Here is a 56,050-nt window from a genome sequence, read left to right on the forward strand (position 1 = left end):
AGAACGAGGCCCGTTCGATGCTGGCCCAGCAGGTCGAGCAGGTGCGCCGCAGCGGTCGCGATCCAGGCCAGGTGCCGGACGATGCACACCAGGGTTTCATGGATGCCGCCGCCAAGCGCGTGCTGGTCGGTCTGCTGGTCGGTGAAGTGGCACGCCGCAACGAACTGCGGCTGGAGTCCAAGCGCGTCAGCGAAACGCTGCGTCTGATCGCCTCGACCTACGAAGAGCCGGAACAGGTCATTGAGATGTACCGCAACGATCCCCAACTGATGGGTGGGCTGCAAAGCCGTGTGATGGAGGAGCAGGTGATCGACTGGATCGCCGAGCGCGCCCAGCATACCGAGCAGCCGCTGTCGTTCCAGGACGCGATCCGCGTCTAAAGGCGGCGGTGTGACACCAACCCGCATCCCGCTGGCTGGGATGCGGACGTCAAACCCGGTTATCGGCGCAAGCTGGTGCCACAACAGGAAGACCGATGAGCATTGTGACCAAAGCCCTGAATCTGGTGCCGATGGTGGTCGAACAGACCAGCCGTGGCGAGCGTGCGTATGACATCTACTCGCGTCTGCTCAAGGAGCGTCTGATCTTCCTGGTCGGTCCGATCGACGACCATATGGCCAACGTGATCGTGGCTCAGTTGCTGTTTCTGGAAGCGGATAATCCGGAAAAGGACATCAGCATCTACATCAATTCGCCCGGTGGCGTGGTCACCGCCGGCATGGCGATCTACGACACCATGCAGTACATCAAGCCGGACGTGGCCACCATCTGCGTCGGCCAGGCCGCCTCGATGGGCGCGCTGCTGCTGGCATCGGGTGCGGCCGGCAAGCGCTATGCGCTGCCGAATTCGCGCGTGATGATCCATCAGCCGCTGGGCGGCTTCCAGGGCCAGGCGACCGATATCGACATCCATGCGCGCGAGATCCTGACCCTGCGGTCGCGCCTGAACGAGATCCTCGCCAAGCACACTGGCCAGTCGTTGGAGACCATTGCGCGCGACACCGAGCGCGACAACTTCAAGAGCGCGGTCGATGCACAGGCCTATGGTCTGGTGGATCAAGTGCTGGAGCGTCGTCCGGAAGAGTCGATCCAGCCGTCTTGATCGCCAGGTCGCTGAAATTGCAGGAAAAACCGGCAGGGTCGGGCGGGGCGAACGTCCTCCCGACCCTGTGCTATTCTCGAAATCGAACCCCCGTGCATCGGGTGGGGTAACTGGGTAACAGAAGCATGAGCGAAGACCGCCAAGGTCGTTCCGGCGACAGCAACAAGATTCTCTACTGCTCGTTCTGCGGTAAGAGTCAGCATGAAGTCCGCAAGCTGATTGCCGGTCCCAGCGTATTCATCTGTGATGAATGCGTTGAGCTGTGCAACGACATCATCCGCGAGGAGCTCGAAGAGAAGGCGCAGTCGGCACGTTCCAGTCTGCCCAAGCCGCGCGAGATCCTTGAAGTGCTGGATCAATACGTGATCGGGCAGCTGCGCGCCAAGCGCACGCTCGCCGTGGCGGTGTACAACCACTACAAGCGTATCGAGAGCCGCAGCAAGAACGACGAAGTCGAACTCGCCAAATCCAACATCCTGCTGGTCGGTCCGACCGGTTCGGGCAAGACGCTGCTGGCCGAAACGCTGGCGCGCCTGCTCAATGTGCCGTTCACGATCGCCGATGCCACCACGCTGACCGAGGCCGGCTATGTCGGCGAGGACGTGGAAAACATCATCCAGAAGCTGCTGCAGAAGTGCGACTACGACGTCGAAAAGGCGCAGCAAGGCATCGTCTATATCGACGAAATCGACAAGATCTCGCGTAAGAGCGAGAACCCGTCGATCACCCGCGATGTGTCTGGCGAAGGTGTGCAGCAGGCGCTGCTGAAGCTGATCGAAGGCACGGTTGCCTCGGTGCCACCGCAGGGTGGTCGTAAGCATCCGCAGCAGGAATTCCTGCAGGTCGACACCAAGAACATCCTGTTCATCTGCGGCGGCGCGTTCGCCGGTCTGGACAAGGTCATCCAGGCGCGCTCCAACGACGCGGGCGGCATCGGCTTCGGTGCCAAGGTCAAGAGCAGCGAGCGCAAGCAGGAAGTCGGCAAGATCCTGGCAGAGGTCGAGCCGGAAGATTTGATCAAGTTCGGTCTGATTCCCGAGTTCGTGGGCCGCCTGCCGGTGGTCGCCACGCTTGAGGAGCTGGACGAGCCGGCACTGATCAAGATCCTGACCGAGCCCAAGAACGCCATCACCAAGCAGTTCAAGAAGCTGTTCGACATGGAAGGCGTGGAACTGGAGTTCCGCCCGGACGCACTGTCTGCGATCGCCAAGAAGGCGCTCAAGCGCAAGACCGGCGCGCGTGGTCTGCGCACCATCGTCGAATCGGTGCTGCTGGACACGATGTACGAGCTGCCTTCACAGGAAAATGTGAGCAAGGTCGTGGTGGACGAGTCGGTGATCGAACACAAATCCGAGCCGTATCTGATCTACCAGGCGCAACCGGCCCCGGCCAAGGCTGCGTCCGGCGATTGAGCTCCGCATTCGCGTTGCCAGGCCTTGGCCCCGCTCGCGGATAAAGGGTTTCCGACAGCTACTTGCAACACCTCGCCGATGGCCCCATAACGGGGCCATCGGCTTTTTTTACGCCTTAATTTCCCCGATTCCTGCGGAGCGCCCCATGGCCCAGTCCCAACCAGAAGTTCTCGATCTGCCGGTGTTGCCGCTGCGCGACGTGGTGGTGTTTCCGCACATGGTGATTCCGCTGTTCGTCGGCCGTGACAAGTCGATGCGCGCGCTGGAAAAGGCCATGGAGGCGGACAAGCGCATCCTGCTGGTGGCGCAGAAGTCGGCCGAAACCGACGACCCGGCCGCTGGCGATCTGTACACCGTCGGCACCCTGGCGCAGGTGCTGCAACTGCTCAAATTGCCCGATGGCACCATCAAGGTGCTGGTCGAGGGCCTGTCGCGGGTCACCGTCGACAAGGTCGTCGAACTGGACGGCGCATTGCAGGGGCAGGGCACCGAAGTGGAGGCCAGCGATGGCCGTGAGCCGCGCGAAGTCGAAGCGATCGCACGCTCGCTGATGTCCCTGTTCGAGCAGTACGTCAAGACCAACCGCAAGCTGCCGCCAGAGTTGTTGCAGACGCTGGCCGGCATCGATGAACCGGGTCGTCTGGCCGACACCATCGCCGCCCATATCGGTGTGCGTCTGGCCGACAAGCAGCGCCTGCTGGAGATCACCGAGATCGGTGAACGCCTGGAGCTGCTGGTTGGGCTGGTGGATGGCGAAATCGACGTGCAGCAGCTGGAAAAGCGCATTCGCGGCCGCGTGAAGTCGCAGATGGAAAAGAGCCAGCGCGAGTATTACCTCAACGAACAGATGAAGGCGATCCAGAAGGAGCTGGGCGATCTGGACGATGCGCCGGGCGAACTGGAAGAACTCGCGCGCAAGATCGCCGAGTCCGGCATGCCCAAGCCGGTCGAGACCAAGGCCAAGGCCGAGCTCAACAAGCTCAAGCAGATGTCGCCGATGTCTGCCGAGGCGGCGGTGGTACGCAACTATCTCGACTGGTTGCTGGGCGTGCCGTGGAAGAAGCGCACCAAGGTCCGTAAGGATCTGAAAGTTGCCGAAGACACGCTGGACGCCGATCACTACGGCCTGGACAAGGTCAAGGAGCGCATCCTTGAGTACTTGGCAGTGCAGTCGCGGGTGAAGCAGATGAAGGGTCCGATCCTGTGCCTGGTCGGCCCGCCCGGCGTGGGCAAGACCTCGCTCGGCCAGTCGATCGCCAAGGCGACCAACCGCAAATTCGTGCGCATGAGCCTGGGCGGCATCCGCGACGAGGCCGAGATTCGTGGCCATCGCCGGACATACGTCGGCTCGATGCCGGGTCGCCTGGTGCAGAACCTCAACAAGGTCGGCAGCAAGAACCCGCTGTTCCTGCTGGACGAGATCGACAAGATGTCGATGGACTTCCGCGGCGACCCGTCGTCGGCGTTGCTGGAAGTGCTCGATCCCGAGCAGAACCATTCCTTCAACGACCATTATCTGGAAGTGGATCTGGACCTGTCGGAAGTGATGTTCGTCGCCACCTCCAACTCGCTCAACATCCCCGGCCCGCTGCTGGACCGCATGGAAGTGATCCGCATCCCCGGCTACACCGAGGATGAAAAGCTCAACATCGCCATGCGTTACCTGGTGCCCAAGCAGATCAAGGCCAACGGCCTGAAGCCGGAAGAGATCGAGATCGGCAGCGACGCCATCCAGGATGTGGTGCGCTATTACACCCGCGAATCCGGCGTGCGTAATCTGGAGCGCGAAATCGCCAAGATCTGCCGCAAGGTGGTCAAGGAAATCGCGCTTGCCGGCCCGCAGCCGGCAGCGAAAAAAGTGGTCGCCAAGAAGGGCAAGCCGAAGGCGTTGATGACGGTCGGGTCGAAGAATCTCGACAAGTACCTGGGCGTGCGTCGCTTCGACTTCGGTCGCGCCGAAGAAGAAAACGAAATCGGTCTGGTCACCGGTCTGGCCTGGACCGAAGTCGGCGGCGAGTTGTTGCAGGTCGAATCGACGTTGGTGCCGGGCAAGGGCAATCTGATCCTGACCGGTCAGCTTGGTAACGTCATGAAGGAGTCTGCATCGGCTGCGCTGTCGGTGGTGCGTTCGCGCGCCGAGCGTCTGGGCATCGATGTGGATTTTCTGCAGAAACAGGACGTGCATGTGCACGTGCCCGATGGCGCCACACCGAAGGACGGCCCCAGCGCAGGTATCGCGATGGTGACGTCGTTGGTATCGGTATTGACCAAGGTGCCGATCCGCGCCGATGTGGCGATGACCGGCGAGATCACGCTGCGCGGTCGCGTGTCGGCAATCGGCGGCTTGAAGGAGAAATTGCTGGCGGCATTGCGCGGTGGCATCCGCACCGTGTTGATCCCGGACGAGAACCGCAAGGACCTGGCCGATATCCCGGCCAACGTCACGCGCGATTTGAAGATCGTGCCGGTCAAGTGGATCGACGAAGTGCTGGATCTCGCCCTGGAGCGTCCGCTCGCACCGAAGAAGGCAGGCAAGGAAAAGGCCCGCAAGACTGCGTCGCGCGTCGCCGTGCGCGGCAAGTCGCGTACTACCCCGGGTACCCGCGTCAAGCACTAACGTGCGCTGTCTAAGACGTCCCGAAACAAGCCAAAACCCGCGTCGTTATTGGGTTTTGGCTTGCGCGCTGTTGGGGGCGCTGGTATAAATGCACGACTCGTGGGCGCGGCAAAATGTGATGCGTCACGCGATACCACTTGTGTCGGGTTCTTCGCTAACGGCAAGAGCGCCGATTGTCGATTCCGCGGCATCTGCCGCAAAGGGAGTTTCAAGAATGAATAAAACCGAATTGATCGATGGCGTTGCCGCTGCCGCTGACATCTCCAAGGCTGAAGCTGGCCGTGCTGTCGACGCGGTTGTGAGCGAAATCACCAAGGCGCTGAAGAAGGGCGACGCTGTCACCCTCGTTGGCTTCGGCACCTTCCAGGTCCGCGAGCGCGCTGAGCGTACCGGCCGCAATCCGAAGACGGGCGACAGCATCAAGATCGCTGCTTCGAAGAATCCTGCATTCAAGGCTGGCAAAGCCCTGAAGGATGCAGTAAACTAATCGACTCGCTAGGGTGCTTAGCTCAGCGGTAGAGCGTCTCCCTTACACGGAGAGGGTCGGGGGTTCGAAACCCTCAGCACCCACCACTAAGCACCAAGCAAAGTTTTAAGCGCGGAGCGGTAGTTCAGCTGGTTAGAATGCTGGCCTGTCACGCCGGAGGTCGCGGGTTCGAGTCCCGTCCGCTCCGCCAGTTACACCGAAGCCCCTGAGCGATTGGGGGCTTCGTTTTCTCCACAGCATTTGCAATGCGAATGCCGTGGGGTAGATGTCCAAGTTTAAAGCGGAGCGGTAGTTCAGCTGGTTAGAATGCTGGCCTGTCACGCCGGAGGTCGCGGGTTCGAGTCCCGTCCGCTCCGCCAGTTACACCGAAGCCCTCGGCCTTGTGCCGGGGGCTTTTTTTTGGAGCGTTTGAACCTTGTCCCATGGCGCGATGGCGCATGGGTCTGCGGTGAATGGAGCGCAGGCCGTGCGCGGCGGTAAGTCAATGCGCCGACTCCATGGCGCCTGTGAGGTGCGGCGATCCTCACGTCTCTTCCATTCACGACTGCACTTTTCTGCATCTTGACCCGCGCCTGATGGGCATCGGGCTGGGTGCATGGCGTCAAGCGGGTTACACTGCCCGGCTCGCCCACAGGCCGTGATTTGCCAATGCTGCAGAAACTTCGCGACAAGACGTCAGGCTGGATCGCTACCGCCATCCTGGGGTTGCTGATGATTCCGTTCCTGTTCGTCATCGACAACAGCTACCTGGGCGGCATTGGCGCCAACAATGTGGCCAAGGTGCAGGCGCCGCCGACGTGGTGGAAATCCGCGCCGACCTGGTGGCCGATCTCGCTGCTGTGGCAGCACCATGAAATCAGCACGCAGGATTTCCGCGCACGCTTCGAACAGGCGCGCATGCAGGAGCGCCAGCGTCAGGGCGAGAACTTCGACCCGCGCACCTTCGAATCCCGCGAAAACAAGCTACAGGTGCTCGACCAGCTGGTGGACGAGCAAGTGATTCGCTTGGGTGCCGAAGATGCCGGTATCGTGATCGGCGACGCCACGGTGCGCGATTACATCACCAATATTCAGGCGTTCCAGGTCGATGGCAAGTTCAGCCCTGACCAGTACCGCGCCGCACTCGCACAAGGCACACCGCCGCGCACGCCGGCGCAGTTCGATGCGCTGGTGCGCGACAGCTTGCAGCAGTCGGTGATCCCGCAGGCCGTCGCCGAATCGGGTTTTGCAACCAAGACCGAGTTCGAGCGCCTGCTCAAGCTGATGGGCGAAACGCGCGATGTGGAGTTGGCGATGTTGCCGGCGCCGGCCGCCGATACCGCGCCGGTCAGCGATGCGCAGATCAAGCAATGGTATGACGCGCATACGCAGGATTTCCGTCAGCCGGAGACTGTGAGCATCGAATACGTCGAGCTCAATGCCGCCACGATGCCGCCAGCCACGGCAGCTGACGAGGCGACGTTGCGTAAGCGCTATGAAGAAGAGAAGGCGCGCTTTGTCGAGCCGGATCAACGGTTGGCGTCGCACATTCTGATCAGCGCCGGTAGCGATGCTGCTGCGCAAAAGGCTGCCGAAGCCAAGGCGGCCAAGCTCGCGACGGAGGCCAAGCAGCCAGGTGCCGATTTCGCTGCGCTGGCCAAGGCCAATTCGCAGGATCCGGGCTCCAAGGATGCCGGTGGCGATCTGGGTTGGGTCGAGAAGGGCACCATGGTCAAGCCGTTCGAAGACGCACTGTTTTCGATGAAGGCCGGCGATGTGGTCGGGCCGATCAAGACCGAGTTCGGCTATCACGTGATCCAGCTGCGTGAGGTCAAGGGCGGGCAGGGCAAGTCGTTCGAGCAGGTGCGCGACCAGCTTGCTGCCGAGCAGCTCAAGGCCGATGCCGACAAGGCGTATGCCGATATCAGCGGCAAGCTGGTGGACCAGGTCTACAAGAATCCGACTGCGCTGGAGCCGGCGGCCAAGCAGGTCGGTCTGCCGGTGCAGACCCTCGGCCCGTTCTCGCGCACCAACGCCAGCGGTATTGCGGCCAATCCGGCGGTGCTGCGTTCGGCGTTCTCCGAAACGTTGGTGCAGGACGGCACGGTCAGCGATCCGATCACCATCGCTCCGAACCACAGCGTGATGTTGCGCGTGACCAACCACACCGCCGAGCAGGCGTTGCTGTTGGACAAGGTGCGCGACAAGGTGATTGCGGCAGTACATGCCGACCGTACCGAGAAGGCTGCAGCCGCGGCCGCCGATGCGCTGCTGGCACGCGTGCAGAAGGGTGAAACCCTGCAGGCGCTGGCGGCGAGCGAGAAGCTGCAGGTGCAGCCGATCCCGGGCCTGCCGCGCACTGCGCCGATTCCGACGCCGGCCGCAAATCGCGCAATCTTCAGCGCGCCGCGTCCGACCGAGGGCAAGCCGTCGGTGGGTAAGGTGGAGCTGGATGGCGGCCGCTTTGCGGTGTTTGTGATCAGCAAGGCCACGCCGGGCGACCTGAAACAGATGCCGGCCGAGCAGCAGACGATGCTGCGCGAGCAGCTGAGCCAGATCGACGGCAATAACGCCGCGCAGTCCTACGTCAAGGAGATGCGCAAGCGTTACAAGATTCAGATCGAAGAAACACAGCTGTAACGGCGTGTTGTCGACGGATGTACAGAGCGAGCCCGGGCGACCGGGCTTTTTCTTTGGGGGCTGTTTACGGTAGTGCGCCGGTGTGGCGCTCGTGTTGTGCCATCGATGCGACGTGGGACGTAGTCAAAGCTCACGCAATGTGCGATTGGGTATGCACTGCGCGGTAAGGGCGGCTAATAAGCCACCGCGTAGTCGCCAGACGGGCGCGGCCTGTATGCGGTGCGGCATGTTTCGCGCCTACGCTCCGGTTCCGAGTGCGCCGTCCACGCCCACCTGACGATTACGCACTACGCTCTGTTGGCCGCGCTTAGCGGTAAGGCGATGCATTGCTTTCGTCGTGGACATGCGGTTTGGATGTTGGCCGCGTGGGTGCGGCCAGCGCTGCTCCAGCCGCTCTTGGACCATGCGGGCGCCTCTTTCTCAAGTTTGTGCAGCTGAAATCAGTGCGGGACGCTGAAGTCCGATGACTCGTTCGCCGATGCAGTACGTTGCTCCCTCGACCAGCGCGCTATCAAGACGCACGCGATGCCACGCAATGCAGCGGTCAAAGCGCTCTCGAGGCCTGGATGTGTTCTTAAGCGACGGCTATCGAGACAGCGAAGCTCGTGATGACCAGCCGCTGGCGCGGCTGATCAAGCGGCTTGCTCAGGGCGTGTCGTTGAACGACAGCACCATGCCCGGCTTCAACACGGCCTGCTTGTCCAGGCCGTTGCTGGCGAGCAGGGTGGCGACCGTGATGCCGTAGCGCCGTGCGATGGCCCATGCAGACTCGCCGTTGCGTACGGTGTGAGTGGTGCGGGCGGGCGAAGAGCGGGACGCCTTGGTAGGTGTGATGGTGGCGACCGCTGTTGAACGGCCAGCTGTGTCGGCGTCCATGTTCACGGAGGTGAGCGCGACCACTGCACCGCTGGAACCAGGTTGGGCTGCCGCGACAGGGGCGAGCACGTGGACACCCTTGGGTGCCGCACGGGCGCCTGCCACTGCAGGATTCAGGCGCGCCAACAGTTGCGGCTCGATCGCACGCTGCCCGGCCCATGCATTGAGGCTGGTACCGGCCGGAAGCGCATGTTCGGTCAGTACCGGCACTGGGCGATCCAGCGATGTCAGCAGCGTGCCCTGTTGCTGCGCGTGATCGAGCACGCAGGCCAGCGCATGCAGCTTTTCGACATAGTCGTAAGTGACCTTGGACATGCCCGGTAGCTCAGACGGACGCGCGTTCTGCGCGTTCATGCCGGCACTGCGCATTGCCTGCAGAACGCGGTACTCGCCGGCGTTGTAGGCCATCAGCGCCAGGCGCCAGTCGCCGCCGAACATGCCGTACAGCGTTTTGAGATAACGCACCGCTGCTGTAGTGGAGTCCACTGCCGATAGGCGGCCGTCGTACTGTGCGCCGACCGGCACGTGGTGGTTGCGCGCGGTGGTGGCGATAAACTGCCAGAGGCCAGCCGGGCCGCTGCCGTTGCGCGCGCCAGGGCGGTAGCCGCTCTCGACAAACGGAATCAGCGCAAATTCGGTCGGCATGTCGGCGGCACGCAGTTCGTCGACCACATACCCGAACAGCGGCAGGACATCCTGCGCGTCATCGGCCAGGCGGGCCGGGGCGCGCGAGAAATGCTGTTCCCAGCGGGTGTCGCTGTGTTCGCTGTCGCAGCCCGGGTCGGCACGGCCTTCCAGGAACGACGAAAAGATCTCACGCCCATTGCGCATGCTGGGAGCGTTGGACGCGACAGCGGTGCTGTCGACGGATGTGAGGCGGCTTGCGTCGTTGGACGAGGCGGCTGCCGGTGCGATGGCCGCGCAGGCGGCCAACACTGCCAGAACCAGGCGCCTCATGCGCGAAATTCGTCTTTCCAGCGCCGAAGTTCGGCGAAAACATCTACTTCAGAGGAAAGTGCGCCGGCTGCGCGCGGTGCGACTGCGGTGCGAATTTCGGAACGGCTGGTACGTAAGAACGGATTGGTGGCCAGTTCACTCTTGAGCGAAATCGGCAGGGTAGGACGGGCTGCTTGACGCATGGCCTGGGCTTCCTGTTGACGGCGCTGCAAGGCAGCGTTGGTGGGATCGACGTGCAGCGCAAAGGCCGCGTTGGCCAGGGTGTATTCGTGGCCGCAACACACAAGCGTTTCGCCGGGCAGAGAGGCCAGGCGCTGCAACGAGTCGAACATCTGAGGAGCGGTACCTTCGAACATCCGCCCACAGCCTAGGCTGAACAGGGTATCACCACTAAACAGGTGGCGGTCTGTCACAAAGGCGATATGGCTGCGGGTGTGGCCGGGCACCTCCAGCACATCGAAGCTGGTGTCCAGCAGTCGCAAGCGCTCGCCCTGGCCGACGCGGCGGGCGTCTGCGGGGATGCGCTCGTCGTCCGGGCCGAACAGTTCGAGCTCGGGCCAACGCTGCTGCAGCGCTGCCACGCCGCCGATGTGGTCGGCATGATGGTGGGTGAGCAGCACCGCGCTGGGCGTCCAGCCTTCGCGCACGGCGGCGGCGATCACCGGCTCGGCCTGGCCCGGGTCGACAATAACGGCACGGCCCTCTGCGGCGACCAGCGCCCAGATGTAGTTATCGTCGAATGCGGGCAGGGCGGTCAGTCGCATAGAATTGGGACCATGCCTGCCGCCCCATTCTCCCGTCAAGCTGGCGTCTCATCCTGGTTTGATACGGATGCGGGGCGCAGCCTGCTCCAGTCCGAGCGCCGCCTGGCGTTGGAGGCGCTGCAGACGCGGCCATCCCAGCCCTGGTTGTGGGTGGCGCCGACCAAGGAGTTGCCGCCACGCGAGTTGCTCGATGGCCGCGGGCTGCGCCTGTTTCGCAGTGCCGGACGCTTTGCTGGCGATGCCCGGTGCGCAATGCCGTTTCCGTTGCCCACCGAAAGCCTGCAGGCCATCGTGGTGCAGCATGCGGTGGTTGGCGGTGCGGCGGAGTTTCTGGCCGAGTGCGAGCGGCTGTTGATGCCAGGCGGGCGGTTGTGGTTGTTCACGCTCAATCCGCTGAGCCCGTACCGGTTTCATTGGGCGCGCCGCGGCCCGGTGGCATTGCGCCCGGATCGCTGGCGATCACTGGCGCAGCAGGCCGGCTTGCAGTGTGTGGAAACCGAGCGCTATCTCGGGCCGATCTGGCGGACCGGGCGCGGTTCCTCCGATCCTGGTCGTGCCCCATGGCGCGCGGTGTATTTACTCGAAGTGGAAAAACGCGCCTCCGCACCGATTGCGCCAACACCGATTGCGCGGCCAACGCGCTGGCCGCAACCGGTGGCCACGATCTGACCTTAGTACGCGACAACTCTGGAAGCTGATGAAATCAATTGAAGTGCATACCGATGGCTCGTGCCTCGGCAATCCGGGGCCGGGCGGTTGGGCGGCCCTGCTGCGTTACAACGGCCGCGAAAAGGAATTGGCTGGCGGTGAAACGCTGTCCACCAACAACCGCATGGAATTGATGGCCGCGATCATGGCGCTGGAAACGCTCACCGAGCCGTGCCAGATCGTGCTGCATACCGATTCGCAGTACGTGCGCCAGGGCATCACCGAGTGGATGTCCGGCTGGGTGCGACGCGGCTGGAAAACCGCTGGCGGCGATCCGGTCAAGAATCGCGAACTGTGGGAGCGGCTGCACGCGGCCACCCAGCGGCACACCATCGATTGGCGCTGGGTTAAAGGCCACAATGGCGACCCGGACAACGAGCGCGTCGACGTGCTTGCCCGTCATCAGGCCACCATCGCCCAGCGCGGCGGCGCTGCAACTGCGTAAGAGGATTCATGCGTCAGATCATTCTCGATACAGAAACCACCGGCCTGGAATGGCGCAAGGGCAACCGCGTTGTCGAAATCGGTGCAGTAGAGCTGCTGGAGCGGCGCCCGAGCGGCCACAATTTTCATCGCTATCTGAAGCCGGATTGCGATTTCGAGCCGGGTGCGCAGGAAGTCACCGGGCTGACCCTGGAGTTTCTGGCCGACAAACCGTTATTCGGCGATGTGGTCGAGGAATTCCTTGCCTATATCGACGGCGCGGAATTGATCATCCATAACGCTGCGTTCGATCTGGGCTTTCTGGATAACGAACTGTCGCTGCTGGGCAATGGCTACGGCCGCATCATCGACCGCGCCACCGTGGTCGATACCTTGATGATGGCGCGCGAGCGTTACCCGGGGCAGCGCAATTCGCTCGATGCCCTGTGCAAACGCTTGGGCGTGGACAACGCGCATCGCCAGTTGCACGGGGCCTTGCTCGATGCGCAGATCCTGGCCGATGTGTATATCGCGCTGACGTCGGGTCAGGAAGAGATCGGCTTTGCCAACGCCGATGCCGGCCAGAACAGCAATGAGGGCAACGGCATGATCGCGTTCGACCCCGCATTGCTGCTGCCGCGCCCGTGCGTGGTGGTGACCGCGTCGGAATCGCAGGCCCACGAGGCGCGGCTAGCGCAGTTGCGCAAGAAGGCCGGCCGCGCGCTGTGGGATGCGCCGGTCGAAGAGAGCGCAGTCGCCGGCTAGGTCGGCGGTGGCGGCGCTGCCGCCCGTTGCTTGCAGCACATGCCATCGACGGCATGTGCCGCGCTTGGTCAGGGCGCCAGCAGGTCTGCGGCGGACTCGATGGCTGACGTCCGGCATCGACGCTGCGCAGCCTTGCTCAGTAGCTGCGCACCAGGATCGCGGTGATGTTGTCCGAGCCGCCGCCATCCAGTGCCGCGGCGACCAGGCATTCCACGCATTCCTGTGCGCTGCAATCGGCCTGCGACAGGGTCGCCGCAATCGTCGCATCGTCCACTTCTTCGGTCAGCCCGTCGCTGCACAGCAACAGCTGCATGCCGGATTTGAGCTCGCCCTGCATGGTGGCGACGTTGAGGTGCGCCGGGTCGGTGACGCCCAGTGCCTGGGTGACCACGTTGCGATGCGGATGCGCGCGCGCCTGCTCGCTGGTGAGCGTGCCTTGGGCGATGAGTTCCTGCACGTAACTATGGTCCTGGCTCAGTTGCGCCAGCCGCCCGTCGCGCCATAGATACGCACGGCTGTCGCCGACCCAGGCCACTTCGAAACGCTGGCCCAGCACGCGTGCCGCGACCACGGTGGTGCCCATCGGCAAGGTGTCGTTGCAGCGGCGCGAGGTTTTGATGATCTCTTCGTCGGCGATGCGCACCGCCTGCGCGAGCGGGGTGCCGGCGCGCACTTCGCGCACGATGGTTTCGCGTGCCAGCGCGCTGGCCACCTCGCCGCAGGCGTGCCCCCCATGCCGTCGGCCACCAGCCACAGCCCCAGTTCGCTATCGCCGTAATAGGTGTCCTCGTTGAGGTCACGGCGCAGGCCGACGTGGGTGAGGTGTCCGAATTCGAGCATGGGGCCGGGTCGCCAGGGAGAAGATGCATGCCCATCATCGCGGCCCGACCGGCCGGCAGCAACACGGCGATCGCACCAGTCGCAGTGCCGGTTCACGCCGAGCCGGCGGCCGGGCCGCCCGGCGCTGGCCCAGGCCGCTTGTGGCCTGGCGCGTGTGCCCGTATGATGCACGGCCCCAGGACACTGGGGACCATCTGGAGAGGTGGCAGAGCGGTTGAATGTACCTGACTCGAAATCAGGCAGGCGTTTATAGCGCCTCGGGGGTTCGAATCCCCCCCTCTCCGCCAGATTGAGGCGACAAGGTGTGCCAGTGCCGCGTGAGTTTTGCCGGCGTCATTGGGGGGGTGAGAAGCCCCGGGTTCGACAGACAGCATCGCTGTCTGCACGGCGAAGCCGCCCGCAGGGCGAAGGCATGTAGTGCCGAGTGAATCTTCCCTCTCCGCCAGATTCGCATCAGCCCCCGCAAGGGGGCTTTTGTTTATGTGTCGCAGTCGGTTGTCGTTGCGATGACTACAATCCGTTCGATCCCCGTTGGAGGCTTGTCATGTCCGAGATCCTGGTGCCCGTGTCCTTTGGTGAGCTGCTCGACAAGATCGCGATCCTGCAGATCAAGTCCGAGCGCATGCGCGATGCGGCCAAGCTGGCCAATGTGCGTAACGAGTTGTCTGCGCTGGAAACCAGCTGGATGGCGCATCCGGCTGCCGGCCACGACATCGTGCGGCTGCGCGCCGAGCTCAAGGCCGTCAACGAGCGGCTGTGGGTGATCGAAGACGACATCCGGCTCAAGGAGCAGGCGCAAACCTTCGACGACAGCTTCGTGCAGCTGGCGCGCAGCGTCTACATCGAAAACGACGAGCGCGCGCGGATCAAGAAGGACATCAACCTGGCGCTGGGGTCTTCGTACGTGGAAGAGAAGTCCTACCAGGACTATCGCGCGACTGGCGCCTGAGCGGAGCGGAGTGATGGGCCGAGTGCGCCAGTACCAGTACCAGTCGGCGCACTGATACGAGGGCCGTCTTTCATCGCGATAGACGGCTTGCGCAATGCAGGGTGCATCGGCCTGAAGGTTTGCTGCTAAGTGACTCAGTCCTTGCGCGGACGAAGAACGGCGCGACGCGTCATTCGCCAGACGGATCCGGCCATCACTTGGACAGATCCGGTCGCCGGCCATTAGCGGAGATGATCCGCCCGATAGCGCTCGAACGCAGCGATCGCGTCGTCGACGGTAATCAGCGACATCACATCGTCGAACTCGATCTTGGTGCCCCAGCTGAGCTGATCGGCCGGCTTGTGCAGAAACTTGCGCGCCGCCGCGTCGTAACGGTCCACGCAATAGCGCACGTCCGAATACGGGCCGCTGCGTCGTGGATTGCTGGCCGCGTGCAACCCCAGCACCTTGCTGCCCATCGCGTTGGCGATATGCATTGGTCCCGAATCCGGAGTGACCACGAGGTTGGCGCGGGCGAGCAGCGCAGGCAGCTGCTTGAGGGTGTCCTTGCCGACCAGATCCAGCACTGGGGCATGCGTATTCGCCACGATGGCATCGGCGGTGCTGCGTTCCAGTTCGCTGCGGCCGCCGCACAGCACCACGCGCCAGCCCTGGGCCGCCGCATGGTCGGCAAGCGCGGCGTGGCGGTCGGGATACCAGTTGCGCTGCACGTGACTGGAGCACGGGGAAATCATCAGCACCGGGCGGCCATCGTCGTCCCATTGCGCGCGCGCCCAGGCGTGCGCAGCGTCGGGTACCGGCAGGTCCCAGCGCACCTGGGTCTGGCGCAGGCCCAGCGGCTCGGCGAAGCTGCCGATGGCGTCGAGCACGTGGATGCCGGGGCGGTCGGCAATGCGTTCGTTGACGAACAGGCCGTGCAGATCCTTGGAGCGGCTGCGGTCGTAGCCGATGCGGCGGCGCGCCGGCACGAATGCCGACAGCACATTGGCGCGCAACGCCACCTGCATCTGCAACAAGGCGTCAAAGCGTCCCAGCGGAGCCAGCGCCTGGCGTAGCGCGCGCATGCCCGCCACGCCGCTGCGTTTGTCGTAGGCATGGAAGTGCACGCCGGGCAGGCCGTCGAGCAGCTTCAGGCCGGCCTTGTCGATGATCCAGTGCAGCTGCGTCTGCGGGAAACCCGCCTGCAGCGTGCGCACCAGCGGCACCACATGGGTTACGTCGCCCAGGGCGGACAAGCGCAGCAAACACAGCGATGCAGGCGTTACAGCCATGGTGTTGTTAGACTCGATAGATGGTTTCTTTCGACGCCACCGAAGCGCTGACGCCGTACCGCGAGGGCCGCGGCTATGGCGCCATTCTGTTCGACCGCGAACGGCTGCGGCAAGCCGACGCCGAGCTGTTTTCGCCGCAACACTGGGGCGACAGGGCGCGGCCGGTCGACGAAGGCGGGCGCGGCGGTGCCTGGTTTGTGGATGCGCCGTTCGGCCGCAGCGTGTTGCGGCAGTATCTGCGCGGCGGCATGGCCGCGCGCGTCAGCCGCGACCGGTATGTGTGGAAAGGCGCGGGGCGCACACGCAGTTTTGCCGAGTTCCGGCTGATGCGCGAACTGATCACTCGCAAGTTGCCAGTGCCACGCCCCCTGGCGGCCTGCTATCTGCGCGAAGGTCTGGGCTATCGCGCGGCACTGTTGATGGAACGGCTGGAAGACGTGCGCTCGCTGGCCGACCATGCACAGGTGGCTGGGCGTGGCGCGCCGTGGGAAGCGACAGGGCAGTTGATTGCGCGTTTCCATCGCGCCGGCCTGGATCACGCCGATCTCAACGCGCACAACATCCTGTTCGATGCCGGCGGGCATGGTTGGCTGATCGATTTCGACCGTGGCGTGCTGCGCATTCCGGCCACGCGCTGGCGCGAGCGCAATCTCAAGCGGCTGCATCGCTCGCTGTTGAAGCTGCGCGGCAATCGCAGCCGCGAAGAGGTCGACAAGGATTACGAGCGGCTGCATCGCGCTTACGAGCTGGCCTGGGGCCGGGGCTACTGATGCAGTGGGCGTTGCGCGTGCAGGGGGTCGGCAATGCGTCGGCGGTGGCGCTCGGTTCGCCGATGGCCACGCTCGAGCGCGCTGGCGCGCCGTGGCTGACCATCGATTGCGGCAGCGAGGGGTTGACCGCCTATCAAGCGCATTACGGCCACCTGCCGCAGGCCATCTTCATCACCCATGTGCATCTGGACCATGTTGGCGGGCTGGAGCGAGTCTTCGTCGACAGCTACTTCTCCGAGCGACGCGGGCGCACGCGCCTGTATGTGCCGGCGCCGGTGGTGCCGCTGCTGCAGCGGCGCATCGCCGACTACCCGAACGTGCTGGCCGAGGGTGGGGCGAACTTCTGGGATGCGTTTCAGCTGGTGCCGGTCGGCGATGCCTTCTGGCACGACGGGGTGCGGCTGGAGGTGTTCCCGGTGCGCCACCACTGGCCGGAGACGGCCTACGGGCTGCGTCTGAAAGGGGCGCTGGTATGGACCGGTGACACCCGGCCGATCCCGGAAATGCTGAAGCGTTATGCGGACGACAACGAGCTCATCGCGCATGACTGCGGTGTTCACGGCAACCCGTCGCATACTGGCGTGGATGATCTGGAGCGGGAATACCCGCAGGACCTGTTGAGCCGCATGCTGCTGTACCACTACGCCAGCGACGCCGACGGCGACGTGCTGCGTGCACGCGGCCATCGCGTCGCCGTGCCCGGGCAACACCTGACGCTGGCGGACCCGACCGCCGCAACGGTGCGCTGATGGGCGCCTTGTCGCTGCCGACCCTGACCGGTGCCCCGATGCAGGACCGCTACGGTCGCCCGCTGCGCGATCTGCGCCTGTCGGTGATCGAAGCCTGCAATTTTCGCTGCGGTTATTGCATGCCGGCCGACCGCGTGCCCGACGATTACGGCTTCGATGCGCAACAGCGCTTGGGCTTCGATCAGCTGGAAACGTTGGTGCGGGCGTTTGTGTCGGTGGGTGTCACCAAGGTGCGCCTGACCGGTGGCGAGCCGTTGCTGCGTCGCGATTTGCCGACCTTGGTTGCGCGACTCACCGCCATCGAAGGGATCGAGGATCTGGCGTTGACCACCAATGGCGCCTTGCTTGCGCGCCAGGCCAACGCGCTGCGCCAGGCCGGGCTGCGCCGTATCACGGTGAGCATGGACGCGCTCGAGCCGGCGCTGTTCAAGCGCATGAGCGGCGACCGTGGCGACATCGCGCAGGTCCTGGCCGGCATTGCCGCCGCCGAACAGGCCGGTTTCAAACGGTTGAAGATCAATTGCGTGGTCCAGCGTGGCGTCAACGAAGATCAGGTGCTGCCTCTGGTGGAGCACTTCCGCGGCACCGGGCATGTGTTGCGCTTCATCGAATTCATGGACGTGGGCAGTTGTAACGGCTGGACCCCGGACGCGGTAGTGAGCTCGGCGCAGTTGCACGCGCGCATTCACGCACGCTGGCCGTTGATGGCACTGGACGCCAATTACACTGGTGAAGTCGCGCAACGCCACGCGTTTGTCGACGGTGCGGGCGAGGTGGGATTTGTCAGTTCGGTCAGCGTGCCGTTTTGCGGCGACTGCCAGCGCGCGCGCGTGTCGGCCGATGGTCACCTGTACACCTGCCTGTTCGCCAGCCAGGGCCACGATCTGAAGCCGGCGTTGGCCGACGGCGAGCAAGGGTTGGCGACACACTTGCGTCAACGCTGGAGCATGCGTGGCGACCGCTACAGTGAAGTGCGTGCATCAGCGGAACCGCGCCGCGGCAAGCCGGTCGAGATGTTTTTGATCGGCGGATAAGTGAGCGCACGCGTCTGCGGCAGGTGAGCGCTGGAGTCGCGCTTGCTCGATCCACGGGTGCGTGACGACACGCAGGCGCTGGAAGCGCGGCTCGCCCCTGAGTTTATGAATTCTTAGAGTCCGCCGCGTCCACGCGCCACTACGCGGCGCGACGTCATCGCCGCGCCGCGTTCCAGTGCCGCTGTTGGCGGTTGCCATGCCGATGCCTTCGCGTGCGTGCTGCAGGCGCCGGATCTCGCGCAGCTGCGGTGCCCCACGGTCGATGGCAGCGGTGGGCTCGAACGGCATGCGTTGCGCAGCTCGTTATGGCACAGGGGCCCGGATGATCACGGCGGCTGTTTCATCAAGGCACCCCATTCACCGACAATGCCGCATCCTGAGTGTCTATCACCGTGTCGTTTCCCATGCCTGCCAAGTCCCGTCCCACGCGCCTGACCCACCTGGATGATGCCGGGCTCCCCACCATGGTGGATGTCTCGGACAAGGCGGTCACCGCACGCAGCGCCACAGCGACCAGCCGGGTACGGTTTCCGGCGTCCGTCGCCGCGCAGTTGCGCGCCAACGGCCTGCGCAGCGCCAAGGGTGGCATCGTCGAGACCGCGGTGATTGCCGGCACCATGGCCGTCAAACGCACGCACGAGCTGATTCCGTTCTGCCATCCACTGCCGATCGATGGCTGTCGTTTCGAGATCGACTGGGCAGGCGAGCAGGTGCTGGAGATTCACTGCACCGTGCGCTGCGTACATCGCACCGGTGTGGAGATGGAAGCGCTCACCGGTGCCAGCGTGGCGGCGCTGACGGTCTACGACATGTGCAAGGCGTTATCGCACGGCATGACCATCGGGCCGACCAAATTGGTGTCCAAGCGTGGCGGCAAGCGCGATATCGGAGTGGCGCAATGACTGCAACGGTGACGGTGTTGTATTTCGCCAGCCTGCGCGAAGCGGCTGGGATCGCCGACGAGCGTGTGCAATCCGGCGCGCCCGATCTGCACGGCCTGTATGCCGAACTCGATGCGCGGCACGGCTTGCGCTGGATGCCTGCGCAGTTGCGCGTTGCCGTCGACGGCGCCTTCGCGCGCTGGGACGATGTGCTGCGCGATGGCAGCGAAGTGGTGTTTATTCCGCCAGTGTCGGGAGGTTGAGCGTGAGCGATGACGTCGTGGCCATCTTTGCGCTTTCCGATCTGCCGTTGCCGGTGGAGCAGTTGCGTTCCGGCGCCGCGCATCCGCATGCCGGTGCGTTTGCCAGTTTCGAAGGCTGGGTGCGCAATCACAACGAAGGCCGTGGCGTTGCCGGGTTGCGCTACGAAGCCTACGCCGCGCTGGCGCAGGCGGAAGGTCAGCGCGTGCTCGACGAAGCGGCGCGCCGGTTCTCCATCGTGCATGCGCACTGCGTGCATCGGGTCGGCGAGCTGCAGATCGGCGACATGGCGGTCTGGGTGGGCGTCAGTGCGGCGCACCGCGGCGCTGCGTTCGACGCATGCCGCTACATCATCGACGAGGTCAAGGCGCGCGTGCCGATCTGGAAGCACGAGCATTACCTGGAAGGCGACGCGGGCTGGTTGCATCCTGAGTCGCAGTGACGTCCTCAACCGAGTGTGTGCGGTGGCGTAATGCACTGCTGGGGCTGCCGGTTTGGCGGCCGCCCTCGTGTTCGATCATGCCCTGCCAAAAGTTAGCCGGTGTGGCCTAATAAGCTGCCGCAGCTATGCTGAAACGCGCACGGCAATGGTCCGCGCGCTGAGGCATGCGGGAAGGTTGGGAAAATCTCCGACGGTTGACCTCAGCGCCCGCATCGATCGATACGCGTCGAGCAGGGCGTTCCCGTTGCGGAGATGTCTGGCGCCGTCGCTAAGGGCGTCAGCAATGCAAGCGAAGATCTTGGGCGTGGCGTGGCGCAGCGCACAGCACGCTCCGTGACGGATGCTGCCGATTCCAGACAATGACCTGCGCCTGGAGCATCGACCAGGTCGATCCAGCGCGTGCAAATATAAGTAGGGTGGTGTCCCCGCCGGTTGACCTCGGCGCCCGCATCAATCGATACCGTTGCTGCCTTCCGGCCCTGGCGGGATTTTCGATCTAGCGTCGCGAGGGACCGACGGGGCCACCATAAGACGTGGGCCACTGGCATGGCCCTGCGATTTGCGACAGTGGTGTCATTGCGCAAATCATGAAACTGGCGGAGAGAGGGGGATTCGAACCCCCGAAGCGCGGTTTAGACGCTTACACACTTTCCAGGCGTGCTCCTTCAACCACTCGGACACCTCTCCGTACCTGTACGACCGGGGTCTAACAGGGCCGCAAATTCTAGCGGTCGCCGGCCCGTACCACAAGCTGAATCTTTCCGGCGCAGTCGGTGAGACGTGCCGTGGCACAATATCGGCTCAGAACAAGCTGGTTGCCCGATGTCTTATCTCGTTCTTGCCCGCAAGTGGCGCCCGAAGCGTTTTGCCGAACTCGTGGGCCAGGAACACGTGGTCCGCGCGCTCACCAACGCGCTCGACAGCGGGCGCGTGCACCACGCGTTTTTGTTCACCGGCACGCGCGGCGTGGGCAAGACCACCATTGCGCGCATTTTCGCCAAGTCGCTGAACTGCGAGACCGGCACCAGTGCCGACCCGTGCGGCACCTGTCCGGCCTGCCTGGACATCGATGCCGGCCGCTATATCGACCTGCTGGAAATCGACGCCGCCTCCAACACCGGCGTGGACGATGTGCGCGAAGTGATCGAGAACGCGCAGTACATGCCCTCGCGCGGCAAGTTCAAGGTCTACCTGATCGACGAAGTGCACATGCTCTCCAAGGCGGCGTTCAATGCGCTGCTCAAAACCCTGGAAGAGCCGCCGGAACACGTGAAATTCTTGCTCGCCACCACCGACCCGCAAAAACTGCCGGTGACGGTGTTGTCGCGCTGCCTGCAGTTCAACCTCAAGCGCTTGGACGAGGACCAGATTCAGGGGCAGATGACCCGCATCCTGGCCGCCGAGGAGATCGAATCGGATCCGTCGGCAATCGTGCAGCTGTCAAAGGCGGCCGATGGCTCCCTGCGCGATGGCTTGTCGCTGCTGGATCAGGCAATCGCCTATGCCGGCGGTGCGCTGCGCGAGGATGTGGTGCGCACGATGCTGGGCACGGTGGACCGCACCCAGGTCGGGGCGATGCTGCAGTCGCTGGCCGACGGCGATGGCGCGCGCCTGCTGCAGGTGGTCGCCGCACTTGCGGAATTTTCGCCGGATTGGAGCGGCGTGCTGGAAGCCCTTGCCGAGGCTTTGCACCGCGTGCAGGTGCAGCAGCTGGTGCCGTCGGTGGCGTTCGTCGGCGACGGTATCGACCCGACCCCATTCGCCGCGCAGCTGCGGCCGGAAGTGGTGCAGCTGTGGTACCAGATGGCGCTCAACGGGCGCCGCGATCTGTATCTGGCGCCTAGCCCGCGCGCCGGCTTCGAGATGGCCGTGCTGCGCATGCTGGCGTTTCGCCCCGCTGCGGCGGTGCCGGCCGGAAGCAGCGACGATGGCCGCGGTGCCAGCGCAGGTGGCGGCGCACGCGCGTCCGCTGCGGGCGTACAGGCGGCTGCACCGGTGACCGCTGCGGCTGCAGTGCCTGTCAGGCCGGTCGAGGCGGTTGAAGCGGTGCAGGGTGCGGGTGTTGCTGCGGCGCCGGTAGTCACGGCAACTTCGGCTTCAACATCGGCACCAATAGCAACATCGGCACCGACACAAACACCACCGACACCAACGGCAGCACCGGCCGACGCAGCCTCGGCTCCGGTTGTGGTGCTTCCTGCAGCAGAGCCGTCGCTCGATGGTCGCTCGTCCGCTGCTGTGCGCACTGATGACACGCCGCCGTGGGCGGTGGACGATGCGCCGGTGCGCACGCATGCTGCGCCAGCGTCCGTGTCCGATACGGCGGTTGTGCTGGCACCCGAATCTGCAATGGCGCTGCCGCAGGAAGCCGCTATTGCGGCGCCGATCATGGCGGTGCCCGAACGTGTGCCTGCGCTTGCTGCCGCCACTGCTCCCGTGCCGACAGAGACGGCTGCAGATGCGCTCTCTGCTGGTCCTGCGTCTGCCGAAGCTTCGCCAGCTTCAGCATCGCTATCCGCATCGGCGCCCAGCAACGATTCGAACACGCTGATCGACGACAGCCGCATTGCCGACGCCGAACAATGGCTTGAGCTGGTCACGCGTAGCGGGTTGAACGGCCCGTCGCGTCAGCTCGCGGCCAATGCGGCGTTTATCGGCCATCGCGATGGCGTGCTGCGGCTTGCGCTGGCGCCGGGCTTCGAATATCTCAACTCCGAGCGCTCCATCGCCAATCTGGCGCAGGCGCTGGCGCCGGTCCTCGGAGACACGCCGCGTATCGTGATCGAAACCGGCAGCGCCGATGTCGAGACCTTGCATGAGCGCGCCAACCGGCAGAAAGGCGAGCGCCAGAGCGCAGCCGAAACCGCCTTCATGAACGACCCGAATGTGCAGCAGCTGATCCAGCAGCAGGGCGCGCGGGTCGTTCCCGATTCCATCCGCCCTTACGACGAGTAACGACCATGCGTGGAAACATTGCCCAATTGATGCAACAGGCGCAGAAGATGCAGGAAAACCTGCAGCGCGCCCAGGAAGAACTGGCCAAGCTGGAAGTCACCGGCACTGCCGGCGGCGGCATGGTCAGCGTGACGCTGACCGGCGCCAAGGAATGCCGCAAGGTACGGATCGACCCCAGCATCCTCTCCGACCAGGAAATGGCCGAGGACCTGATTGCCGCAGCCTTCAACGACGCCTCCAACAAGATCGATGCCGAATCCAAGGACCGCATGGGTTCGGCTACCGCCGGCATGCAGCTGCCGCCAGGCATGAAGTTGCCGTTCTAAGAATCAGGGATTGGGCATTCGGGATTGGAGATTGGCAAAAGCGAGATGGCTTTTGCCTTTGCGTTTGCGTATCCCGAATCTCCATTCCCGAATCCCGGCCACTCGATGTCCTCCTTACTCGAACAATTGATCGAAGCCTTCCGGGTGTTACCGGGGGTGGGCCAGAAATCGGCGCAGCGCATGGCCTATCACGTGCTCGAGCGCGAGCGCGAGGGTGGGCGGCGGCTGGCGACGGCGCTTGCCAGCGCGGTGGAAAAGGTCGGCCATTGCGTGCAATGCCGCGACTTCACCGAGGCGGAAATCTGCCCGATCTGTGCCAATGCCAGCCGCGACCGGCAGCAGCTGTGCGTGGTGGAATCGCCAGCCGATCGTTTGGCGATCGAGCACGCTACCGGCTACCGCGGGGTGTATTTCATTCTGCAGGGACGGCTGTCGCCGCTGGATGGTATCGGCCCGCGCGAGCTGGGGCTGGACCAACTCGGCGAACGCCTGGCCGCCGGTGAAATCACCGAGATGATCATCGCCACCAACGCCACCGTGGAGGGAGAGGCCACCGCGCATTACCTGGCGCAGTTGGCGCGCCAGCATGGCGTGCGCCCAAGCCGGCTCGCGCAAGGCATGCCGCTGGGTGGCGAGCTGGAGTATGTGGATCGCGGGACGCTATCGCACGCCTTCGGTACCCGCAGTGAGGTTGTTTGAGCGTGGGGATTGGGGAGTCGGGATTTGGGATTGGTCAAAGCGGCCTGGCTGCGCGCTTCAGATTCTACGAAGCCCGAATCACCAATCCCGAGTCACCAGCCGGCTGTTCGCTAGGGAAATCCAGTTGCCGCGTCGATGAAAACGACGAAGGCGCTTGCCCTTGAAAGCAGTCAGGTAGCTTGAGACAGGAATTGGATCTGTACAGAGCGGCCAGGCAACGCGCGGTAAGCTCTTACCAATCCCAAATGACCAATCCCCAATCCCTCGCCATGTCCGACACCATCTTCAGCAAGATCATCCGTCGCGAAATCCCGGCCACCATCGTTTACGAAGACGACGAGGTGCTGGGCTTTGAAGACATCGCGCCGCAGGCGCCGGTGCATGTGCTCTTCATTCCCAAGCTGCACGCCATTCCCACCCTGGACGACGTCCCGCCTGAGCAAGCGTTGCTGGTCGGCAAGTTGGCGCTCGCCGCTGCCGCGTACGCACGTGAGCAGGGCCTGGCGCAGGACGGCTACCGCATTGTGATGAATTGCCGCGAGCATGCCGGGCAGACGGTGTTTCATATCCATCTGCATCTGCTGGCCGGTGCACCGCTGGGCCGCTTCGGCACGCCCTGACGGAAGCGCTTGGCCTTGCCACCGATGTGACCAAACAGGTTATCGAGCGGAAAGGGCAGGCCAGGGGTGAGCATCGCCAATCGCCAATCGCCAGTGCTGCGGTTGCGAGCCGATGTACACAAGCCTGCGCTCACAGCATCCGCGCAGTCGTCGCGGTTCCAGCAGGGCTTGTTGCGCCCACGCAGCGCCGGGGCTGGCGAAATGGCGAAGTAAGAATCCAGCAAAAACGCGCTAATGCCGGCAGCTCGCCCGCGCAAACAAAAACGCCGCTCTTTAAAGAGCGGCGTTTTGCATCACAGTTGACTCAGCAGCCGATTACCACCAGCCGCGGCCCCAGCCCCAGCCGCCGCCCCAGCGCGGACCCCACGGGTCGCCCCAGGGGCCGTACGGGTACGCCTGAATCACGTCGACGTCGCGCACTTCCGGCCACAGGTAGACCACATCCGCCGCCACCTTGGGCAGCTTGTAGTCGTACTCGCCGATCTTGGTGGTCTCATAGCCTTCGATCTTGCCGATGAAGGTGACTTCGCGGCCGGGTTCGAACACCGCCGGGTCATAGAAGCCCGAGCGGCAGGCCAGGAAGCGGCCATCGCTGGCATCCACGGCATTGCGGTCCGGGCGGCCGCTGGCGTTGAGCGGGCGCGAGATCAACTCGAAGCAGGTCTGGCCCTGGCTCGGCTTGGTCTGGATGATCTTGCCGCCCCAGCGCACCGAAGTGCCGAGCTGCGCGCTGGCAGTGGAATCGCTCGGGCTGACCGTGGGGAACTGGCCCTGCAGCGGCTTGGGCGCGGTGGCGCAGGCTGCGAGCCCGAGCACGGCGACAATGGGAAAAAGAAAGCGGGTACTCATGAGGAAACTCCGGTTCGCGGGCGATGCTGCTGCAGATCTTTGAGGAGTGAGGCGCTGTCCGAATCAGCGCCAGCGTAGCGCGCGGCAGCGAAACGTTGGCTGAGTGCCAACAGTGTGGTGTCGGGGTGGGTGCGGGCGACGCGTTGCGCCCAGGCGATGGCCGGTTCGTGCAGTTCGCGGGCAAGGCCCAGCTTGCCGTAGCGCCGGCTCAGCCGGTGCCAGGCGCGCAGCAGCGGGTCGCGTTCGCGTTCGCCGCGCGCCAGCAGCCAGCTCATCCACGCCAGTGCGCTGACCGCGAACACGCCGAAGATGGTGGCCAGCTGGGTGGGCTCCAGACGGTCGATGCCGAACGGCTGCAGCAGCCGTTGTTGGCGGTCTGCATTGAAGGACAGCACCAGATCGTTCCAGCCACGCCGCAGCCAGTCGCTGACCTGGCCCAGGCCGGCCCAGGTGCCGAGCTGGGCAAAATTGTTGCCATCGGTTTGCAGGCGATCTTCCAGCGTGTCGTAGATGCGTTCCGGCGCCACGGCGGCAGTGGGGTCCACACGCACCCAGCCGCGGCCGGCCAGCCACACCTCGGTCCACGCATGCGCATCCATGCGGCGCACCACCCAGTAGTTGCCCAGCCCGTTGTAGGTGCCACCCGCATAGCCGGTGACCACGCGCGCGGGGATGCCGGCGGCGCGCATTAGCACCACGAACGAGGAGCTGAAGTGCTCGCAAAACCCGGCTTTTTGCTGAAACAGGAATTCATCCACGCTATTGCGGCCAAGCAGTGGCGTGTCCAGCGTGTAGGCGAATTCGCGGGTGATCCACCCCAGTGCGCGCTGCACGACGGCATCGTCGTTGTTGCCGGCGTCGGCCCGCCATTGCCTGGCAAGCGCAACGGTGCGCGGATTGAAGCCGGGCGGCAGCGCCAAGGCGCGTTTGCGCAACTGATCGGGCAGGTCGGTATCGAAACGTGCCGGTGGCGCCGATTGCAACTCCCAGCGGGTCAGTGCGCTCAATGGCCGCTGCGCGAACAGTTCGTAATCGGGCGACAGCTCGGCGTCGGCCACGCCCTGGGTCGGCAGGTCCAGCGACACCAATTGGCGACGATCGGTGGGCTCGTAATCCAGTCGATAACGATAGGTCTGCGGGCCGGACGTGACCGACGCGGGTTGGCCACGACCGGTCCAGCGCGCGCGCTGCCAGGTGCGGCCGTCGAAATCCCACATCACCGGCCCACGCCAGTAGCGCTGCGGCGGCGGTGGCGCCTTGCCCGTGAATTGCACGCGCAAGGCCGGGCTGTCGTCGGCCATCAGGTCGATCCATTCGCCTGGCGACATGTTGTCCGAGAGTCCAGGCCGGGACAGTGCGCGCTCGGGCACGCCCCACAGCGGCGAACTCAGGCGCGGCAGCAACCAGAACGTTGCCAGCGCCAGTGGCACCCCGATGGCGACCAGCTTGCCGATCCCGCGCAACTGCAGGCGTAGCGAAGGCGTGCGGGTGCGATGCTCCTCGTCGGCCAGCCGCTGCATGCTGAGCAAGGCGCTGACCACTGCCAGCAGCGCCAGGCCCATGGTTGCCGGGCCCTGGTCGAGCAGGAATGCCGCAAATGGCGCGAACAAGGCAAAGCCGAGCAGGCTGCGCGCATCGCGCAGGGTGCGCAGTTCGGAGGCCTTGATCGCCAGCATCGCGGCAAGCACCGCACAGCCGGTATCGCGGCCGAAGCGCATGCCGATCTGCCAGTACACCGCCGCCAGCATTGCGATCACCAGCAATACCCGCACCGGCGCCATCACGGTGCCGCGCCAGCTCAGCACGCCGACCAGGACCGCGGCTACCGCAATGGTGATAGCGAGCAGGCCGGGCAGCTGCAGCAATAACGGCGCCAGTGCCAGCCAGCTGGTGGCCAGGACCCAGCCGCGGCTGGGCTGGCTGATCGGGAGGGATGGCTCAGTCATGAGGAAGCAGCGCCAGGGCGCGCAGGCACAAGTGCTGGTGGGACGGGCCTTGCGCAGGCCCCAGTGGTGGCTGGCCTGGCAGCAGCAGGCGATAACGCCGCCCGTCGCGCTCGGCCAGATTGACCCAGCGGGCAAGCCGCGCGATGCGGCGTTCGTACGGCAGCGCGTGCAGCGTGCGCCAGTCGAGCGTCACTTCGATGCCCAGCGGCTGTTCGTATTCGCGCACCAGCAAGGTGTCGCGACGCGCGGAATGCTTCCAGGAAATCGTGCGCGGCGCATCGCCGGCGCGATATGGGCGCAGCTGATGCAGTTCCTCGCCTTGCGCGTGCAGGCGGGTCTGGTTGGGCGAACCGGCGCCGTCGGGCAGCGTGGGGCCGTGGTCTTCGGGTTTGGGGTAGGCCAGTAGCGGGGTTTCCGGCCACACCCAAGACCAGGCCCGCACCAGGCCCAGCGGCTGGGTGCTCGACAGCCGGATGCGTTCGATGTCCTGCCAGCCGCGCTGCGTGGTGGGCACCAGCAGGTCGACGTCGGCCATCTCGTGCTCGACCAGCGAACAGAAACCGCTGCTTTGCAGATGGTCCAGCCGCAGCCCGCGCCGCACGCGGGTATCGCGACGTGCCAGCGACACCCGCATGCGCAGCGGCTCGCCGGCCACCACAGGTTCGGCCGAGACCGCTTCGATGCGCAGCGCCGACAACTGCAGATGCGCCATGATGCTGCTGGCGATCCCGGCGGTGGCCAGCAGCAAGGCCAGCAGCAACGCCGGGTTGTTGTTGTAGTTCAACGCGCCCAGCAGCATCGCCAACAGCAAGGCGGTGATGAACAACCCGAAGCGGGTCGGCAACACATAGATACGCCGCCGATCCAGCACGATCGGCAACGCTTCCGCTCCCCGCGGATGGGCCAGCAGGCTGAGCCGGCGGCCGATGCCGCGCAAGGGTGCACGCACGTGTGTCAGTCCACCGGCACGCTGTGCAGCAGCGCCTTGGCCAGTGCCGGCCCGGAGGACGATTCTGCTTCCGGCACCAGCCGATGCCCGGCCACGGCCACGAACAGCGCCTGTACGTCTTCCGGCAGCACATGCTCGCGTCCGAGCAACAGCGCATACGCCTTGGCGGCGCGCAGCAGCGCGATGCCGGCACGTGGCGACAGGCCCACGCGTACCCCGGCGTGCTGGCGGCTACGCAGCAGCAGCGCCTGCACGTAGCCGATCAAGGCATCGCTAGTGTGGATCTGATTGACCCCCGCACGCAGCGCGACCACCTCGGTATCGCTGAGCTGCGGTGCGGCCTGGGCGATCAGTTCGCGTCGGTCCACCCCGGACAGGAGCTCGCGCTCGGCATCGGCGCTGGGGTAGCCCAGGCTGAGCCGTAGCAGAAAGCGATCCAGCTGCGAATCCGGCAACGGAAACGTGCCGGACAGGTCGACCGGATTCTGCGTGGCGATCACGAAGAACGGTTCCGGCAAGGCATGCGTCACGCCGTCCAGGGTGACCTGTTGTTCGGCCATGGCTTCCAGTAGCGAGCTCTGCGTGCGCGGCGGCGCGCGATTGATCTCGTCGGCCAGCAGCACATGGGTGAACACCGGGCCGGGGTGGAACTGGAACTGGCGCGAGGCCGCGTCGTACACCGACACGCCCAGCACATCGGCCGGCAGCAGGTCGGAGGTGAACTGCACGCGCTGGAAGCCCAATCCCAGGCTGGAGGCCATGGCGTGGGCCAGGGTGGTCTTGCCCAGGCCGGGCAGGTCTTCGATCAACAGATGTCCCCCGGACAGCAGCGCCACGAACGCCAATCGCACTTCCTGCGCCTTGCCCAACAACAGCGAATTGACCTGGTCTTGCGCGCGCCGCAGCGATTGGCGCAGCGCATCGGTTAGCATTTCCGTGGAACGCAGCGGTGTCGACATCACAATTCCGTAGGTGAAAAGAAGAGTGCACAGGGCAATGCAGGGGGACCAACGGGCACATCGCACCTTCGTGATCCTGTGGACACTGGCGACGGCCGTCAAGCTGTTGATTGCCGCACGGCTGCCGTTGTTCGTGGACGAAGCGTTTTATTGGCAGGAAGGCCAGCACCTGGCCGCGGCCTATTCGGATCTGCCGGGAATGACTGCCTGGCTGGCGCGCCTGGGTGTGGAGGTTGGCGGGCACCATCTGCTGGCGTTGCGGCTGCCGTTTCTGGCCATCGCCGCGCTGCTGCCATGGCTGATCGCGCACATCGCCACGCGCTGGTTCGGCTCCACGCTGGGCTGGCAGGCCGGCAGTTTGACGCTCCTGATGCCACTGTCGGCCACGCTCGGCATCCTGGCCGTGCCGGACGTGCCGATGGCGCTGGCGGCGGTGTTGTGCATGGATGCCGGTGCACGGCTGCTGCGCGAGGTCGATGCCACCAGCGCGCTGGAGCTGGCGATCGGTCTGGTCATCGGCGCGCTCAGCCACTACCGCTTCGTCGGTGTGATCGGCATGGGCTGCATCGCGTTGCTGTGCATTCCGCAGGGGCGCGCGGTGCTGCGCGATCCGCGCATCTGGCTGGCGCTGACCGTGGGTGCGGTGAGCTGGCTGCCGCTGCTGTTCTGGAATACCGACCACGACGAGGCCGGGCTGCGCTTCCAGTTGGTCGACCGGCATCCGTGGCGGTTCCAGATCAGCGGGCTGTGGTTCTTGCTGATCCAGACGGTGGCGGTGACGCCGCTACTGGCCTGGGCGATGGTCAAGGTCAGTCTGGCCGGCACGCGTGCCGGCGGCGGGTCGCGTGCGCAGTGGCGCTATTTCGGCTTGCTGGGCGGCATCTCGACCGTGGCGATCTTCGTGCTCGGCTTCTTCAGCGATGCCGAGCGGATCAGCTTCCATTGGCCGTTGCCTGGCTATTTCGCATTGCTGGTGGCGGTGCCGGTGATCCTGATGCGCTGGCCGCATTCGCTGCGCCGTGCCGCTTGGCTGATCGCGCTGCTCGGCACACTGGGTGCCTACGGCTATTACCTGGCGGTCTCGGTGCCGTCGATCCGTGCGCATGCGGCTGGCGAAAAATACTACCCACGCAATTTTGCCGGCTGGAACGGTCTGGCGCGTGCGGTCAAACGCCAGTTGGCGCAGATGCCGCCGGGCACGCGCGTGCTGGCAGAAAATTTCAAGGTGGGCGCCGAACTCGGATTTCAATTGCACGACGCACAGATCGAGGTGTTGCGCGCCGACTTGAACGACAAGCACGGGCGCAGCGCGCAATTGCAGCAATGGGGCCTGCTCAGCGACGGACGCCGTGATGGCCCGCGTCTGCTGGTGCTGTCGCCCAGCGATCAGCGTTACCGCGATCTGCTCAAGCGCTATCACGCCATCTGCGACATGGTCGGGCCGTTGCCACCGCCCACGGTGGTGTCCACCGATCACGGGTATCAACGTTTTCTGCTGTTCGCACTGCCGGCGCAACGCGCGCCCGGGCCGTGCATCGCCCCGGCGATGGCCTGGATCGATACGCCGCTACCGGATGTGCGCGTGGCCGGCCAGGTCCAGGTGCGCGGTTGGGCGTTCAAGGACGGCGTTGGCCTGGCCGATGTGGAGTTGCTGCTCGATGGTCGCCCGGTCGCGCAGGCCGACTACGGCAGCCCGATGGACGTCCGCCCGTACTGGAAGATTTCCACCGACCCGCAGCACCCCAATGTCGGCTTCTCCGCCACGCTCGACACGCACGCGCTGCCGCCCGGCACGCATTGGCTGGGACTGCGCCTGCACGGCCGCGACGGCAGCGTCGAGGAGTGGTGGGAGCAGCCGCTTACTGTCACAAGTGATGTTGGGCAGTAGAGTTCGAGCGCCGAGGGGAGTGCTCTGAATAGAGCGGCAGATACGGATAAAGATTTGCCGTTAATTCGCTAATGAATTTCGTAAATGGGAAGATTGTAAATGCATGCGCCTAAATCAGCCGGAAGCGTGGTTACACGTTTTACACAAGGAAATCTTGAGCGTTCGAAGTTAAATCGCCACGTGTGGGGGGGCTTTATTCTGAGCGCTATGGTCTTGGTATGGTTGACGCTCAGGTGGCATATCCCAATCCTGCTTTGGGACCATTTGGATATCGTTCCGATCTATCAAGCGTGGCAAGACGGTGACCTGGGTGCGTCCGAATTTTGGAAGGTGCACGACGGTAGTCATCTTCACACTGCAGCGTACGCAATTTTGCTACTGACGACCTGGGTCTCCCATGGACAAACATGGCTCGATTGTCTTGTAAGTGTGGCTGTTCTGGCTGTCTGTGGCTTGCTTCTGGTGCGGATGGCTATTCGTGAATTCGAAGGTCGCTTGAGTCCTGGGTGGATACTTGTCTTTGTTTTTCTCGCGCTGTATCCCGCGCATCTCATTAATTTGCAGTGGGGTTGGCAGGTCGCAGTATTCGTTAGCCTATTGGGTGTCATCGCACCGGTCTACTTGTTAACCAGTGCCACCCTGCGATGGCCTGCAAATTTGTGTGCGGTGGTCTGCGCCACCGTGGGTGTGCTCGGTTTTTCTACTGCTTTAGCAGCTTTCCCCGTCTCAGTGTGGTTGATCATTCGGCATCGGAGTCATCCCTTGGGGCTGCGCCTCTCGATGTGTCTGCCATGGTTGGTTGCAGTGATCTGGCTCTTCATGTTGTTGCGCGGCGGGAATGCTGGATCATTCGTCGAGAACCCGGATATCGTCACGCTGTCCAGATATGTGTTGAATTATTTGGGTAGCGGCCTGATGCATTTCTCTAATGAAATGGCGCCGGTATTTGCCGTCATCGCAATGGGTACTGCAATATGGGCGATCTTCCGGGTGCGATTGAGAGAGGATCTTGTGCCGTGGGTGAGCCTCATGGCGTTGTCGGTGGGGTTCGCGATTATGACGGCATGGGGACGTGCAACGCTTTTCGGCGCCGAACATGGTTTCATGCCTCGGTATGCGAGTTTTTCCATCCTATTCTGGATCGGTTGGTTTGGAGTCATGCTGGCGGCTTTCCGTGATGCGCCTCACTGGCCTTGGGTGAGAGCACTGTTGCTGCTATGTGTTTGTGCTGCTGCGTTCAACGGCCTTCACTTGGCAAAGAAGGCCGTGAAGGTAAGTGAGCGCTCTCAGAGAATCGCTGTGCAGATTCAGCAGGGTTACCCTCACGTTGATCAGCAGGTGTTGACGGAAGCCTACGACTGGCGCAGCAAGTTCGCCGAAGAGCGTCTCCGCACTTGGCACAGGTATGGTTTCGCCCCATTCGAAGACCAGCCGCTTTGAAGTTGCTAAAAAAACGGGCTATGCAGTCGTCATGCGGGTGCGGCCGGTGCTCGGAATCGGCATGTGTCGCATGTGCAATGCAACTTATTTCGTGCTGCCAGCGAGTGCCTGACCGCCATTCGTGACGTGTCATTTGCCGCTCTTTGCATACATTAAATGCGTCGATCTCTTTAGTATTTCGACTGTCAGGAACTTGCCGAGTCGTAGGTATGAGGCGCTGGAGGGTGAATTGCAGAATCTGGCTGAGAGATTGGTTGAAAAAGAGTGCTTGACCGTGGTGGTGGCTGCCTACAACGAGGCTGCCACTCTGCCGCTGCTGCATCCGCGCATTATGCAGGTGCTCGAACAGCTCGACGATGTACAGGTTGCATTGTTGTATGTCGACGATGGTAGCCAGGATGCGACATGGCAGGTGTTGTGCGAACTGGTAGGTGGCGATGCACGGGTTTCGGCGATCCGTTTGTCGCGTAACTTTGGCAAGGAGGTCGCGCTGACTGCAGCGCTTGATCGGGTCACGAAAGGTGCTGCATTCATCCTTGATGCCGATGGACAGGATCCACCAGAGTTGATTCCCGAGTTTGTCGCGTACTGGCGGCAGGGCTACGATAATGTTTTCGGTACCCGCCTCGCGCGTGACGGTGAGCACTGGCTAAAACGTGCCTCTGCGGCTGCTTTTTATCAAGTGATTGGTAGGTTGTCGAAGACGCCGGTTCCCGCTAATACCGGTGATTTTCGCTTGCTGTCTGCGCGAGCGCTTGCTGCCTTGCGCCACATGCGCGAGCGTGGCCGCTTCATGAAGGGTTTGTTTGGCTGGATCGGTTACCGCCAGAAGGCCGTGACTTACCGCCGCGCAGCTCGCTTGTCGGGTACCTCAAAGTTCACCTTCTGGAAGTTGTGGAATCTCGCGCTCGACGGCATCACGGGATTTTCGACTGTGCCATTGCGTGTTGCCACTTATGTGGGGTTGCTCACTGCTGTGTTTTCACTGCTGTTTGCTTGCTGGATCGTTATAAAAGCCTGTGTCTGGGGCGATCCGGTCGCTGGCTGGCCAACGATGATGGCAGTGATCTTGTTTCTGGGCGGAATCCAGTTGACGGCATTGGGCCTGATTGGAGAATATCTCGGTAGGCTGTATGACGAAGCAAAGCAGAGGCCATTATATTTTATTGAAGACGCTCTTGGTTCCTTACGTATTCATTCGATGGAATGAAATGATGGAGTCATTTATGTCTGCTTTGTTTGATGTGCACAATCAGGTCTTGGTCGAAAAAGGGTGAATACAGTGCCTGCGCCGAAAACGGCAGGTGAATTCATCTTGGCTATGCCGTTTGGATGGTTTAAGGATGGTGGTCGATCCAGGTGCGGTAGTCGATATCGCCAAAACCACGGTTCGTAATTGTTCTGAATGTTGGCTCAGCGGTTCGATTCGATTTCAAATTAGATGCATTGGCATCGCGCCGGCTACTGATGTGCGATAACGCCCTTGTGGGAGATGGCGACGCCTTTTGGATGAGGTGATCGGTACGCACTGTCGCGCCTGCTTGCTTGCGGGCTTGCAGGGTAGATGGCAAGGCCTGGTTCCAGCTTCGCTGTCGTGGCTTGCATGTCGACTGTCCTGCTAATTGATTAGCACTTTGGCCGCAGGGTGGATCAGGTTTGCTGGCTCATCAGCGATAATTGGCAATCGCCCTTAAGGCAGGTCAAACCCCTCCTGCCGCAACAGCCGCGCCAGCGCGATCAGCGGCAGGCCGACCAGCGCGGTGGGGTCTTCCGAGCGAATCGCATCGAACAGGCTGATGCCCAGGCCTTCGCATTTGAAGCTGCCGGCGCAATCCAGTGCCGGTTCGGCGGCCAGGTAGCGTTCGATCTCCACCGGTGTCAGCGGGCGCAGCTGTACCTCGGTGACATCCAGCGCGTGCAGGTGGTGAGCAGGGCCGATCAGGCTGACGGCGGTGTGGAAACGCACCACGCGCCCGGACATGGCGCCTAGCTGCGCGCGGGCCTGGTCCAGGGTTCCCGGTTTGCCCAGGGCGCGGCCGTCCAGATCGGCGACCTGGTCCGAGCCGATGACCCAGGCGTCGGGCGCATGCGCGGCCACTGCGGCGGCCTTTTCGGCAGCCAGGCGGCTGGCCAGCGCGCTCGGCGCCTCGTCCGGCAGCGCCTGCTCATCGACCTCCGGGCGGGCGGTGGTGAAGTCCAGTTGCAGGCGGCCGAGCAGCTCGCGCCGGTAGACGGAGGTAGAGGCAAGGATCAGGCGTGGCATCATGAGCGCCGAAAAGGAGGGGCAGGGGAGTCTGCCAGCCCGCATGCCGCGCAGCACGTGTGAATGGGTGCATTTGACATGGCTACTGCGGGTCTTTAACATTCTGCGGCTTATGTCCGCGAACGTACCCGAAATGCTGGATGCTTGGCGGATGGTCGCAGCGCGCAGGCGCTTCGATGGCCGCATCCCGCTATCTGCGATGACCCGCTTGCAGGGGAGTCTGGTCGATACCGATGGCGAATGTGTTTATTCGCTTCAGTTCGATCAGGACGATCTGCTCAAGGTCGCCTATGTCGAACTCAGCATCGATGTCGAGCTGCCGTTGGCCTGCCAGCGCACCTTGCAGCGTTTTCTGTATCCGGTGCAGATCAGGCAGCGTCTTGGCCTGATCCGCAACGAAGACGAAGAGTCCGCGTTGCCACTCGATTACGAAGCCTTGCTGGTGCCCGATGACGGCATGTTGCGGGCGGTGGATCTGGTGGAGGACGAACTGGTGCTGTCGGTGCCAGTGGTGCCGATGGCGCCGGGCAGCGAGGCCGTCGAGGCAGAGTGGGTGCCGAGCCAGGAAGAGCAAGACAAGGCCAGTCCGTTCGCGGCGCTGGCAGCGTTGAAGAAACAGTAACCGCCGCTGTTAAGGGCGGAAAGACAGGTCGACGCGGGCGTAGAGCGTGCTGTTCGACTCAACAGACAAGTTATCGAACTAAAGTTGGAGCAATCCCATGGCTGTGCAGAAATCCCGTGTCACCCCGTCGCGTCGCGGCCAGCGTCGTTCGCACGATGCCCTCACCGCCAAGCAGCTGTCGACCGATCCGACCAGCGGCGAGATTCATCTGCGCCACCACATCACCGCTGACGGTTATTACCGCGGCAAGAAGGTGATCACGACCAAGTCGTCGGCCGTCCAAGAAGATTGATCCGTGGCGCCCGCCGCAGTTTTGTTGGCGGGTGACCCTCGATACTTCCGGAGCCGCCAATCACCGCGGCTCTTGCATCAGGAAACAGCATGAGCAAGCGGATCTATTCCAGAATCGCGGGCACGGGTAGCTATTTGCCCGAAAAGGTGTTGACCAACGACGACATGTCCAAGATCGTCGACACCAGCGATGAATGGATCTTCTCGCGCACTGGTATCCGTGAGCGTCACATCGTCGCCGACGACCAGACCACCAGCGATCTGGCGTATTTCGCCTCGCTGAAGGCGATGGAAGCGGCCGGTGTCACCGCCGACGAGATCGATCTGATCGTCATCGGCACCACCACGCCCGACCTGATCTTCCCGTCCACTGCCTGCCTGCTGCAGGCGCGGCTGGGCAACGTCGGTTGCGGAGCGATGGACGTCAATGCCGCCTGTTCGGGCTTTGTCTACGCGCTCAGCGTGGCCGACAAGTTCGTGCGCAGCGGCGATGCAAAGACCGTGCTGGTGGTAGGTGCGGAAACGCTGACCCGTATCGTCGACTGGACCGACCGCACCACCTGCGTGCTGTTTGGCGACGGCGCTGGCGCGGTGATCCTTAAAGCCGACGAAGAGACCGGCATCCTCAGCACCCATCTGCATGCCGACGGCAGCAAGAAAGAGCTGCTGTGGGACCCGGTGGGCGTATCGGTTGGTTTCGGCGAAGGCAAGAATGGCGGCGGTACGTTGCTGATGAAGGGCAACGACGTCTTCAAATATGCGGTCAAGGCGCTGGATTCGGTGGTCGATGAGACCCTGGCGGCCAACGGCTACGACAAGCACGACCTGGATTGGCTGATCCCGCATCAGGCAAATCTGCGCATCATCGAAGCCACCGCCAAGCGGCTGGATCTGCCGATGGAGCAGGTGGTTGTCACCGTGGATCGCCACGGCAACACTTCGTCGGCCTCGGTGCCGCTGGCGCTGGACGAAGCGGTCCGCTCGGGTCGCGTGCAGCGTGGCCAATTGTTGCTGCTGGAAGCGTTCGGTGGTGGATTTACCTGGGGCTCGGCGCTGCTGCGCTACTGAGTTCCGCAGACCCTGCCGCCTCGGCGGACAGGGTCTGGCGCTGTCAGGGCGATGCGTCCTGCAGAACCGACGTCAAACGCGCTGTGATCGCTGGACCGTGCTCCGGCGTAAGCCGTCTGCCGCTGCAATCGGCCGGTCTGGCTCGGTCTCTTCATCTCTTCGCATGCTGCTGGGGCTTGGGTGCCGTGCGCCCTGGGTCGCGCAGTGGCGGCAATTCCGCGCGCTTTCTTCATTTGCGGCGGATCGGCGAGTTGCATGCGTATCCGGTCAATAGTCCGCGAGTTGGCTTGGCTGTAACCAAACTGCGCTGATCCCCAGCAACAACGCTCGCTTGTTTTGAGGCAGTCTTGCGATGCCGATACGCCCATGCGCGACCATCGTTGGGGCACTCTGCAAGCCTCTGCCGCACGCAATGCAGGGTCCGACTTGAGCAGTGTGTTTGCTCTGACGCCGGTATTAGCCGGTCTGCCTGGACCGGTTTACCGATGGTCATCTCGGCCTGCGGCGGCGGTTGTTCCTGCCCGGCCAAGTGTTGTCGCAGGCCGGGCTGCATACGCGGCAGTACAGACGCTAGAGCGATTTCGCACGTATCATCCCGGCTCGATTTTTGCTGGCAGCCGCGCGTGACTGAATCCACTCTCGCCTTCGTTTTCCCCGGTCAGGGGTCGCAGTCTTTGGGGATGCTGGCCGAACTGTCCGAATTGCATCCGCAGATTCGCGAAACGTTTGCCGAAGCCTCGGAAGGTGCTGGTGTCGACCTCTGGGCGCTGTCCCAGGGCGGCCCGGAAGAAATGCTCAACCGCACCGAGTACACCCAGCCGGCGCTGCTGGCGGCGGGCGTGGCGGTGTGGCGGCTGTGGACTGCGCAGCGTGGCGCGCGCCCGGCTGTGTTGGCTGGGCACAGCCTGGGCGAATACACCGCGCTGGTGGCCTCTGGTGCCTTGTCGCTGCATGACGGCGCACACTTGGTGCGGCTACGCGGGCAGTTCATGCAGGCCGCAGCGCCGGCCGGTGTCGGTGCGATGGCGGCGGTGCTTGGTGCCGAAGACGCCCTGGTGCTGGAGGTCTGCGCTGAGGCGGCAGGCAGCCAGGTGGTGGTGCCGGCCAACTTCAATTCGCCCGGCCAGATCGTGATCGGCGGCGATGCGGCGGCGGTGTATCGTGCGCTGGCCTTGCTGGCCGAGCGCGGCGTGCGCAAGGCGGTCAAGCTGGCGGTGAGCGTGCCGTCGCACACTCCGCTGATGCGCGATGCGGCTAATCAGCTCGGCGAAGCGATGGCTGGGTTGGCCTGGCACGCTCCGCAGATTCCGGTGGTGCAGAACGTCGATGCGCGCGTGCACGAGGGCAGCGCGGCAATTCGCCAGGCCTTGGTCGAGCAGCTCTACCTCCCGGTGCAGTGGACCGGCTGCGTGCAGGCGCTGGCGGCCCAGGGCATCACCAAGATCGCCGAATGCGGCCCGGGCAAGGTGTTGAGCGGGCTGATCAAGCGCATCGACAAGAGCCTGGACGCCCGCCCGCTGGCCACGCCAGCCGATTACGCCGGCGCGCTCGACGCGTGGGTGCACTGATCCGACGCACATGCCGGTGGTACCGGCATCCCTCGACGCTTGCGGCACTGATCGCAGCGTCCCCCTTTGAGGAACAGTAGTCATGAGCAAGCCTCTGCAGGGCGAAATCGCCCTCGTCACCGGCGCCAGTCGCGGCATCGGCGCGGCCATTGCCGACACCTTGGCCGCCCAGGGCGCCACCGTGATCGGTACCGCCACCTCGGCCTCCGGCGCCACGGCCATCGGCGAGCGGCTGGCGGCCCATGGCGGCCACGGTCGCGAACTCAACGTCACCGATGGGGCGGCGGTCGATGGCCTGATCGAGGCGATCGGCAAGGAATTCGGCGCCATCTCGATTCTGGTCAACAACGCCGGCATCACCCGCGACAACCTGTTGATGCGGATGAAGGAGGACGACTGGCAAGCCATCATCGACACCAATTTGACCAGCGTGTTCCGCACCTCCAAGGCGGTGATGCGCGGCATGATGAAGGCGCGCAAGGGCCGCATCGTCAATATCGCCTCGGTGGTCGGTGTGACCGGCAATCCGGGGCAGACCAACTACGCCGCGGCCAAGGCCGGCATCATCGCGTTCTCCAAGTCGCTGGCCAAGGAAATCGGTTCGCGCGGGATTACCGTGAATGTGGTGGCGCCCGGTTTCATCGATACCGACATGACCAAGGCGTTGCCGGAGGAGGCCAAGGCCGCCTTGCTGCAGCAGATCGCGCTCGGTCATCTGGGTGCGCCGGAGGACATCGCCAACGCGGTGGCGTTCCTGGCCGGCCCGACCGCCCGCTATATCACCGGCGAGACCCTGCACGTCAACGGTGGCATGTACATGCCGTGAGCGTGCGCCGCCGGGAGGCGCTAAGTGGCTGATCGGCCGGGACTTGTGATGCAATGCAAGGCTCGGGCGCTTCCACTACACTATCCAACGCGGCCATCGCAGCGGCGATGGCGTTTTTTTCGTACCACCACTACTCCAGCTGGAGCGATATCCCCAATGAGCACCATCGAAGAACGCGTCAAGAAAATCGTCGTCGAACAACTCGGCGTCAAGGAAGAGGAAGTCACCACCAGCGCATCGTTCGTCGATGACCTGGGTGCCGACTCGCTGGACACCGTCGAGCTGGTGATGGCGCTGGAAGAAGAGTTCGAGTGCGAGATCCCGGACGAAGAGGCCGAGAAGATCACGTCGGTCCAGCAGGCGATCGACTACGTCAAGGCTCACGTCAAGAGCTGATGCGTTGTTCCTGACTGCGGTGGCGTGCATTACGCCGCTGCTGCGTCAGACATTCCATGGGGCCGCTGATGCGGCCCTGTGTTTTTCAAGCGTCACCCGCAAACCGCAAGCACCGTCCGTTCCGTGGTGAGGAGATCTGCAATGAGTCGTCGTGTTGTCGTTACCGGCATGGGCATGGTGTCGCCGCTGGGCAATGATCTGGCCAGCAGCTGGGATGGAATCATCCACGGGCGCTCAGGCATTGGCCCGATCACGCAGATCGATGCGTCGCAGTTCACCACCAAGATCGCCGGCGAAATCAAGAATTTCGACCCCACGCTTTTTGTGTCCGCCAAGGACGTCAAAAAGATGGATTCGTTCATCCACTACGGTGTCGGTGCGTCGTTCATGGCGCTGGACGATTCCGGCCTGGTCATCGACGAAAGCAATGCCGAACGCGTTGGTGCCATTCTCGGCTCCGGCATCGGCGGGCTGCTCGGTATCGAAGAGCAGACCATCAAATTTCATGAGGGCGGCGCGCGCAAGATTTCGCCGTTCTATGTGCCCAGCACCATCATCAACATGTTGCCGGGCCAGGTCAGCCTGATCAAAGGCCTGAAGGGCCCGACGTTCTCGGCCGTATCGGCGTGCGCCACGTCTAATCACTCGATCGGCACGGCGATGCGCATGATCCAGTACGGCGATGCCGACGTGATGCTGGCCGGCGGCGCCGAGCGCGGGTCCTCGCCGAGCTCGGTGGGCGGGTTCTGCGCGATGAAGGCGATGTCCACCCGTAACGACGACCCCACCGCTGCATCGCGTCCCTGGGACAAGCAGCGCGACGGCTTCGTGCTGGGCGACGGCGCCGGCGTGCTGGTGCTGGAAGAGTACGAACACGCCAAGGCGCGTGGCGCGCGCATCTATGCCGAGTTGGTCGGCTTCGGCGCCAGCTCCGACGCGTTCCACATGACCGCCCCCAGCGAAGACGGCGAAGGCGCGGCGCGCAGCATGGTGGCCGCCATGCGCGATGCCAAGCTCAACCCCGAGCAGATCGGTTATCTCAACGCGCACGGCACCTCCACGCCGCTGGGCGATCTGGCCGAAACATTGGCGATGAAGCGCGCGCTGGGCGACCACGCCTACAAGACCATGGTCAGCTCGACCAAGTCGATGACCGGCCACCTGCTCGGCGCTGCCGGCGGTGTGGAAGCGATCTTCTCGGTGATGGCGCTGCATACCGGCATCATCCCGCCGACCATCAACCTGGAAGAACCCAGCGAAGGCTGCGACCTGGATTACGTGCCGAACGTGGCGCGCGAAGTCCAGGTGGATGCGGTGATGTCCAACGGTTTCGGCTTTGGCGGCACCAACGGCACACTGGTGTTCAAGCGCGTCTGAGTCGGCGCGCCTGCGCGCTCGCACGGCGCGCCACCCAACAGTCCTTGGCCGCCGCGCACACTGCGTTCGTGCGGCCAGCCGGACAGTGTTGGCTTGACCTAATCCTGATCCACGCATCGCGCGCGCTGCCTTTTGGAAGGCGGCGCGCTTTTGCATCTCACGCCACCCCGGACCGATGACGCTCACCCGATCACTGCACGCGGACATCGATTTGCTGGCGCTGCATCGGTTGGCGCCGCAGCGGTACCCGGCGTTGCTGGAATCCACTGCCTCCGGTACCGAGCATGGGCGCTGGGATGTGCTGTTGCTGGCAGATGGCGCCAGCCTGCGGCTGGATCCGGATGGCGTGACGCGCAATGGCGATGGTCAAACGCTCGAATGCAATTTTTTGGACGCGCTGGATGCTGCCTGGCACGCCGAACGGCTGCCGCGCGATGCGACCAGCGCATTGCCGTTTCGTGGCGGCTGGGCGGTATTGCTGGACTACGAATTGGCCGCGCAGGTCGAGCCGATCCTGCAGCTGCCTGCGCGGACCGATCGCCTGCCGAGCGCGCTCGCCTTGCGTGCGCCGGCGGCGGTGTTGCGCGATCGCGTGGACGGGCGCTGCATCGCGCTGGCCGAACCGGGGCGCGAGGATCTGCTAAATCGCATCGCTGACGACATAGCCGCCTGCGCTGCGCTGCCGCCGTTGCCGGCCTGGGTCGGGCCGGTTGCGGTGGACGAAGACGTGCCCGAGCGCTTTACCGATGCGGTGCAGCGGGTGCTCGATTACCTGCGTGCCGGCGATGTGTTCCAGGCCAATATCTCGCGCGCCTGGAATGCACGGTTTGCCGCGGCGGTGGATCCGGCGGCGCTGCACGCCCGGTTGCGTTCGGCCAACCCCGCGCCGTTCGCCGGCGTGTTTGTGGCGGCCGGGCGCGCGGTAGTGAGCTCCTCGCCCGAGCGGCTGGTGTCGGTGCACGGCGATACGGTGCAGACGCGCCCGATCGCCGGGACGCGCGCGCGCTTTGCCGGCGACGACGATGCGGCGCGCATCCGCGAGCTGGTCGGCCACCCGAAAGAGCGCGCCGAGCACGTCATGCTGATCGACCTGGAGCGCAACGACCTGGGCCGGATCTGCGTGCCCGGCACGGTCGAGGTGGATGAGCTGATGGCGGTGGAAAGCTATGCCCACGTGCATCACATCGTCAGCAACGTGCGTGGCCGTCTGCGCGCGGGGGTCACGCCGGGCGAGGTGATCGCTGCCGTGTTCCCGGGTGGCACGATTACCGGTTGCCCGAAGGTGCGTTGCATGCAGATCATCGCCGAGCTCGAACAGACCGCGCGCGGCGCCTACACCGGCGCGTTCGGCTGGCTCAACCGCGATGGCGACATGGATCTGAACATCCTGATCCGCACCGCGGAGGTGGCGGGTGCGCAGGTGCGCTTCCGCACCGGCGCCGGCATCGTGGTGGACTCGGACCCGCAACGCGAGCTGGATGAAACCCGCGCCAAGGCACGGGGCGTGCTGCGTGCGATCGAGCCGACGTGAGCGCTTCAACGGGACATCACCGGCGCGCGGTATCCTGCGCGGCGCTAGGGCAATGACGAGGTGGGTGTGGCGGTGACTGGCAAACGCGGATGTCTGGCCGTGCTGGGCACGGCATTGCTGCTCGTAGCGCTGCTGGCGATTGCCGCGCTGGTGGCATGGCGGCATTACCTGCACTTCGCGCAGACGCCGGTGAGCGCCACGGCGCCCAGCGTGGTGATTGCGCCGGGCGATTCGCTCAGGGCCACCTTGCGCAAATTGCGCGAGGCCGGCATCGCGCAAGGCACCGATCTGGAATGGCAGCTGCTGGCGCGCCAGGTCGATGCGGCCGGCAAACTCAAGGTGGGCGAGTACGCGTTGGCGCCGGCCCTGTCGCCGCGCGAATTGCTCGGTCGCATGCGCCAGGGGCGGGTGATCCAATACCGTTTCACGATCGTGGAAGGCTGGAATTTCCGCCAGTTGCGCGCCGCGTTGGCCACCGCCACGCCATTGCAGCAGACCATCGGTAACCTGGATGACGCCGCGCTGATGGCGCGGGTAGGTGTTGTCAATCAGCATCCGGAAGGCCGCTTCCTGCCGGAGACCTATCTGTATCAACGCGGCGACAGCGATCTGGACGTGCTCAAGCGCGCCCATGCGGCGATGGACAAGGCACTGGCGCAGGCCTGGGAGCAGCGCGCCGCCAACGTGCCGCTGACCTCGCCAGAGCAGGCGCTGATCCTGGCGTCCATCATAGAAAAGGAAACCGCACTGGGCAGCGAGCGGCCGTTGATCGCCGGGGTGTTTCTGCGTCGCCTGCAGCTGGGCATGAAGCTGCAGACCGACCCTACCGTGATCTACGGCATCGGCAGCAGCTACGACGGCAACATCCGCCGCCGCGACCTGACCACCGATACCCCGTACAACACCTACACCCGCACCGGCCTGACCCCCACGCCGATCGCCATGCCCGGCCGCGAGGCGCTGCTGGCAGCGGTGCGCCCGGCACCCGGTGATGCGCTGTATTTCGTGGCCGTTGGCGACGGTACCGGCGCGCATGCGTTTTCGGCGACCCTGGCCGACCATAACGCTGCGGTGGCGCGCTACCTGCAGCGTCGCCGCCTACCGAACATGCCGCAACCGGAGCCCACGCCATGACCGCCGCGTTTTCGCCCTGGCAGCAGCGCGCCTTCGACCAGACGGTGGCAGCGCTGGATGCCGGCCGGCTCGGACACGGGCTGCTGATTTGCGGCCCGGAAGGGTTGGGCAAGCGCGGCGTGGCGTTGGCGCTGGCCGAGCACGTGTTGGCCAGCTCGCCGGACCCGGCGTTGGCCCAGCGCACGCGGCAATTGATCGCCGCCGGCACCCATCCGGATCTGCAGCTGATCTCGTTCATTCCCAATCGCACCGGCGACAAGCTGCGCACGGAAATCGTCATCGAGCAGGTGCGCGAGGTGTCGCAAAAGCTGTCGCTGACGCCGCAGTACGGCATCGCCCAGGTGGTGATCGTCGACCCGGCCGATGCGATCAATCGCGCCGCCTGCAACGCCTTGCTCAAGACCCTGGAAGAGCCCTCGCCGGGCCGCTACCTGTGGCTGATCAGCGCGCAGCCGGCGCGTTTGCCGGCCACCATCCGCAGCCGTTGCCAGCGTCTGGAATTCAAGCTGCCGCCCGCGCACGAATCACTGAACTGGTTGCTGGCACAGGGCATCAGCGAGCGTGCCGCGCAGGATGCCCTGGACGCCGCACGCGGCCACCCCGGGCTGGCCGCACAGTGGTTGCGCGAGGATGGCCTGACGGTGCGTCGCGCGGTGGCGCAGGACCTGGAGCAGATCGCCAGCGGCCGCGCCGGTGCGGTAGAGGTTGCGCAGCGCTGGACTAACGACGGCCAGGCCGATCAGCGTCTGCGGCATGCCGCCGACCTGGCATTGGCGCAGGCCTCGGCCGGCTTGACCGATCCATCGCGGTTGCACAAGCTGGCGACCTGGTTCGACGCCGCCAATCGCACACGCGACCTGCTGCGCACCACCGTCCGCGCCGACCTGGCAGTGACGGAATTGCTGCTGGCCTGGCGCGAGGGAGCGCACCAGGCACGTTCTAGGGGAACTCGATGAGTGCAATGAATGCACGCCAAGGCATTTTGTCGCTGGCGTTGAAAGACAAGCCGGCGCTCTACAGCGCGTACATGCCGTTCGTGAAAGGCGGCGGCATCTTCGTGCCCACGCCCAAGCGCTACATGCTGGGCGATGAAGTTTTCCTGCTGCTGACCCTGCCCGATTCCAGCGAGCGCCTGCCGGTGGCCGGCAAGGTGATCTGGACCACGCCTGCGGGCGCGCAGGGCAACCGCGCCGCCGGCATCGGCGTGCAGTTTCCGGACGGCCCGGAAGGCGAGGCGGTGCGCAACAAGATCGAAACCCTGCTGGCCGGCCTGACCACCTCGGACAAGCCGACGCATACGATGTGATGCGGTTGTTGTTGGACATGCGGCCGGCCGCCGGCCGCCGCACAACGGCAGCGGCAGGGTTGCCACTGATTGCAGTGCGCTGACTGCGGTGTAGGTGAGATTCCTGCCAGGTGGGAATGAGCCATCGAGAGCCAGGCAAGTGATCGGCTTGGCGCTACGGCCAGCCAGTTAACGTGCGTGATGCCGGGCAGAGAGGGGCAGCGCCGCCGGCTGGCGGGAGGATGCCGGCGTCTGCAAACCGCCGTGGTTTTCAGTAGGCATCCACCGGGTCGAACGCGGCTGTTGACGATTGCTGCAGCTGCCCTATAATGTGCGGCTCGCGTCACCGGGCGGTTAGCTCAGCGGTAGAGCATTGCCTTCACACGGCAAGGGTCACAAGTTCGAACCTTGTACCGCCCACCATGAATTCAGAGTCAGATGAAAACCGGCGAAAGCCGGTTTTTTTCTTTGCCGCAATGTCGTAGCGGCTACATGGATGGGCGATGCGATAGCGTCGCAGTCCTCATTCTTATGCAGCACTCGGCAGTCACTGCCACTCACTCAGCGGAATGCATGCTGTGCAGTGGTTCGCGTTGGCGCGAGACATCGCGATGTCGCCTTTCTTGCGCGTTCGATCAGGGCTGGCCATCTGCATGGCTTGGACGCTGCGGTTAATCGATTGCACCAGTGATGAATCCGTGTGACTGGGTCGCTGTCTCACACTTGGTAGTGGCGCTGCATTGCATTTCGAGAAGCGGTGCACGTAAGCACTTTTCGCTAGGGTCGGTGCCTTGCGAGCTCGACAGGGACTTGCCATCCTGCAAGGCCCCGGATCGAGATGGAGTGGCGATGAAGACGCTGCTTGGAAGTGCGCTGGTTGCGATGTTGTTGTTGGCCGGGTGCGCGCGCGATGTTGGCGAGCAGTACGTGGGCAAGTGGGTCAATGTGAAGTCGCAGAAGAATGTGCTGAGCATCGAGCACAATGGCGAGAGTTTCATCATTCGCGATACCACGCCGGAGCTGTTCGGTAGTGGCGTGAGGACCCGAAATTATCCGGCGCTGCTCACCAAGGGTGTGCTGCAGGTGTCCAGCGGCAGCGGTACGGTCAATTATGCGATCGACGAGGCCACGGGTCGACTGAGCACGGGCGATACCGAGTACACGCGGATCAAGTGATCGCCGTATCGGCGCGTGCGTGCTGATTGTCGTGCTCAGCCGCGTGTCATGCATGCTGCATGCAGCGGTGCATCACCTGATATGCGGCATTGCCCCTGTCCTACCTGTGCTGAAAGCCGAGCCAACGTGCAGTGTTCAACGCTGTGGCGCCATCGCCTGTGCCTGCATCCAGCGCCACAAGGTGGTGCGCGAAACGCCGAGCGCCTGGGCGGCGAGGGCACGGTTGCCGTTGGCGCGTTCCAGTGCCGTGCGCACCGCTGCGGCGGTGAGTTGCAGGCGCGATGCTGCAAGCTCGGTGTGTGCCTGCGGTGCAGGGTCGCTGTCGTGTGCGTCGAACAGTTCCGGCGCCCAGCGTTGGAGTTGTTCCAGGCTCAGGTGGTCGTGCGCTTGTGCCTTCCAGTGAATGCATAAGCGTTCGACCAGGTTGCGTAGTTCGCGCACATTGCCCGGCCATGCATGCCGTTGCAGCCGTTGCAGCGCTGCGGGCGACAATGGCGATGCGATGCTGCCCAATTGCTGAAAGTAATGCGTCAGCAGCATTGCGATATCGTCGGGGCGGTGGCGTAACGGCGGTAGTGCGATACGTAGTGCATTCAAGCGATAGAACAGGTCGCGACGAAAGCGCCCTTGCTCTACCAAGGAATGCAGATCCTGCAGGCTGGCAGCGATCACGCGCACATCCACCGCAATTGGCACGGTGGCGCCGACGCGCAGCACTTCGCGCTCTTCCAGCACGCGGAGCAGGCGCATCTGTAGCGGCATCGGCAATTCGCCGATTTCGTCGAGAAACAACGTGCCGTCCTGCGCAGCTTCGATCAGGCCCGTGTGGCCGCCGCGGCGTGCGCCGGTGAAAGCGCCATCGCTGTAGCCGAACAATTCCGCTTCCAGCAGCGATTCGGTGATGGCGCCGCAATTGATCGCGACAAAGCGGCCATGCCGGCGACTGCCGGTATGCAGTTGTCGGGCGACCAGCTCCTTGCCGGTCCCGGTCTGGCCGCTGATCAACACGGTGCCCGCGTGCGGCGCATACAACTGCACCAGCTCGCGGACGTGCACCATTGCCGTGTCGTCGCCGAGCAGTGCATCGCTGCGGCGTGTCCGTCGTGCGTTGCTGCGGGCGGCTGGGCGTTCCTGGCTGGAAGCAGTGCCTAATGCGATGGCGTTTTCCAGCGCGTGACGGACCGAATCTGCCGAATACAGCAGCACGCCGGGCAGGCCGGCCTGCTCGGCGAAATCGATCGCCATGCCGGTGCCCACGATGACCTGGATACCGCCGGCGCGCAGGTCGGCAATGCAGTCGCGCGCGTCTTCGGCGGTGACGAAGCGGCGATGTTCGATGTCCAGGTCGAAGCTGCGCTGGAAGGCGTGGAACGAGGGGACGTCGCTGGCATGGGTCACCACGCCGATGCGTGGCGCGATGCGGCGCGCACGCGCCAACGCTTCCATCAGGTCGAAGCCGGTGGCCTGGATCGGCGCCAGCGGCAACGCGAGCCGGCTGCGCAGGTAGGCGGCGTTGGAGCCGCCAGCGACCAGGACGTCGCAGCGCTCGCGGCGCAGGCGCTGGCCGATGATGTCCACGGCATCGGCAAAGCCAAGGTTGATCTGCTCGATCCGCGCGCGCTGGTCGAATTCGGGGATGACGTCGGCAAGCAGGCCGGTCAGTCGCGACACGCTGACGGTCCAGATCACCGGTGGCGATGTGTCTGCCGGGTCGGCGGGGGAGGGGTTACGCATCGACATTGGCGTGTTCCATAGATGTTTCATGTTGCGCCACGTGTTGCATATCCGCAACGATTCGCTGACGGTGCCCAATGGAATCAAGTGCTTGCGATTGGCACAGGGTTTGCGAACTATCCGTTATCCCATCCCAGGAATCGCCATGACGTCCTCGCCCATTTCTTCCGCCGGTACCCGCTTCCGCGCGGCGCTGGCCGCCGAGTCGCCGCTGCAGGTCATCGGTGCGATCAATGCCAACCATGCGCTGCTGGCCCAGCGTGCGGGGTATCAGGCCATCTATCTCTCTGGCGGCGGCGTGGCGGCGGGTTCGTTGGGGCTGCCGGACCTGGGCATCAATACGTTGGAAGATGTGCTGATCGATGTGCGCCGCATTACCGATGTGTGCGGGTTGCCGCTGCTGGTGGACGTGGACACCGGCTTCGGGCCGAGCGCGTTCAACATCGAGCGCACCATCAAATCGCTGATCAAGGCGGGCGCGGCCGGTTGCCATATCGAAGACCAGGTCGGCGCCAAGCGCTGCGGGCATCGGCCGGGCAAGGAGATTGTCAGTCAGGGCGAGATGGTGGACCGGGTCAAGGCGGCGGCCGATGCCAAGACCGATCCGGCGTTCTTTTTGATCGCGCGGACCGATGCCATCCAGATGGAAGGCGTGGACGCGGCGATCGAGCGCGCCATCGCCTGCGTGGAAGCGGGCGCCGACGGCATCTTTGCCGAGGCCGCCTACGACCTGGACACCTACAAGCGCTTTGTCGATGCGGTGGGCGTGCCGGTGCTGGCCAACATCACCGAGTTCGGCAAGACGCCGCTGTTTACGCGCGACCAACTGGCCGCTGCCGGCGTGGCGATCCAGTTGTTTCCGCTGTCGGCATTTCGTGCGGCCAACAAAGCTGCCGAGGACGTCTACACCGCGATCCGTCGCGATGGCCATCAACAAGCGGTACTGGAAACCATGCAGACGCGCGAAGAACTGTACGAACGCATCGGCTACCACGATTACGAACAACGCCTGGATGCACTGTTTGCACGCAAAGGCGCATGATCGCCGCTTGCTGCGTCCACCTGGTCACTCCTCCGTGACACCGCAACACGCCACAGCTTGGGAGCTCATCGCATGAACGACACCACCATTCCCGGTTTCAAGCCGAAAAAATCCGTTGCCCTGTCTGGTACTGCTGCAGGCAACACCGCGCTGTGCACCGTGGGGCGCAGCGGCAACGATCTGCACTATCGCGGTTACGACATTCTGGATCTGGCAACCACCAGCGAGTTCGAGGAAATTGCGTACCTGCTGGTGCACGGCAAGCTGCCCAATAGCGGCGAATTACGCGGTTACAAGGCCAAGTTGCGGTCGTTGCGTGGCATGCCGGCTGCAGTGAAAGCGGCGCTGGAGCAACTGCCGCCGTCGGCACACCCGATGGATGTGATGCGCACCGGCGTCTCGGTGCTGGGCTGCCTGCAGCCGGAGAAGGACGACCACAATCATCCGGGCGCGCGCGACATCGCCGACAAGCTGATGGCGTCGTTGGGCTCGATGCTGCTGTATTGGTATCACTACAGCCACAACGGCAAGCGCATCGAAGTGGAAACCGATGACGATTCGATCGGCGGGCATTTCCTGCATCTGCTGCACGGGTTTGCGCCGAAGGATTCATGGGTGCGTGCAATGCACACCAGCCTGATCCTGTATGCCGAGCACGAGTTCAACGCTTCCACGTTTGCATGCCGGGTGATCGCCGGCACCGGCAGCGATATGTACAGCGCCATCGCCGGTGGCATCGGCGCGCTGCGCGGACCCAAGCACGGCGGCGCCAACGAAGTGGCCTTCGAAATACAGAAGCGCTACGACACCCCGGATGAAGCGGAAGCCGATATCAAGGCGCGCGTGGAGCGCAAGGAAGTGGTGATCGGCTTCGGCCACCCGGTGTATACGGTGTCCGACCCGCGTAACAAGGTGATCAAGGACGTGGCGCGCGAGCTGTCCGATGCGCAGGGCAGCCGCAAGATGTACGACATCGCCGAGCGCTTGGAAACGGTGATGTGGGACATCAAGAAGATGTTCCCCAACCTCGATTGGTTCAGTGCGGTGAGCTACCACATGATGGGTGTGCCGACTGCGATGTTTACGCCGCTGTTCGTGCTGGCACGCACGGCCGGTTGGAGCGCGCACATCATCGAGCAGCGCGTGGACGGCAAGATCATTCGCCCGTCGGCTAACTACACCGGGCCGGAAGATCAGGTCTTCGTGCCGTTGGATCAGCGCGCCTGACTGTGTGGGCGGCCCTGTCCCTCATCCGCCCTTCGGGCACCTTCTCCCGCCTGCGGGAGAAGGGCACCGCAACCGCACCGCAGTAGCAGCGGCGCCGGATAGCAACACCGCCACAGCAACACCGCCACAGCAACGCAATCGCAGCACTGCAACCGCACAGCAATAGCAGTACCGCAACCGCAAGAAACCTCGCCCGCCTTGTGATATCGCCAGCCATGAACAGCCAGTACCGTAAGCCCTTGCCGGGTACCTCGTTGGAGTATTTCGATGCACGCGCCGCAGTGGATGCGTTGCAGCCGGGCGCGTATGCAGCGCTGCCGTACACCGCGCGCGTGCATGCCGAAAACCTGGTGCGGCGCGCCGAGCCGCAGATGCTGGAGGCCTACCTGCGCCAGCTGATCGAGCGCAAGCGCGACCTGGATTTTCCGTGGTTTCCGGCGCGTGTGGTCTGCCACGACATCCTGGGGCAGACCGCGCTGGTGGATCTGGCCGGCTTACGTGATGCCATCGCCGAGCAGGGCGGCGACCCGGCGCAGGTCAATCCGGTGGTGCCGGTGCAGTTGATCGTCGATCACTCGCTGGCAGTGGAGTACGCCGGTTTCGACAAGCAGGCCTTTGCCAAGAATCGCAGCGTGGAAGATCGCCGCAATGCCGATCGCTTTCACTTCATCGAATGGACCAAGCGGGCGTTCGAGAACATGGAAGTGATTCCGCCGGGCAACGGGATCATGCATCAGATCAATCTGGAGAAGATGTCGCCGGTGATCTACACGCTGGATGGCGTGGCGTTTCCAGATACCTGCGTGGGCACCGATAGCCATACCCCGCACGTGGATGCGTTGGGCGTGATCGCCGTGGGTGTGGGCGGGCTGGAAGCGGAGACCGTGATGCTGGGGCGCGCGTCGTGGATGCGCCTGCCCGACATCATCGGCGTTGAATTGTTGGGCCGGCCGGCGCCGGGCATCACCGCCACCGACATCGTGCTGGCCTTGACCGAATTCCTGCGCCAGCAGCGCGTGGTCGGTGCGTATCTGGAGTTTTATGGTGCCGGCGCCAGCGCGCTGACCATCGGCGACCGCGCCACCATCTCCAATATGACGCCAGAATTCGGTGCGACCGCGGCGATGTTTTACATCGACCAGCAGACTATCGACTACCTGCGGCTGACCGGCCGCGAGGACGCGCAGATTGCGCTGGTGGAAACCTACGCAAGGCATACCGGCTTGTGGGCCGACGCTCTGGTCACTGCGCAGTATGAGCGCGTGCTGCAGTTCGACTTGTCGAGCGTGGTGCGCAACATGGCCGGCCCGTCCAACCCGCACAAGCGGGTGGCGACCACCGAGCTGGCAAACCGCGGCATCGCCGCTGCGTGGGAAGACGTGCCAGGGCAGATGCCCGATGGCGCGGTGATCATCGCGGCGATCACCTCGTGCACCAACACCTCCAATCCACGCAACGTCATCGCGGCCGGCCTGCTGGCGCGCAACGCCAATGCGCGTGGCCTGACCCGCAAACCGTGGGTGAAAAGTTCGCTGGCGCCCGGCTCCAAGGCGGTGCAGCTGTATCTGGAAGAGGCCGGCTTGCTGAGCGAGCTGGAGCAACTGGGCTTCGGCATCGTGGCGTTCGCCTGCACCACCTGCAATGGCATGAGCGGCGCGTTGGATCCGGTGATCCAGCAGGAGATCATCGACCGCGACCTGTATGCGACGGCGGTGTTGTCGGGCAACCGCAATTTCGATGGGCGCATTCATCCGTATGCCAAGCAGGCGTTTCTCGCTTCGCCGCCGTTGGTGATCGCCTATGCCATCGCAGGAACGGTGCGCTTCGATATCGAAAAGGATGTGCTTGGCATCGATGCGGATGGCACACCGATCACGCTGAAGGATCTGTGGCCGAGCGATGCGGAGATCGACGCCGTGGTGGCGCGCAGCGTCAAGCCGGAGCATTTCCGCAGCGTCTACGACCCGATGTTCAAGCGCAGCGTGGGGCAGGGCGCGCGCGTGAGCCCGCTGTACGACTGGCGCCCGACCAGTACCTATATTCGCCGTCCGCCGTATTGGGAGGGCGCGTTGGCCGGTGTACGCACGCTGCATGGCATGCGCGCGCTGGCGGTGCTGGGCGACAACATCACCACCGATCACCTGTCTCCCTCCAACGCCATCATGGCAAGCAGTGCGGCCGGCGAATACCTGGCGCAAATGGGCGTGCCGGAAGAAGACTTCAATTCTTACGCTACCCATCGCGGCGACCATCTCACCGCGCAACGCGCCACCTTCGCCAACCCGAAGTTGGTCAACGAAATGGCCGTGGTGGATGGGCAGGTCACCGCCGGTTCGCTGGCACGGTTGGAGCCGGACGGGCAGGTCGTGCGCATGTGGGAAGCGATCGAAACCTATATGACGCGCAAGCAGCCGTTGGTCATCATTGCCGGCGCCGATTACGGGCAGGGTTCCTCGCGCGACTGGGCGGCCAAGGGCGTACGGCTGGCGGGCGTGGAAGCGATCGTGGCCGAAGGCTTCGAGCGGATCCACCGCACCAACCTGATCGGCATGGGCGTGCTGCCGCTGGAATTCAAGCCGGGGACCGATCGCAAGACACTAGGTATCGACGGCAGCGAAACATTCGACGTGATGGGCGAGCGTACGCCAGGCGCAACGCTGACGTTATCGATCCATCGCCGCAACGGCGAGCAGCTGCAGGTGCCGGTGACCTGCCGTCTGGATACTGCGGAAGAAGTGGCGATCTATGAAGCCGGCGGCGTGTTGCAACGGTTTGCACAGGATTTTCTGGAAGCGAGCAAGGTGGCGTAGGCATCGGTATGTCTTCGACACCACGATTGATTTTTATGTTGAAGCCGCCGCCGGACGTGCTTGACCTGATGGCTGGCGCGGTTGCTGCTCATGGCTTTGACACGGCACTTGGGGGAACGCTCTTCGAAGTGTGTAATTGGCATCAATCGCTGAGTGACAGGTATGAGGGCGTGGATGCGCGTGCGGCCATGCTGCGTGCCGGGAGCCGCGTCGATGCCGCCGCAGTGACGTTGCGCTTGAATCGCATCACCACCTCTGGCACAGGTCCAATGCATTGCGCGTTTCGGGCATATGGTGTGCCTTCCGAGTTCACCGCGCTGCTGCAGGCGGTTGCTATGGCGCTGCAGGCAGAGCGGCTACCGCCTGGAGGCGGACATACCCCGCATATCACGATCAGCTACAAGGCGCCCACAAAGCTGGACGCGCGTATTCCGGCGATCGTCTGGCACAGCGACACCTTGCTGCTTGTCGAAGCTGGGGGAGCGCCGTATCGCTACACCCCCATCGCACAATGGCCATTGCGTCCTGCTGCCGGCTTGGGTGAGCAGGCGCAATGTTCGCTGCCGTTCTGAACGTCGAAAGACGGATCGGGCGTCAGCCACGCTCTCGGCTGCGCTAGCCATGCAAGGCGATACTGGCCCGCGTTGCGCTGACTGTCTCGCTACTTCGTTGCTTTCAAGGACCCTCCATGTCATTTGTTCCCCAACTCCGCATCCCCGCCACCTACCTGCGCGGCGGTACCAGCAAAGGCGTGTTTTTCCGCCTGCAGGATCTGCCGGTTGCCGCACAACAGCCGGGGCCGGCGCGCGATGCGTTGTTGCTGCGGGTGATCGGCAGCCCCGATCCGTATGCCAAGCAGATCGATGGCATGGGTGGGGCCACGTCCAGTACCAGCAAGAGCGTGATCGTCTCTGCCAGTACGCGCGACGGGCACGATGTGGACTATCTGTTCGGGCAGGTGTCCATCGACAGCGCGTTCGTGGATTGGAGCGGCAACTGCGGCAACCTGTCGGCGGCGGTGGGGCCGTTTGCGATCGCTAATGGCCTGGTCGATGCGGCGCGGGTGCCGCACGATGGTGTGGCGACGGTGCGGATCTGGCAGGCCAATATCGGTAAGACCATCGTGGCGCACGTGCCGATGAGCGACGGTCAGGTACAGGAAACCGGCGACTTCGAGCTGGATGGGGTGACCTTTCCCGCTGCCGAAGTGCAACTGGAATTTCTCGATCCCGCCGATGCGGCCGAAGGCGAGGGCGGTGCGATGTTTCCCACCGGCAAGCTGATCGATCAGCTGGAGATTCCTGGCCTGGGCGCGATCGCCGCCACGCTGATCAATGCCGGCATCCCGACCATTTTTGTCAACGCGCATGACCTGGGTTACACCGGCACCGAATTGCAGGACGCGATCAATGGCGATCCGCGTGCGCTGGCCATGTTCGAAACGTTGCGCGCACATGGCGCGGTGCGGATGGGGTTGATCGCCAGCATCGACGAAGCCGCCACGCGCCAGCACACCCCCAAGGTCGCCTTCGTTGCGCCGCCCGCCGACTACACCGCCTCCAGCGGCAAGCCGGTGCTCGCTGGCGAGATCGATCTGCTGGTGCGTGCGATGTCGATGGGCAAGTTGCACCACGCGATGATGGGTACCGCCGCCGTCGCCATCGGGACCGCAGCGGCGGTGCCCGGCACCCTGGTCAATTTGGCCGCAGGCGGCGCGACCCGCTCGGCAGTGCGTTTCGGCCATCCGTCCGGCACCTTGCGTGTCGGTGCGGAGGCGACACTGGTGGACGGGCAGTGGCAGGTGACCAAGGCGCTGATGAGCCGCAGTGCGCGAGTGCTGATGGAAGGTTGGGTGCGCGTGCCGGGTGATGTTGCCAAGGTCGAGTGAACGGAACACGGATGCACGTGGGTGGATGTCTCCGGTGGCGGGCGGAGCGGGGGCGTCTACGCCGGTTTAGAAATCTGCGGGCGGTCCATTGCGGCTTGTCTATGTGCTCGTCAAACGGTATCGGGGCAGTCGTCGTGTGGGTTTTCGTGTGGGCTCGCGTGCGCGCCGCGCCGCGTGCCGTCGCCGGCCCCAGTGCAGCCAAGCCTGTTGGTGCGGCCCATGTGCTGAGCACCGCTCGCTGAGACACACAACGCTCCAGCGCACAAATTGCACGGTGGTGTTGCATTAATTAGAACGCCATTTCTAATTATGAAAACTTTTTCGCACGGGCTCTGCCAAATTTGTGTAAATCGTGTTAATTCTGTTGCAACGCGGCATGGAAATCAGGCCGCTCCGCCAACCGAATTCGGAGTCTTCCCATGTCAGCCAGCCGGTCGCTCAAGATCAGCGCGCTTGCCGTTGCCGTCGTTTCCCTTCTCCCGCTCTACGCCGCCGCCCAGCAAGCGCCCAGCGCCGACGGCGTCGTGCGTCTGGATGCGGTCAAGGTCACGGTCGAGCGTCGCTCGGAAGACTCCAAGGATGTGCCGGTGTCGGCCAGCGTGTTGCGCCCGGAATTTCTGGACGCCATTTCCACCAGCGGTTCGGACATCCGCGTGCTGGCCGGCAAGGCGCCGAGCCTGAATATCGAATCGTCCAACGGCCGTGTGTTCCCGCGTGTGTACATCCGCGGCTACGGCAACACCGACTTCAATACCTACGCCTCGCAGCCGGTGTCGCTGATCTATGACGACGTGGTGCAGGAAAACGCCTTCCTGAAGGGCTTCCCGATTTTCGATCTGGAAGGCCTGGAAGTATTGCGTGGCCCGCAGGGCACCTTGTTCGGCCGCAATACGCCGGCCGGCGTGGTCAAGTTCAACTCGGTCAAGCCGACCATCGGCTCCAACGACGGCTACGCCAGCCTGTCCTATGGCACCTACGGCACCATGACGCTGGAAAGCGGCCTGAGCATCGCGATGGGCGAGCATTGGGCGGCGCGTCTGTCCACCTTGGGCCAGCGCCGCGACGACTGGGTCGAAAACCGCGACGGCCGCGATCTGGAAGGCTATACCGACTCGGCCGTGCGCCTGCAGTTGCTGTACCAGGCCAGCGACGATTTCAGCGCATTGTTCAACGCGCATGCGCGCCATCTGGATGGCACCGCGCGCCTGTTCCGCGCCAACATCATCCAGCCCGGCACCAACCAATTGGTGGATG

At 64.0% G+C, this 56,050-nt stretch carries 50 protein-coding genes, 6 tRNA genes, 2 other RNA genes and 1 pseudogene (2 of these 59 cut by a window edge); 47 read left to right on the top strand and 12 right to left on the bottom strand.

What is annotated here, in order from left to right; genetic code table 11:
• The 10 genes from tig to ACZZ0O_RS11685 form a co-directional block, all read left to right on the top strand.
• Window positions 1-380, top strand: partial view of a trigger factor gene (tig, locus tag ACZZ0O_RS11640; protein ID WP_463590822.1) — the 3' end only. 913 nt of this gene lie to the left of the window's left edge; the window shows 380 of its 1,293 coding nt (coding positions 914-1,293); its start codon lies off the left edge, out of view; its stop codon occupies window positions 378-380.
• A 95-nt stretch (window positions 381-475) separates the two neighbouring features.
• Window positions 476-1,102 carry an ATP-dependent Clp endopeptidase proteolytic subunit ClpP gene (clpP, locus tag ACZZ0O_RS11645; RefSeq protein WP_055845978.1) on the top strand — a complete coding sequence of 209 codons (627 nt, stop codon included), beginning with the start codon at window positions 476-478 and terminating at the stop codon, window positions 1,100-1,102.
• 125 nt (window positions 1,103-1,227) lie between these two features.
• Window positions 1,228-2,514, top strand: coding sequence for an ATP-dependent Clp protease ATP-binding subunit ClpX (gene clpX / locus ACZZ0O_RS11650; RefSeq protein WP_055845975.1), 1,287 nt, complete (start codon window positions 1,228-1,230; stop codon window positions 2,512-2,514).
• A gap of 145 nt (window positions 2,515-2,659) precedes the next feature.
• Window positions 2,660-5,131, top strand: a complete 2,472-nt coding sequence (gene lon / locus ACZZ0O_RS11655; RefSeq protein WP_055845973.1) for an endopeptidase La — start codon at window positions 2,660-2,662, stop codon at window positions 5,129-5,131.
• Window positions 5,132-5,345: 214 nt separating this feature from the next.
• Window positions 5,346-5,618, top strand: a complete 273-nt coding sequence (locus ACZZ0O_RS11660) for an HU family DNA-binding protein (RefSeq protein ID WP_002806049.1) — start codon at window positions 5,346-5,348, stop codon at window positions 5,616-5,618.
• Between the two features lie 11 nt (window positions 5,619-5,629).
• Window positions 5,630-5,704 (top strand) — tRNA-Val (locus ACZZ0O_RS11665).
• Window positions 5,705-5,731: 27 nt separating this feature from the next.
• Window positions 5,732-5,808, top strand: a tRNA-Asp gene (locus ACZZ0O_RS11670).
• 92 nt (window positions 5,809-5,900) lie between these two features.
• Window positions 5,901-5,977: transfer RNA gene (locus tag ACZZ0O_RS11675), tRNA-Asp, on the top strand.
• Between the two features lie 289 nt (window positions 5,978-6,266).
• Complete coding sequence (locus tag ACZZ0O_RS11680) at window positions 6,267-8,237, top strand: peptidylprolyl isomerase (protein ID WP_463590823.1); 1,971 nt, start codon at window positions 6,267-6,269, stop codon at window positions 8,235-8,237.
• A 226-nt stretch (window positions 8,238-8,463) separates the two neighbouring features.
• Window positions 8,464-8,540, top strand: a non-coding RNA gene (locus tag ACZZ0O_RS11685) — sX9 sRNA.
• 342 nt (window positions 8,541-8,882) lie between these two features.
• Here ACZZ0O_RS11685 and ACZZ0O_RS11690 read toward each other — a convergent pair.
• Both ACZZ0O_RS11690 and gloB read right to left on the bottom strand, forming a co-directional pair.
• The gene (locus ACZZ0O_RS11690; protein WP_463590824.1) at window positions 8,883-10,070 is read right to left on the bottom strand and encodes a lytic transglycosylase domain-containing protein; all 1,188 of its coding nucleotides are present in this window, start codon (window positions 10,068-10,070) and stop codon (window positions 8,883-8,885) included.
• Complete coding sequence (gene gloB / locus ACZZ0O_RS11695) at window positions 10,067-10,834, bottom strand: hydroxyacylglutathione hydrolase (RefSeq protein WP_463590825.1); 768 nt, start codon at window positions 10,832-10,834, stop codon at window positions 10,067-10,069. Before gloB ends, ACZZ0O_RS11690 begins: the two co-directional genes overlap by 4 nt.
• A 12-nt stretch (window positions 10,835-10,846) precedes the next feature.
• Between gloB and ACZZ0O_RS11700 the strand changes: the two genes are divergently transcribed.
• From ACZZ0O_RS11700 to dnaQ, 3 genes are read left to right on the top strand one after another with little or no spacing between them, the layout of a single operon-like run.
• Window positions 10,847-11,503, top strand: coding sequence for a hypothetical protein (locus ACZZ0O_RS11700; protein ID WP_311239708.1), 657 nt, complete (start codon window positions 10,847-10,849; stop codon window positions 11,501-11,503).
• Window positions 11,504-11,531: 28 nt separating this feature from the next.
• Window positions 11,532-11,987, top strand: coding sequence for a ribonuclease HI (rnhA, locus tag ACZZ0O_RS11705; RefSeq protein ID WP_055845957.1), 456 nt, complete (start codon window positions 11,532-11,534; stop codon window positions 11,985-11,987).
• An 8-nt stretch (window positions 11,988-11,995) separates the two neighbouring features.
• Window positions 11,996-12,730 carry a DNA polymerase III subunit epsilon gene (gene dnaQ / locus ACZZ0O_RS11710; protein ID WP_463590826.1) on the top strand — a complete coding sequence of 245 codons (735 nt, stop codon included), beginning with the start codon at window positions 11,996-11,998 and terminating at the stop codon, window positions 12,728-12,730.
• A gap of 136 nt (window positions 12,731-12,866) precedes the next feature.
• Here dnaQ and ACZZ0O_RS11715 read toward each other — a convergent pair.
• Window positions 12,867-13,570, bottom strand: a pseudogene (locus ACZZ0O_RS11715) (PP2C family protein-serine/threonine phosphatase).
• Between the two features lie 196 nt (window positions 13,571-13,766).
• On the opposite strand from ACZZ0O_RS11715, the gene ACZZ0O_RS11720 reads away from it, so the two are divergent.
• A tRNA-Ser gene (locus tag ACZZ0O_RS11720) sits at window positions 13,767-13,857 on the top strand.
• 257 nt (window positions 13,858-14,114) lie between these two features.
• Complete coding sequence (locus tag ACZZ0O_RS11725; RefSeq protein WP_055845950.1) at window positions 14,115-14,519, top strand: DUF6165 family protein; 405 nt, start codon at window positions 14,115-14,117, stop codon at window positions 14,517-14,519.
• A gap of 221 nt (window positions 14,520-14,740) precedes the next feature.
• Here ACZZ0O_RS11725 and ACZZ0O_RS11730 read toward each other — a convergent pair whose 3' ends face one another.
• Window positions 14,741-15,790, bottom strand: coding sequence for a glycosyltransferase family 9 protein (locus ACZZ0O_RS11730; protein WP_463590827.1), 1,050 nt, complete (start codon window positions 15,788-15,790; stop codon window positions 14,741-14,743).
• Window positions 15,791-15,810: 20 nt separating this feature from the next.
• Here ACZZ0O_RS11730 and ACZZ0O_RS11735 point away from each other — a divergent pair, with 20 nt between their 5' ends.
• From ACZZ0O_RS11735 to ACZZ0O_RS11760, 6 genes are all read left to right on the top strand, one after another.
• Window positions 15,811-16,560, top strand: a complete 750-nt coding sequence (locus tag ACZZ0O_RS11735; protein ID WP_055845945.1) for a 3-deoxy-D-manno-octulosonic acid kinase — start codon at window positions 15,811-15,813, stop codon at window positions 16,558-16,560.
• Window positions 16,560-17,309, top strand: a complete 750-nt coding sequence (locus tag ACZZ0O_RS11740) for an MBL fold metallo-hydrolase (RefSeq protein WP_323515370.1) — start codon at window positions 16,560-16,562, stop codon at window positions 17,307-17,309. Before ACZZ0O_RS11735 ends, ACZZ0O_RS11740 begins: the two co-directional genes overlap by 1 nt.
• Entirely contained in the window at window positions 17,309-18,343 is a 1,035-nt protein-coding gene (gene moaA / locus ACZZ0O_RS11745) for a GTP 3',8-cyclase MoaA (protein WP_463590828.1), read from the top strand. Before ACZZ0O_RS11740 ends, moaA begins: the two co-directional genes overlap by 1 nt.
• 404 nt (window positions 18,344-18,747) lie before the next feature.
• The gene (moaC, locus tag ACZZ0O_RS11750) at window positions 18,748-19,245 is read left to right on the top strand and encodes a cyclic pyranopterin monophosphate synthase MoaC (RefSeq protein WP_323518877.1); all 498 of its coding nucleotides are present in this window, start codon (window positions 18,748-18,750) and stop codon (window positions 19,243-19,245) included.
• Window positions 19,242-19,487: a MoaD/ThiS family protein gene (locus ACZZ0O_RS11755; RefSeq protein WP_463590829.1), complete on the top strand. Its 246-nt coding sequence runs from the start codon at window positions 19,242-19,244 to the stop codon at window positions 19,485-19,487. Before moaC ends, ACZZ0O_RS11755 begins: the two co-directional genes overlap by 4 nt.
• Window positions 19,484-19,927 carry a molybdenum cofactor biosynthesis protein MoaE gene (locus ACZZ0O_RS11760; RefSeq protein ID WP_463590830.1) on the top strand — a complete coding sequence of 148 codons (444 nt, stop codon included), beginning with the start codon at window positions 19,484-19,486 and terminating at the stop codon, window positions 19,925-19,927. The genes ACZZ0O_RS11755 and ACZZ0O_RS11760 overlap by 4 nt, the downstream gene beginning before the upstream one ends.
• Window positions 19,928-20,349: 422 nt before the next feature.
• On the opposite strand, the gene ffs is transcribed toward ACZZ0O_RS11760, so the two are convergent.
• Both ffs and ACZZ0O_RS11770 read right to left on the bottom strand, forming a co-directional pair.
• An RNA gene (gene ffs / locus ACZZ0O_RS11765) (signal recognition particle sRNA small type) lies at window positions 20,350-20,446 on the bottom strand.
• A gap of 75 nt (window positions 20,447-20,521) precedes the next feature.
• Window positions 20,522-20,614: transfer RNA gene (locus ACZZ0O_RS11770), tRNA-Ser, on the bottom strand.
• A gap of 135 nt (window positions 20,615-20,749) precedes the next feature.
• On the opposite strand from ACZZ0O_RS11770, the gene dnaX reads away from it, so the two are divergent.
• From dnaX to ACZZ0O_RS11790, 4 genes are all read left to right on the top strand, one after another.
• Window positions 20,750-22,882, top strand: coding sequence for a DNA polymerase III subunit gamma/tau (dnaX, locus tag ACZZ0O_RS11775; RefSeq protein ID WP_463590831.1), 2,133 nt, complete (start codon window positions 20,750-20,752; stop codon window positions 22,880-22,882).
• Window positions 22,883-22,887: 5 nt separating this feature from the next.
• On the top strand, window positions 22,888-23,208 hold the full coding sequence (locus ACZZ0O_RS11780; RefSeq protein ID WP_005913896.1) for a YbaB/EbfC family nucleoid-associated protein: 321 nt from the start codon (window positions 22,888-22,890) through the stop codon (window positions 23,206-23,208).
• 105 nt (window positions 23,209-23,313) lie between these two features.
• Window positions 23,314-23,907, top strand: coding sequence for a recombination mediator RecR (recR, locus tag ACZZ0O_RS11785; RefSeq protein ID WP_055845864.1), 594 nt, complete (start codon window positions 23,314-23,316; stop codon window positions 23,905-23,907).
• Between the two features lie 269 nt (window positions 23,908-24,176).
• Window positions 24,177-24,527, top strand: a complete 351-nt coding sequence (locus ACZZ0O_RS11790; RefSeq protein ID WP_055845861.1) for a histidine triad nucleotide-binding protein — start codon at window positions 24,177-24,179, stop codon at window positions 24,525-24,527.
• A gap of 315 nt (window positions 24,528-24,842) precedes the next feature.
• Here ACZZ0O_RS11790 and ACZZ0O_RS11795 read toward each other — a convergent pair whose 3' ends face one another.
• The 4 genes from ACZZ0O_RS11795 to ACZZ0O_RS11810 are packed head-to-tail and all read right to left on the bottom strand — an operon-like array spanning window position 24,843 to window position 29,230.
• Entirely contained in the window at window positions 24,843-25,376 is a 534-nt protein-coding gene (locus ACZZ0O_RS11795) for a Slp family lipoprotein (protein ID WP_055845858.1), read from the bottom strand.
• Window positions 25,373-27,322, bottom strand: a complete 1,950-nt coding sequence (locus tag ACZZ0O_RS11800) for a transglutaminase TgpA family protein (protein WP_463590832.1) — start codon at window positions 27,320-27,322, stop codon at window positions 25,373-25,375. The genes ACZZ0O_RS11795 and ACZZ0O_RS11800 overlap by 4 nt, the downstream gene beginning before the upstream one ends.
• Complete coding sequence (locus ACZZ0O_RS11805) at window positions 27,315-28,271, bottom strand: DUF58 domain-containing protein (RefSeq protein WP_463590833.1); 957 nt, start codon at window positions 28,269-28,271, stop codon at window positions 27,315-27,317. Before ACZZ0O_RS11805 ends, ACZZ0O_RS11800 begins: the two co-directional genes overlap by 8 nt.
• Before the next feature lie 5 nt (window positions 28,272-28,276).
• Window positions 28,277-29,230 carry an AAA family ATPase gene (locus ACZZ0O_RS11810; RefSeq protein WP_323537942.1) on the bottom strand — a complete coding sequence of 318 codons (954 nt, stop codon included), beginning with the start codon at window positions 29,228-29,230 and terminating at the stop codon, window positions 28,277-28,279.
• A 37-nt stretch (window positions 29,231-29,267) separates the two neighbouring features.
• Between ACZZ0O_RS11810 and ACZZ0O_RS11815 the strand changes: the two genes are divergently transcribed.
• The 3 genes from ACZZ0O_RS11815 to ACZZ0O_RS11825 all read left to right on the top strand — a co-directional run bounded on the left by ACZZ0O_RS11815 (window position 29,268) and on the right by ACZZ0O_RS11825 (window position 33,768).
• Window positions 29,268-31,118, top strand: a complete 1,851-nt coding sequence (locus ACZZ0O_RS11815) for a glycosyltransferase family 39 protein (RefSeq protein WP_463590834.1) — start codon at window positions 29,268-29,270, stop codon at window positions 31,116-31,118.
• 99 nt (window positions 31,119-31,217) lie between these two features.
• Window positions 31,218-32,558, top strand: coding sequence for a hypothetical protein (locus ACZZ0O_RS11820; protein WP_463590835.1), 1,341 nt, complete (start codon window positions 31,218-31,220; stop codon window positions 32,556-32,558).
• 229 nt (window positions 32,559-32,787) lie between these two features.
• Window positions 32,788-33,768 carry a glycosyltransferase family 2 protein gene (locus ACZZ0O_RS11825; protein ID WP_463590836.1) on the top strand — a complete coding sequence of 327 codons (981 nt, stop codon included), beginning with the start codon at window positions 32,788-32,790 and terminating at the stop codon, window positions 33,766-33,768.
• A gap of 480 nt (window positions 33,769-34,248) precedes the next feature.
• On the opposite strand, the gene ACZZ0O_RS11830 is transcribed toward ACZZ0O_RS11825, so the two are convergent.
• Window positions 34,249-34,824: a Maf family protein gene (locus ACZZ0O_RS11830; protein WP_463590837.1), complete on the bottom strand. Its 576-nt coding sequence runs from the start codon at window positions 34,822-34,824 to the stop codon at window positions 34,249-34,251.
• Between the two features lie 109 nt (window positions 34,825-34,933).
• Between ACZZ0O_RS11830 and ACZZ0O_RS11835 the strand changes: the two genes are divergently transcribed.
• The 13 genes from ACZZ0O_RS11835 (at window position 34,934) to ACZZ0O_RS11895 (ending at window position 46,095) form a co-directional block, all read left to right on the top strand.
• Window positions 34,934-35,443 (top strand): YceD family protein, encoded by a 510-nt coding sequence (locus tag ACZZ0O_RS11835; protein WP_055845836.1) that lies wholly within the window; start codon window positions 34,934-34,936, stop codon window positions 35,441-35,443.
• Window positions 35,444-35,540: 97 nt separating this feature from the next.
• Window positions 35,541-35,735, top strand: coding sequence for a 50S ribosomal protein L32 (gene rpmF / locus ACZZ0O_RS11840; protein WP_010368401.1), 195 nt, complete (start codon window positions 35,541-35,543; stop codon window positions 35,733-35,735).
• Window positions 35,736-35,824: 89 nt separating this feature from the next.
• Complete coding sequence (locus tag ACZZ0O_RS11845) at window positions 35,825-36,802, top strand: beta-ketoacyl-ACP synthase III (protein ID WP_055845834.1); 978 nt, start codon at window positions 35,825-35,827, stop codon at window positions 36,800-36,802.
• Between the two features lie 623 nt (window positions 36,803-37,425).
• Window positions 37,426-38,370, top strand: coding sequence for an ACP S-malonyltransferase (fabD, locus tag ACZZ0O_RS11850; protein WP_463590838.1), 945 nt, complete (start codon window positions 37,426-37,428; stop codon window positions 38,368-38,370).
• An 82-nt stretch (window positions 38,371-38,452) separates the two neighbouring features.
• Window positions 38,453-39,196, top strand: a complete 744-nt coding sequence (gene fabG, locus ACZZ0O_RS11855) for a 3-oxoacyl-ACP reductase FabG (protein ID WP_463590839.1) — start codon at window positions 38,453-38,455, stop codon at window positions 39,194-39,196.
• Window positions 39,197-39,352: 156 nt separating this feature from the next.
• Window positions 39,353-39,592 carry an acyl carrier protein gene (gene acpP, locus ACZZ0O_RS11860; RefSeq protein ID WP_002814322.1) on the top strand — a complete coding sequence of 80 codons (240 nt, stop codon included), beginning with the start codon at window positions 39,353-39,355 and terminating at the stop codon, window positions 39,590-39,592.
• A gap of 141 nt (window positions 39,593-39,733) precedes the next feature.
• On the top strand, window positions 39,734-40,969 hold the full coding sequence (gene fabF / locus ACZZ0O_RS11865; protein ID WP_055845825.1) for a beta-ketoacyl-ACP synthase II: 1,236 nt from the start codon (window positions 39,734-39,736) through the stop codon (window positions 40,967-40,969).
• A gap of 175 nt (window positions 40,970-41,144) precedes the next feature.
• Window positions 41,145-42,500 carry an aminodeoxychorismate synthase component I gene (locus tag ACZZ0O_RS11870; RefSeq protein WP_463590840.1) on the top strand — a complete coding sequence of 452 codons (1,356 nt, stop codon included), beginning with the start codon at window positions 41,145-41,147 and terminating at the stop codon, window positions 42,498-42,500.
• A 60-nt stretch (window positions 42,501-42,560) separates the two neighbouring features.
• Window positions 42,561-43,634 (top strand): endolytic transglycosylase MltG, encoded by a 1,074-nt coding sequence (gene mltG / locus ACZZ0O_RS11875; RefSeq protein ID WP_463590841.1) that lies wholly within the window; start codon window positions 42,561-42,563, stop codon window positions 43,632-43,634.
• Window positions 43,631-44,590 carry a DNA polymerase III subunit delta' gene (locus ACZZ0O_RS11880; RefSeq protein WP_463590842.1) on the top strand — a complete coding sequence of 320 codons (960 nt, stop codon included), beginning with the start codon at window positions 43,631-43,633 and terminating at the stop codon, window positions 44,588-44,590. The genes mltG and ACZZ0O_RS11880 overlap by 4 nt, the downstream gene beginning before the upstream one ends.
• Window positions 44,587-44,940 carry a PilZ domain-containing protein gene (locus tag ACZZ0O_RS11885; protein ID WP_003483889.1) on the top strand — a complete coding sequence of 118 codons (354 nt, stop codon included), beginning with the start codon at window positions 44,587-44,589 and terminating at the stop codon, window positions 44,938-44,940. Before ACZZ0O_RS11880 ends, ACZZ0O_RS11885 begins: the two co-directional genes overlap by 4 nt.
• A gap of 327 nt (window positions 44,941-45,267) precedes the next feature.
• Window positions 45,268-45,342, top strand: a tRNA-Val gene (locus tag ACZZ0O_RS11890).
• Window positions 45,343-45,768: 426 nt separating this feature from the next.
• Window positions 45,769-46,095, top strand: a complete 327-nt coding sequence (locus ACZZ0O_RS11895; protein ID WP_104617099.1) for a hypothetical protein — start codon at window positions 45,769-45,771, stop codon at window positions 46,093-46,095.
• Between the two features lie 135 nt (window positions 46,096-46,230).
• Here the strand turns inward: ACZZ0O_RS11895 and prpR are convergent, their stop codons facing one another.
• The gene (gene prpR, locus ACZZ0O_RS11900; protein WP_463592443.1) at window positions 46,231-47,829 is read right to left on the bottom strand and encodes a propionate catabolism operon regulatory protein PrpR; all 1,599 of its coding nucleotides are present in this window, start codon (window positions 47,827-47,829) and stop codon (window positions 46,231-46,233) included.
• A gap of 145 nt (window positions 47,830-47,974) precedes the next feature.
• Between prpR and prpB the strand changes: the two genes are divergently transcribed.
• The 6 genes from prpB to ACZZ0O_RS11930 all read left to right on the top strand — a co-directional run.
• Entirely contained in the window at window positions 47,975-48,871 is an 897-nt protein-coding gene (gene prpB, locus ACZZ0O_RS11905) for a methylisocitrate lyase (protein ID WP_055846320.1), read from the top strand.
• A 72-nt stretch (window positions 48,872-48,943) separates the two neighbouring features.
• On the top strand, window positions 48,944-50,098 hold the full coding sequence (gene prpC, locus ACZZ0O_RS11910) for a bifunctional 2-methylcitrate synthase/citrate synthase (protein ID WP_463590843.1): 1,155 nt from the start codon (window positions 48,944-48,946) through the stop codon (window positions 50,096-50,098).
• Between the two features lie 215 nt (window positions 50,099-50,313).
• Window positions 50,314-52,908: a Fe/S-dependent 2-methylisocitrate dehydratase AcnD gene (gene acnD, locus ACZZ0O_RS11915; RefSeq protein WP_463590844.1), complete on the top strand. Its 2,595-nt coding sequence runs from the start codon at window positions 50,314-50,316 to the stop codon at window positions 52,906-52,908.
• An 8-nt stretch (window positions 52,909-52,916) separates the two neighbouring features.
• Complete coding sequence (locus ACZZ0O_RS11920; protein WP_463590845.1) at window positions 52,917-53,480, top strand: 2'-5' RNA ligase family protein; 564 nt, start codon at window positions 52,917-52,919, stop codon at window positions 53,478-53,480.
• A gap of 116 nt (window positions 53,481-53,596) precedes the next feature.
• Window positions 53,597-54,796, top strand: a complete 1,200-nt coding sequence (gene prpF, locus ACZZ0O_RS11925) for a 2-methylaconitate cis-trans isomerase PrpF (protein ID WP_463590846.1) — start codon at window positions 53,597-53,599, stop codon at window positions 54,794-54,796.
• Between the two features lie 419 nt (window positions 54,797-55,215).
• A protein-coding gene (locus ACZZ0O_RS11930) for a TonB-dependent receptor (RefSeq protein WP_323537949.1) crosses the window boundary here: on the top strand, window positions 55,216-56,050 show its 5' portion. It continues 1,382 nt past the right edge of the window; 835 of the gene's 2,217 nt are visible here — the first part of the coding sequence; it begins with the start codon at window positions 55,216-55,218; its stop codon lies off the right edge, out of view.

This window comes from Xanthomonas sp. AC360 (assembly GCF_979258225.1).

Excerpts from the sequence above, each read along its gene's own strand:
- ACZZ0O_RS11800 (WP_463590832.1), bottom strand. The coding sequence starts at position 27,322 with ATGACTGAGCCATCCCTCCCGATCAGCCAGCCCAGCCGCGGCTGGGTC.
- ACZZ0O_RS11835 (WP_055845836.1), top strand. The coding sequence starts at position 34,934 with ATGTCCGCGAACGTACCCGAAATGCTGGATGCTTGGCGGATGGTCGCA.
- dnaX (WP_463590831.1), top strand. The coding sequence starts at position 20,750 with ATGTCTTATCTCGTTCTTGCCCGCAAGTGGCGCCCGAAGCGTTTTGCC.
- ACZZ0O_RS11810 (WP_323537942.1), bottom strand. The coding sequence starts at position 29,230 with ATGTCGACACCGCTGCGTTCCACGGAAATGCTAACCGATGCGCTGCGC.
- ACZZ0O_RS11700 (WP_311239708.1), top strand. The coding sequence starts at position 10,847 with ATGCCTGCCGCCCCATTCTCCCGTCAAGCTGGCGTCTCATCCTGGTTT.
- ACZZ0O_RS11790 (WP_055845861.1), top strand. The coding sequence starts at position 24,177 with ATGTCCGACACCATCTTCAGCAAGATCATCCGTCGCGAAATCCCGGCC.
- lon (WP_055845973.1), top strand. The coding sequence starts at position 2,660 with ATGGCCCAGTCCCAACCAGAAGTTCTCGATCTGCCGGTGTTGCCGCTG.
- ACZZ0O_RS11870 (WP_463590840.1), top strand. The coding sequence starts at position 41,145 with ATGACGCTCACCCGATCACTGCACGCGGACATCGATTTGCTGGCGCTG.
- clpX (WP_055845975.1), top strand. The coding sequence starts at position 1,228 with ATGAGCGAAGACCGCCAAGGTCGTTCCGGCGACAGCAACAAGATTCTC.
- ACZZ0O_RS11895 (WP_104617099.1), top strand. The coding sequence starts at position 45,769 with ATGAAGACGCTGCTTGGAAGTGCGCTGGTTGCGATGTTGTTGTTGGCC.
- dnaQ (WP_463590826.1), top strand. The coding sequence starts at position 11,996 with ATGCGTCAGATCATTCTCGATACAGAAACCACCGGCCTGGAATGGCGC.
- prpC (WP_463590843.1), top strand. The coding sequence starts at position 48,944 with ATGAACGACACCACCATTCCCGGTTTCAAGCCGAAAAAATCCGTTGCC.
- ACZZ0O_RS11780 (WP_005913896.1), top strand. The coding sequence starts at position 22,888 with ATGCGTGGAAACATTGCCCAATTGATGCAACAGGCGCAGAAGATGCAG.
- rpmF (WP_010368401.1), top strand. The coding sequence starts at position 35,541 with ATGGCTGTGCAGAAATCCCGTGTCACCCCGTCGCGTCGCGGCCAGCGT.
- ACZZ0O_RS11885 (WP_003483889.1), top strand. The coding sequence starts at position 44,587 with ATGAGTGCAATGAATGCACGCCAAGGCATTTTGTCGCTGGCGTTGAAA.
- ACZZ0O_RS11730 (WP_463590827.1), bottom strand. The coding sequence starts at position 15,790 with ATGGCTGTAACGCCTGCATCGCTGTGTTTGCTGCGCTTGTCCGCCCTG.
- fabF (WP_055845825.1), top strand. The coding sequence starts at position 39,734 with ATGAGTCGTCGTGTTGTCGTTACCGGCATGGGCATGGTGTCGCCGCTG.
- gloB (WP_463590825.1), bottom strand. The coding sequence starts at position 10,834 with ATGCGACTGACCGCCCTGCCCGCATTCGACGATAACTACATCTGGGCG.
- prpR (WP_463592443.1), bottom strand. The coding sequence starts at position 47,829 with ATGCGTAACCCCTCCCCCGCCGACCCGGCAGACACATCGCCACCGGTG.
- clpP (WP_055845978.1), top strand. The coding sequence starts at position 476 with ATGAGCATTGTGACCAAAGCCCTGAATCTGGTGCCGATGGTGGTCGAA.
- acpP (WP_002814322.1), top strand. The coding sequence starts at position 39,353 with ATGAGCACCATCGAAGAACGCGTCAAGAAAATCGTCGTCGAACAACTC.
- ACZZ0O_RS11690 (WP_463590824.1), bottom strand. The coding sequence starts at position 10,070 with ATGAGGCGCCTGGTTCTGGCAGTGTTGGCCGCCTGCGCGGCCATCGCA.
- ACZZ0O_RS11830 (WP_463590837.1), bottom strand. The coding sequence starts at position 34,824 with ATGATGCCACGCCTGATCCTTGCCTCTACCTCCGTCTACCGGCGCGAG.
- ACZZ0O_RS11880 (WP_463590842.1), top strand. The coding sequence starts at position 43,631 with ATGACCGCCGCGTTTTCGCCCTGGCAGCAGCGCGCCTTCGACCAGACG.
- ACZZ0O_RS11740 (WP_323515370.1), top strand. The coding sequence starts at position 16,560 with ATGCAGTGGGCGTTGCGCGTGCAGGGGGTCGGCAATGCGTCGGCGGTG.
- acnD (WP_463590844.1), top strand. The coding sequence starts at position 50,314 with ATGAACAGCCAGTACCGTAAGCCCTTGCCGGGTACCTCGTTGGAGTAT.
- ACZZ0O_RS11755 (WP_463590829.1), top strand. The coding sequence starts at position 19,242 with ATGACTGCAACGGTGACGGTGTTGTATTTCGCCAGCCTGCGCGAAGCG.
- ACZZ0O_RS11815 (WP_463590834.1), top strand. The coding sequence starts at position 29,268 with ATGCAGGGGGACCAACGGGCACATCGCACCTTCGTGATCCTGTGGACA.
- ACZZ0O_RS11820 (WP_463590835.1), top strand. The coding sequence starts at position 31,218 with ATGCATGCGCCTAAATCAGCCGGAAGCGTGGTTACACGTTTTACACAA.
- ACZZ0O_RS11845 (WP_055845834.1), top strand. The coding sequence starts at position 35,825 with ATGAGCAAGCGGATCTATTCCAGAATCGCGGGCACGGGTAGCTATTTG.
- ACZZ0O_RS11795 (WP_055845858.1), bottom strand. The coding sequence starts at position 25,376 with ATGAGTACCCGCTTTCTTTTTCCCATTGTCGCCGTGCTCGGGCTCGCA.
- ACZZ0O_RS11735 (WP_055845945.1), top strand. The coding sequence starts at position 15,811 with ATGGTTTCTTTCGACGCCACCGAAGCGCTGACGCCGTACCGCGAGGGC.
- rnhA (WP_055845957.1), top strand. The coding sequence starts at position 11,532 with ATGAAATCAATTGAAGTGCATACCGATGGCTCGTGCCTCGGCAATCCG.
- ACZZ0O_RS11660 (WP_002806049.1), top strand. The coding sequence starts at position 5,346 with ATGAATAAAACCGAATTGATCGATGGCGTTGCCGCTGCCGCTGACATC.
- ACZZ0O_RS11680 (WP_463590823.1), top strand. The coding sequence starts at position 6,267 with ATGCTGCAGAAACTTCGCGACAAGACGTCAGGCTGGATCGCTACCGCC.
- prpF (WP_463590846.1), top strand. The coding sequence starts at position 53,597 with ATGTCATTTGTTCCCCAACTCCGCATCCCCGCCACCTACCTGCGCGGC.
- fabG (WP_463590839.1), top strand. The coding sequence starts at position 38,453 with ATGAGCAAGCCTCTGCAGGGCGAAATCGCCCTCGTCACCGGCGCCAGT.
- ACZZ0O_RS11725 (WP_055845950.1), top strand. The coding sequence starts at position 14,115 with ATGTCCGAGATCCTGGTGCCCGTGTCCTTTGGTGAGCTGCTCGACAAG.
- moaA (WP_463590828.1), top strand. The coding sequence starts at position 17,309 with ATGGGCGCCTTGTCGCTGCCGACCCTGACCGGTGCCCCGATGCAGGAC.
- prpB (WP_055846320.1), top strand. The coding sequence starts at position 47,975 with ATGACGTCCTCGCCCATTTCTTCCGCCGGTACCCGCTTCCGCGCGGCG.
- recR (WP_055845864.1), top strand. The coding sequence starts at position 23,314 with ATGTCCTCCTTACTCGAACAATTGATCGAAGCCTTCCGGGTGTTACCG.
- ACZZ0O_RS11920 (WP_463590845.1), top strand. The coding sequence starts at position 52,917 with ATGTCTTCGACACCACGATTGATTTTTATGTTGAAGCCGCCGCCGGAC.
- moaC (WP_323518877.1), top strand. The coding sequence starts at position 18,748 with ATGCCTGCCAAGTCCCGTCCCACGCGCCTGACCCACCTGGATGATGCC.